This window comes from Candidatus Hydrogenedentota bacterium (assembly GCA_016791475.1).
In the GTDB taxonomy this organism is placed as follows: Bacteria; Hydrogenedentota; Hydrogenedentia; order Hydrogenedentales; family JAEUWI01; genus JAEUWI01.
Genome location: JAEUWI010000004.1, coordinates 1 through 57,671, shown reverse-complemented (window position 1 = coordinate 57,671; position 57,671 = coordinate 1). Strand labels below are relative to the sequence as shown.

Sequence of the window (57,671 nt, the reverse complement as noted above, 5' to 3'; positions counted from 1 at the left end):
TCATACAAACGCAACTTTTGATTTGCGCTGTGGCGTGGAAAAGGGGTCTTGCTGCCCCCGGCGGCGACGAAGCGGTTCCTATAAAGGGTTCGTAGACGATACAAGCCTGATGTGGTACGCTCTTGATATCGCAGAGGAGTGTTCCGGACTAATTTCCAGCAGGGAGAAAACATCATGTCGTCTCGAGGTCGCCTGATTGGTGGAATCATCAATTTTGGATTTACAGTTGCTCTAGTCTGCAGTGGTACGGTGGCGGTGGCGGAACTTCCGCCCTTGATGGCGCCAACAACTACCGTGGAAGCGCACGGCATATCATTCAACATCTGGTATCTGGATATTATCAACGATTCGGACGTGGGCTTTGACGATACGGATACTGGCGCGGCTGCCCAGGAGAGTTTGCATGCTGTATTGGACTATATTGCGGACGTATTGAACGTTGAAGGGACACTGGATGTGCTCGTTGAAGACTCGGGGCTAAGTGGAAACAGTGTTCCGGTGTATGCCGACACGCTCTTTGTAAACGAGCCAGGCTTCAGCAACGGGACGGCCTACGAACGAATTCAAACCGGGGAGAAGGCCTTCCCAAGTTACGAGGAGGTCACTATCCGCGTGGATTTCGGGTTCCCCATTAATCGGGGCGCGGGCGAGCCCGACGCGGAAGAATTCGATCTGCGCAGTCAACTTCTTGCAGAGCTTTCCCGCGCCCTGGGCTTTTTTTCCCATGCGTCCTCCACAGGTTTCTCGGTGCGAGGCGGTGGGATACACTCCGTTTGGGATTCGTTTATCGTCAATGGAGCGGGTGAAAACCTCTTCGGCGGCGAGCCGCCCACCTTTCTAGGGACGCTGGGGGACCTGTCAAACGGCGATCTCTACTTTTCCGGACGCAATGCCGCAGCCGCTTATGCGAAGGGGGGCGGCGCACTTCCACCGATTTATGCGCCGATATTCTTCGCGGGCGATCTCAGTCTATCGCGATGGGATGCGGACCGGCTGTCGGTAGAGGCTGTGGCTGTACACACCTACGATACCGGTGTCGTCCGACGCGAGTTCGCCGCCTTCGAGGTCGGAGCCCTGATCGATCTCGGTTGGGCCAACGCGGCCCCGGCCGATGGCAGCGGTTCGGGTGGTGAAGGAGAAGGAGAAGGTGAAGGTGAAGGTGAAGGTGAAGGTGAAGGTGAAGGTAGCGGTTGTTCCGGAGCGAAGCTGACTTCAGTGAACGGGTCCATCAACTTGGCAGACCTGCTGCTTCTTGGAATGTCGCTTTTGACATTGTCCGTAGTAAGCCGCAATGGCTCAACTTGAGCTTGGGCTGTTTTGATATAGAAAAGAGATAGGCCGTGGGATGGCGATTGCCCTTCGCCCAGTCCAGGGTCTTTTTGTGACGCCTGCTTCCTCCGTGTGGCTGCGGACCCGCAATCCCATTTGGGCAGCGCCGCGCACCCAGCCGCCTTCCCATGCTATAATCGCGGCTCCAACCAACCTACGGGAAGACCTTACCTTGTCCAAGCAAACTGAACTGATTACTGTCCTTGATGTCGATACGCGGGAGGAGGCTCTGGCCATTGTTTCGGCCTGCGGCGCCTGCGCGTGGTTTAAAATTGGCTCCCAATTGTTCACCCGCTGTGGCCCGGCGATTGTCGCCGATGTGCTGGCGCTGGGTAAGCAGGTTATGCTGGACCTCAAGTTTCATGATATTCCCAATACGGTGGCCCACAGCGCCAGCGCGGCGGCGGCGCTGGAGGTGGGGCTGTTCACGCTTCATGCCTCGGGCGGGCGCACTATGATCGCGGCGGCGCGGAAGGCGGTGGAGGGGACGCCTACGCGGATTCTTGCGGTGACCGTGCTCACCAGCTTCAGCGATGCCCAACTTCGAGATGAGGTGGGTTTCCATGAGACGGCGGCTGAGGCGGTGCCGCGTCTGGCGAAGCAGGCGGTGGAGTCGGGGGCCCACGGCATCGTATGTTCGCCCCAGGAAATCGAACTGGTGCGGGCGGCGGTAGGCCCTGAGCCAATCGTGGTGACGCCGGGCATCCGTCCTGCCTGGTCAACCAAGGACGATCAGGAGCGCATCATGACCCCGGGTGACGCGGCTCGTGCTGGCGCTTCGATGATTGTGGTGGGTCGTCCTATTCTTAACCATGCCAACCCGGCGGAAGCGGTCCGCCTGATCCACGAGGAGCTTGCCCAATGACCGAAGCGGAAGTGTTTGATTATTTCAAGAAGGCGGGCGCGCTGCTGGAAGGCCACTTTATCTATGCGAGCGGGCGCCACGGGCGTCAGTTCCTCCAGGCGGCGCGGGTGCTTCAGTATCCGGAGTACACGGGGCCTTTGTGTGTGGCCATGGCGGATTTGTTTCGCAATGATAATGTGCAGCTCGTGGCGGGTCCGGCCACGGGTGGGATCATACTGGCCTACGACACCGCGCGGAGCCTGGGGGTGCGGGGCGTATTCGCAGAGAAAGAGCCCGACGGCACGATGGCGGTTAAGCGGGGTTTCGCCATACCGAAAGGTATCCGCGTGCTGGTGGTGGAGGACATCGTGACCACCGGCGGCTCCATCATGAAGACCATAGAGCATTTGGAAGCGCGCGGCGCGGAGATCGTTGGCGTGGCGGCGCTGATTGATCGCAGCGGTGGCAAGGTCGATTTCAAGTATCCCTACCGTCCTGTAGCTCGACTGAATATGGAGAGCTGGGCACCGGACGAAGTACCGACCGAATTGGCGGCATTACCCGTGATGGAACCAGATGATCTGGTGATTTGACCGTCGTTTGTTTGTGATTGATTAGCAGGATGAGGCTTTCGGGTCTTGTCCTGTTTTTGTTTTGTGGGGCGAGGGCAATCACAGAATATTCAGTGACAGCAGCGACGACAGTAACACATCTTTTTCGCTCTGCCGATGATCCCTGCCGACTCTGAAGACGGCCCAAACTCCGTTTCGATTCGTCGCCCGTGCGCATCCAGCTTACCACGCTGTGTCTAAGGCCAGCGCAGATTACACAGCGGTAGGATTTGTAACGGGCAAATGACACGGGTTTTCGGATGCAGAGCGGTCAAATGCCTGAAAACATTGGGGAATTGGCTGTTCTTGCGATTTTGGCACGGGCGTTGCATATAGTGTTGCATGGTCGACAGCGGCCAGCAACTAAGCTTGAAAGTTTAAATGCGATTCGTTGAAAGACCAAAGCCTCCCATCGCTTTGGCCGGACTGGGGAGCCCCCGACCTCCCCGGTCCGGCCGGAGCACATAAAGTTGGATCTCTCGGTACCGCAAGCGTCCAGGAAGCGCTGTTGTCCTGCTTCCTGGGCGCTTGGCGGACCGGCTACTGGCCGGGTCAGGGCCGAAATTGTTTGGCCCGGTTTGACCCATACAGTGAAATAACATAAAGAGAAAGCTACCATGAAATACGGTTACCTGATAGACATGGATGGGGTTATCTACCGCAGCAACGACGTTATTCCCGGCGCGGTGGCCTTCATCAATCGGCTGGTGGCTGAAAACGTTCCCTTTCGATTTCTCACAAACAACAGCCAGCGCACGCGGCGCGACATGATAACCAAATTGAATCGCATGGGCTTTCACGTGGGCGAAGAGCACATCTACACGTGCGCCATGGCGACGGCCCGCTATCTGGCCCATCAGAAGCCCAACGGCACCGCCTATGTCATTGGCGAAGGGGGATTGCTGAACGCCCTTCACCGCAACGGCTACGCCATCGTGGATCACGACCCGGACTACGTGGTCGTGGGTGAAGGTCGCACGATGAATTTCGAGGTGATCGAACACGCCGTTAACATGATTCTTAAAGGCGCCAAACTTGTGGCGACTAATATGGACCCGAACTGCCCCACCGCCAGCGGGACCCGTCCCGGCTGCGGGGCTATCGTAGCCATGTTGGAAGCCGCCACCGGCGTGAGCGCCTTCAGTGTGGGAAAGCCCAGTCCGATTATGATGCGTGCCGCTCGGATAGAAATGGGATTACGCGCGGCACAGACCATCATGATAGGAGACACCATGGAAACGGACATCCTCGGCGGCGTGCAGTTGGGCTACAAGACGGTACTCGTCCTCTCGGGAGGCACGGGGAAGTCGGACTTGAGCCGCTACGCGTACCAACCGGATGTCGTGGTGGATTCCATCGCCAATCTGGACACGTCGGCGTTCTTCCTTGAGCACGTTCCGGCGCTGGCGGAAGCGAAGAAAGCAGCCATCTGACCACAGGCCGAGGCCTGGAGAAAGTTTAATACAGTTTTCAACGGCGCCCGGGGTTTTTTAACCAGGGAACTAACACTGCCTTGCTGGCGGGATTGCTCTCTCCTCCCGTTAGTCCACTCGATACCCTGGCTAAAATTCATGCGCGCATTGCAACGATGCGACTTGTTTGCCCAATACACAGCTCATCCTTCCTGCAGTACCCCGGGCGCCGTTCTCTCCCCTCAAACCCGCGCCGTCGGCCCACCAGCCGACGGCGCTTTTATGTGAGGGGTCTTGGGGGCGGGCGTGTGCGCGTGGCTGCCTGCACCAACCCAAGCGGAGCCTGTTGCTGCCCCTCAGGCACTCCCGTCCATTCCTTGACATTGCACCGAACTAACCGTTAGCCTCATACCTGCACGTTATCGGGAACAGGGAACGTTGAATGCCGCAGTGGGCGGTTAGTTTTAGGAGGTTTCACCGGTATGATCGAAAGGATTACGATCCTCGGTGGGAGTAGTGTCTACACGCCCGAACTGGTCCTGTCCATTATCTCGAAGAATCTGAACGTCAAAGAAATCGTGCTCCTCGGCCAGGAGGGCCGCAAGCTCCAACTGGTTGCCGGTTTTTGCCAGCGGCTGATCAACAAGAGCGGATTTCCCGCGAAAATTATCGCCTCCACCGACGTGAGGCAGGCGGTCACCGGGGCGAAGTATATCCTGAATCACATCCGGGTCGGGGGCATGCAGGCGCGAATGCGCGACGAAATGCTTCCACCGAAACTTGAGATGGTGGGGGACGAAAACCTGGGGGCGGGCGGCTTCTCCAACGCGATGCGGACGCTGCCGGTGATTTTCGATCTGGCCCGCCGCATCGAAGAGGTCAACCCTGGGGCGATTTTCATCAACTTGACCAATCCGATGGGGATTGTGGTGGAGGCGCTGATCAAATATTCCAACCTGAAGGTCGTGGGCGTTTGCGATCTGCCCGGCACCTATATGCGTAAAGTGGCTCAGGTACTTCAGGAGCCCGTGAGCAGCCTCAAGTTCGATTACGTGGGGCTCAACAATCTGGGGTGGTTTCAGGACATCAAGCTGGATAAGCGCAGTTGCATGAGCCGTGTGCTGGAGATGCTCGAATCGCAGACCGAAGACGGGTTTGACTACGAGCTGATCGAGTTGTTCCGCATGATTCCCACCCGCCAGACGGGTACTTATTTCCGTCGCGCGGAGATTCTTAAAAAGCAGAAGGCCTGTTCGCGCTTCCGGTCCGAAGTGCTCCATGAGGCGGAGCAGCGTATCCTGAAGCTGTATGAAGACGAGCATCTCTACGAGATACCGGATCTCACGCGCCAGCGCAACGCCGTGTGGTACGAGGAGACGATCCTCCCCCTTATCGAGGCGCTGGAGGACAAAGCCGAGCACAATATTATATTATGTGTAAAGAACGGCGGTTGTATCCGCGATCTTCCCGACGATAGCAGTGTGGAGATCCCCACGATGGTAAGCCAGCGGGGGGTGGAACCGCAGATGGTGGGCAACCTTCCACGGTTCCTGAAGGGGGTCTACCTCGCATTGAAGGAGAGTGACCGTCTTACGGTTGAAGCCGTGAGGCATAAGAGTAAGGACTACGCGTTACAGGCCCTCACGATTAATCCATTCGTGCCTTCCCTGGAAACGGCAAAAAAATATCTGGAGCGAATAGTAAAAGATGAACACATTGAATTGCATTGACCCAACCCCGGCGGTGCGGCGCGTGGCTTTTGCGCGGACGGTTCGGGCTCTGGCGGCGGCGCTTCTTCTTTCGGCCCTGGCCATGGTTTCGGCCGCGGCCCTGGAGGTGAAAGGCGGCGATGGCAACGTCAGTCTGAGCAATATCACCGGCACGCCGACCCTGGTTACAGTCGTGCTGAAGGGCGGCGCAAAGGATCCCAACCTGCAGGTGGTTGAAGTCGTCGGTGAGACGATCAGCTTCACCTCGGAACGGGGAGATCGCGTGAACTATCAGAGCGGCGATATTGACCACCTGGCCATCCAGGGCAGCGTGGTTGCGCGTGTGGCCCCGGTGGTTACGAGCAACGTCGCCCTGCGCCCGGAGGACCAGCGAATTGTGGATCAGGGCACCACGCGCGTGGCGGAGCTTTTCCAGAACAGCAAGGACAATCAGGATCTCCGGATTCGCGCCGCCGCGTATATGGCGGCCGATGGCAACAAAGAAGCGGAACAGTACTTGATTTCCCTTGCGGAATCGAACAATCTTCAGGCGCGGATTGATGCCGCCCGGGGCCTATATCTCGCCGGGAAGCCCCTTCCAGGTACGGTAATCAAGGACGGGCTGGAGAGCAACAATCGCAATATTCGCGCGGCGGCCGCGGAGCTTGCGGGCCTTTTCAGGGACGAGAGCGCCACGCCGGAATTGATGACCATGCTGAATGATCGATCGGCACAGTTTGCCGCGCCCGCCGGTGTTGCCCTGGCGCGGCTGGGCAATCGGGAAATCATCCCCCAGCTCTTTTCCATGCTCGGAAGTAACAGCGACGAGAAGAACCATGCGGGCGTTCAGGGTCTAATCATCCTCGGCGGCGCCGATCTTATCGAGACGGCCAAATACCGGCTCAAGGAGGTCGACGGGTTGGAGCGCTATCGCCTTATTTATGTGCTCTTCCGTCTCGGCGACGAGGTTGGCCGTAAAGAGGCCATCCGTGTGTTCAACGAAGAGCTTACGATCAAACCGGAAGCGGCGCTGGTGCTTGCCGCCGACAAGTACTGGGAAGCCACCCAGTATCTGCAGGAACGCCTGAAACGCCGGGAAGACGCGACGCCCGAAAACTTGAACTATCGCGCGCGTAATGCCAGCGCCATCATGGCCGGTGGCGACCCCTCGGCCGTGTATGTGTTTCAGGAGTTGCTGCGCTCGGACAGCGTGGACTCGAAGATTCAAGTGCTGCGGCTGATCGGTGATTCAGGGGATCGCTCCCTGTTGAAGCTGATGACCGCGGCCATTGACAACACGGACACCAACGTTTCCATCGAGGCTGCCAATGCGGCCCTCGCCGTGGCCAATCCCGGTTTTCGTCAGCGCTTGAAGGACTTGCGGCTTCAACCGTGAGCCATCGCATCCGGCTGCTTATTGACGGGCGGGTTCAGGGCGTGGGCTACCGATACAGCGCCTGCGCCGAAGCCCGCCGGTTGGGACTCGACGGATGGGTCCGGAATCTCGGCAATGGTCAGGTGGAGCTGGAGGCGGAGGGAGACGAAGATGGCCTGGAGCAATTGACGCTTTGGTGTCACCGAGGTCCGCTCCTTGCGGAAGTTCGTCATGTAGAGGTTGTTGCGCGCGATTCGGGCGAGAAGCGGTACAAAGGCTTTCTAGTCCGTTGAGTGCGATTGAAGTTAAACAATTTATCTGGGACCTCCCGGCTCCCGCTTGCGGGCGCCGGGAGTTTCGTTCCCTGAGCGCGGTGCCGCGACGGTGGAGACCCTTTTGCGGGGTTTGCTTCGCGGAAGCGTCCGATCTCTTTATGTGTAAGGCCCAATGAACATTAAACTTGTGGAACTCCGACGACAGCTCTTCCAGGCGAAGAACAAGCTCGAAGAAGACCTTCGCGCGCTGGACGAAGTGAAGGTCCTGCTGGTGAAGGCCGACGAGCGCCGGCTCAGCGAGCCCCAGGACGCCCGAAAGTGGAATCGTGTTCTGGAGAATCTGGAGAACTCGCTCGACCATACGCGTGCGCGTTGCGCCTATTCCCAGGCGATTGTCACGCAGCTTGCTCAGGAGTGTGCGGAGTTCGAGCGTTCCCTTGAGGGCGTCGTTCCTCCCGTCGCGGTCCCACCGCTGAATACGGAGGCCCTGCCGGTTTCGGAAGCGGAAGAGTGGACCGCCACGATGGAGACGGTCGGCTCTCTTACTTTGGAAGAGGCGAGTGTGCTCCAGAGCAAGATCGACGCGGGCGAGATTCACGACCCATCCCTGGAGGCGGGGCTGACCCTGGCCAACCAGATGCGCCACGAGCCTGAAGCCGAGAGTCACGTTCCCGAGGCGCGCCGGCAGTTGGTCCTCAGGGCCGCCATCGACAAAGTGGGCAAGCAGGCCTTCGACGAGATGACCCTGGACGAGATCAAGCTCCTCATGGCGTGCCATTCTCTGCTCACCAGCCGCCTGGAACCCACAATGCGGGATCAGCGCCTTCGCCGTATTCTGGATGGGGCTATCAAGATCCTCCAGAAGCGAAAAGATACTATGGAAGGGCTCTAGCTTCGGCCTTTTTCGCCTCGGCGGTCAAATAATTGCATCCGCTGCGCCAAGGGTTTATTATAGCCCCGGTGTTTCCTGTCTGGAATCCGCCCGCAGCGCCTTCCCCGTTTAGAGTCCCAGTTAAGCGCTGTCCCGTCCATTTCCGCTTCATGCAAGTCTTTATGCTTGTCATGACGTGCGGGGCGTTGAACCGACAGGCGTTGCAGCCCATTGAGTCTCGATACCAGGAGAGAATAGTGCCCACGGTTTCCACACAGCAGTCATTTACCCGCGACGACCTCATTCTGGCAGGGAAAGGCGAACTTTTCGGTCCCGCCGCTCCCCGGCTTCCCCTGCCCAACATGCTCATGATCGACCGGGTCACCCATGTTGACCGGGACGGTGGCGCCTACGGCAAGGGACTCCTGGTTGCGGAACTCGACATCAATCCCGATTTGTGGTTTTTCGGCTGCCATTTTGAGACGGACCCGGTGATGCCGGGTTGCCTGGGCCTCGACGCCATGTGGCAACTCGCGGGCTTCTACATGGGCTGGGCCGGCCACGAGGGCAAGGGCCGGGCGCTGGGTGTGAAAGAAGTGAAGTTCACCGGTCAGGTGCTTCCCACGGCGAAAAAGGTCACCTACCGCATCGACATCCGCCGCCTGCTCGCGCTGAAACTGACCATGGTCGTCGCCGACGGCAGCATGGAAGTGGACGGGCGCGAGATCTACAAGGCGAAAGAACTCAAGGTCGGGCTCTTCAGCAGCACGGACGGATTCTGACGTTTCGCGGATACCCGACGCCCTCCAGTGCTTGCCTGGATTTCGAATGCCTTTGAGGCCACTCGTCATTTTCACGATTTGTAACTGGAGACACAGCTCCAAGTTAGCTGTACAAGGCAGATCCGCTTGGAATGGAGTTGTCGGGTTCGGGAGATGGAGTTTCCCCGCCACATAATCCGGACAATTCTATGACTGCCTTTGGTTGCCTCAGCGATCTCCCGCACTCCAGGGCACGGCAAGTCCCAGATCTTCCGGCGGCGCGTCGATGTAATAGAGATCCATCTCAACCCAGCCGTTGCCGCCGGGCATGTCGTCCAGATAGACACGTGCGGTGTAGCCATTCTCCTCGCCGGGCTGCTCCATGACAAAGGGGTGAAGGGGGCGGGACTCGATATTGACGGGGATTACGGTGACATTGTCGTCCGGGAGGGCGGCGATAGACGTGAAGTCCTTCACCTGCGCGCCGTCCCACTGGATGTGATCGATGGTGTATTCGGCTCCGCGAAAGTTCACGATATCCCGGCCGTCAATCAAGACTCTCATGTGGGCAAATTTGACGGCGTTGTCTTTGTTATCGGCCAGGACTTTGGCATAGAGGGCTTGTTGGGAAGCGATGGTGCTCTCTAACGCTGAGCGGGTCGGGGCGGCCTCGAGCGCTTCGCGTGCGGCATCCACATCTTCGGAGGCCGCGGCCATGGCCTTCATCAGCTCTTCAATGCCCCAGAGTTTGTACGTGTAGCCCGGCACGCCCTGGAAGGCTTCGCAGGTCTTCCGTGTCTCGTCCAGCGTTCTGTCGAGGCGTTCTTTCCGTCCCTCATCCGGACGGTCCATGAAATCAAAATAGGCGAAGATCGACTCCACATAGCGCTGGTTCGTTTCGATGAGTTTTCGCGTCATGTCGAGCCGGGATTGAATGGACTCGCCCATGCTTCGGTCTTCAAGGGTTGGCTTGACGGTCTCAAATTTGGCGAACATGGACTCGGCGACCTCGCGGCCATTCTCGATAGATTCAAGGGTCTCCCGCTTCCATGGCTTGCAGCGCAGGTAGATCTTCCTAAGCCACTCCAAATGCTCCCGCCCCCCGTCAATATTGGGGTATCCCTGCACGGGAAACTCGCCGACGCGCATGTGGTAGTGGGAATTGAACTGGCCATAGGAAATGGGTTCGATGTGCAAACCATATTGATAGGCTCGGGGAGACAGAAGGTAGAGATCCGCCATACCCTCCGAAGCGTTCGGTCCGAAGTGGATGGCGCAGAAGTCCCGGGCAATCTGCTTGATGTCGTCGTTGGGATCCCACATCAATCGGTAGAGAACGTAGGAGTAGGCCTCGCGCGTACCCCATCCATCGCCCTGGACACTGGCGAGGGCGGCGGCCCCTTTTAGATTAGGATGTTCGGCGAGGAGAAAGGTCTGCAACCCGCCCTGAAAATACTGGCCGGAAAAGGTGGGAAAAAGATTGGACTTTCCGCCTTCATAGTAGTTCATGGTTTCAAAGAGTACGATGGCGTCATGGTGGGATTGGTTGAAGGTGGGGTTGTAGGGCTGGAACCACCAGCGATCCGCGCGCGTTACCTTTGGCATGACATAGAAATTTCTTGTGGGGATCTCGTCGGTAAATATCTCGCGAAAGACGGCCGGCTGTGTATGTACTTCGTGATCCACGAGGCTCCACGTGAAGTGGAAGTATTGCTTGTCGTATTCCTCCGCCACGACCTCATGAACCTTCTTTACGAAGGTGCGAAATCGCTTCGGGTAAGACCAATCCGCTTCGGGAGTTTCGTGCATGACGTCATAGGGCAGATAGTTGTCCCAGAATCCCGAGATGTCGTCGTTGCAGATCTCCACACCATCCAGTTCCGGCAGGGCGGTGAAGAGCATGCGGAACTTGTCCTGGACCGCATCCCAGAATTTTGGGTCGTTCGGGTTGAGTGTGGCCCCGCGACTCTCCAGCAGAGAGGGGTGATAGGTAAACTCATTCGCGAAGCTGAAATACTTCATATGCATCGCGTGGGCATAGGCGATGAGTTCACGGGTCTTCTCTCGATTGGCGGCGTTGATCGACGCCTCCGGTTCCGATTCCCAGGGCACCAGATCGAGAATGGGCATGCCTGGAACCCAATTGATGCTGAGTCGAAGGGCCTGCTGGATTTCTTCTCTGCTGGATCCTCCCGAGCCGAAACGGCCCCAGGCGCCGCCCAGCCGTACCTTCATGGCGGGTTCCCGGGTGACGGCGACGCTGTCTGGAATACGGCGGTATACACGCAGGCGGTCATGGAGCCAATAGAGCCCGTAGACCGTGCCGATGGTATCGCGCGAGGCAATGGCAAAGCCCCGGGCACCGGCGTTGTCAAAGGGGACGATGGTGTAGCCCTGTCCGTCTTCGGGCGGACTAAGGGGCGTCAGCGTTCCCGATTCCGTAAGGGAGGCCGCCCGCGCGTTGACCTCCGGTCCACCGACCAGGACGACATTTCCGGCCACGGTACCGTCATCATCTGCGATGGTGATGGGAATACCGAAGCGGGGTCCGGTCGCCTGAAGGTCGGCCAGGACGACCTTCATGGCCTCGTCGCTCTGCAGTTCGGGGGAGACCACAATGGTCCACGATTCGGCATGGACCAGTGCGCCCGGTACCGCGAGAGACAGGAGAAAAAGGGCGAATACGATGGCATGGGGCGTTTTGGCCCTGTACGATCTGGCCATATTCAAACTCGTTTCATTTGCGTGACAGGTGTTCACACGTTTCAAGAGGACCGCGTCTGCGGAGACGGCAAGCGCGGCGTGCGCTCAGGTCCCGACGGGCCTGAATCGGCGCGCGGTAAATTCCAGGAACCCGACGCTGGCGATAAAGCCCAGTGAGGCAATAATGAGCACGGGGCGGGGCAATCCGTTCGCTTCGAAATGTTCCAGTTGGAGAATCCGGCCGACGGCGGTCGGCATATGTTCACTCGTGAGCAGGATGGCAAAGCTGTTGTTCATCAGGTGAACGACCATGGCGGCGTAGATGGATCCGGTACGCACCGTGAGATAGGTGAGCACCATACCCAGCACCGCGATAGGGGGAATTCGGAATACGTCCAGATGGAAGAGCCCAAAGAGGGCGCCCACCAGTATGATGGCCGGCCAGGCTCCAAGCCGTTGCCGGAGTCCCGAGAGGATTGCGCCGCGGAAGAGCACCTCTTCGCATATGGCCGGAGAAACGGCGGCGACGAAGAGGAGCAACAGGAGCTGTGAAACGCTGCCATCGCTGCTGAAAAGCTGCCCCATGGCCTCCTGGATTTCTTTTGGCATCGGGAGGACCTTGTTGAAGAGGTAGCTTAGCTGGATGACGAGCACGATGGAAAAGAAGCCGATACTCAGGGAGCCCAGAAAGCCCCACCAGGGCAATCGGCGCAGATTCAGCGCGGCGCGAAAATTGACCTTTCCATAGCCCAGGAGGATGAGTATGGGGGCGAAGAGGAGAAGCCATTCGGTGATGAGGAGGCCCGGAAGCAATCGCCAGGACTGCACCGTGCTTCCGATGGTGAAAAGCACGATCAGCAGAACCGTGAATAGCCCCATGGCCATGGACGCGGTGAGGGTTTCACGCGGGCGGAATTCGCTCCGCCGCCAGGTGAGGGGAAAACCTTTCTCCTCGGAGAGGATGACCTCTTCGCGCTGGAAGAGCCAAGCGGCGAAAAGAAGTGAGAGGGCGGCGAATGCGGCGGTGCTCAGAAATACGGGAAAGGCCTCCAGGAGGCCCGCCTTGTCGGTCATCATATCGCGAAACAACAGAATGGCGTTGGCCACGGGAATGAACTGGGTTACCGCATTGAGCTTGACACCAGGCATCGCCGCGAAGAGGGCGGGCATGGTGATGACGATAAGAAACGGCGTGACGTAGTTCTGGGCTTCCTTGAAACTTCGGGCGAAAACGGCTATGGCCATCATCAGTGCGGAAATGAAGAAAGCGAGGGGAATCATGATCAGGAAGATAACAAGAACGGCGCTCGGCGGGAATTTCAGCTCGAAGGGGATAACGGTATCCACATTCTGCTGCACCTGACTGGCCATGAAGGCAAAGGTGGCGGCCATGCTCGCCAGATTTAGAAGGCCGGCCGCCATGGCGAGCAGGAAGACGGTCAGGAATTTCCCCGCCACGATTTCCAGCTTGCTGGCGGGGGTGGAGAGGAGCGTCTCGAAGGTGCCCCGCTCTTTTTCGCCCGCGGTCACATCGACCGCAGGGTAGAACGCACCCACCGCAAGCATGACCACCATGAGGATGGGCAGCACGGTACCCAGGGCGTTCCCGGTGGTCTTCGCGGGCGGAGATACGTCTTCGCGTTCGATCTTGAGGGGTTCGATGTAGTCCGCCTCAAGTCCCATGGACTTCAAACGGACGTCCAGCATGGACTCGGCGTCTTTGTCGAGGCCGTCGCGGAGCCGTCCCACGGCATCCATGGACTCGAACTCGGTGGAATCGAAGCGCAGTTCAACGTTCACCGATTTACCCTCGCCCAGGAGCGACGCAACGGGGCCTTCGATAAACACAATGGCTTCGAGGTCGCCCCGCTCCAGCGCCGCGCCGGGGTCGGCGACGTCCACGATCTCGATCTTCTCCACATCGGAAAGCCAGGTCCGCACCGTCTCGGGCTCGGAGGTCTGGAGGGCCACGCGCGATATTTTCTTGTCCAGACTTGCACTCTGGATCAGCAGCCCCTGCAAGCCCACGATGAGCAACAGGGGATAGAGGAGCATGGGCACGCCGATCATCATGAGGAGCGTGCGCTTGTCCCGCATGGTGTCCAGCATTTCTTTTTTGAAAATGGTGCTCGCGGTGCGAAAGTTCATGCGGCGGGTTCCGTTTCCTCGCCCACCAGATTCAGGAAGGCCTGCTGTAAATTATTCGCGCCGGACCGGGCGTAGATTTCTTCCATGGCGCCCACGGCGAGCAGGTCGCCCTTGTAAATAAGGCCGACCCTGTCACAGAGCATTTCCGCCTCGGTCATGTAGTGCGTGGAGAAGATGATGCTGTGGCCCCGTCCCTTCGCGTCGCGAATGAAGTCCAGGATGGCCCGGCTGGTCATGATATCGAGGCCCATGGTGGGTTCGTCCAGGATCAGAACCTTCGGGTCGTGCAGGATTACCCGGGCAATGGAGACTTTCTGGGTTTGACCCGTGGAGAGGGCCTCGCAACGGCGGTCGAGAAAGGCCTTCATGTCGAGCATGCCCGCGAGGGTCTGGATGCGGAAGTCGATATAGGCGTCTTCCATGCCATAGAGGCGGCCAAAGTAGCGAAGCACCTCCGTTGCCGTCAGGCGTCCGTAGAGTTTCGTATTTCCCGAGAGGAACCCAATATCCTTACGGATATCGTCTTTCGCCTGATCGGTACGCACATCACCCACCCAGCAATGGCCGGAAGTGGGGGAAATGATGGTGCCAAGCATCCTCAGGAGGGTGGTCTTGCCCGCGCCGTTCGGACCCAGAAGGCCAAAAACTTCACCGGGCTCAACGGTGAAGGTGGCCCCTTTCACCGCCTCCACGGCTTCGCCCCGTGGAGGATAAAAGACTTTACGTAGCGATTCTGCGCGTAGCATGGGCTCTCCTGGAATTAAATATCCCTAAGGTTGGCAATTTCGCAGGGAACAAGTCAAGAGATGGGTGCGAATTGTGAATAATCATGGCAGGGAATTTCCAAGGGAGGACGCCAACCGTGCGTCTCCGATACATCGCTTGCCGCACGGGCCGAAAATCTTCAGCCCCGCTTTCCGCGGAACACCGAGTCTACCGTGTTGCGAAGATACTGTTCGTCGGTAATCCCGGCGATAGCCGCGTCGGGGAATTCAACCTTCTCGCGGAAGTGATCCGTCAGCTCCCTGAAAACGCGAACCCGAGCCGCGGGGTCAAGGGTATCCCGCCGAAGCAGTGCGCGTACCAGCAGGTCCGCCTCTTCCGGGCTCACTTGCTGGCGCAGGCGACCTTCCAGGTGGGGGTAGTCCCGAAAGGAGTTATATTTTCCGGGGAGTACCCGAGCGAAGTCCGGGGGGACGTCCTGCGGCAGGTAGGTGACGATGGAGTTGGCCGCAATATCGCCCAGTCGTTGATTCCGCGCATTGAAGAGCATCGTGGTCCCACCCAGAGCATAGGCGAAGGGGAGCATGTCCACCACGCGGATAAGGTTTCGAAGCACGATCTGGTGCAATTGAAGCCGGAGCCCGCCCGCGTCCATCACCCGGAGCCGCAGGATGCGTTTCCCAAGGGTTTGTCCGCGAAAACGCCACTCCATGACGATACGATAGCCGAAGCCGAAGGCAAAGATGAAAATGATGGCGAAAGCAAAGCCCACGTTGCCCACGAGCGCGCCGCTGAATCCGGCAATGGAGAATGCGGCCGAAGAGACGGCGGCGATCACGAGCACATCAATTATCCAGGCGAGAAAACGGGTGAAGGGCCCCGCCAGGTACAGGGAAAAGGCGACACCTTCGGGTGTCTGAATCAGGATTCGCTTTCGAAAGGGCAGGCTCATGCGGGTCTCGGTGCTCCGGCGGTCCTGGCGTTGTCCTCGGCGGGGGCCCGTCCCGCGCGGCTCAGATAGACCACGAGGGCCGCCAGTTCGAGGGTTCCGAAGCTGATCTTAAGCCAGTAGGGAAGATGGGGCTCGTGGTACTGGGAGAAGAAGGACTCGACGATACCGGCCCATACGAGCATGATGGCCACCCCGGTGATGAGCGTGACGAGATCGGGACCCACCGCGCGCAGGCGCGCACTGAGCACGTGGTGGTCGCCGAAGCCGATGAGGGCATGGGCCAGCACCAGGCCCGCCTGCCCGGCCAGAAAGATGGCGGGCAGTTCGATGGAGCCGTGGGGAAGCAGCCACCCGAGAAGGAAGACCGTCTGGCCGTCCGCCATATAATCAAACACGACCGCCCCGAGAATGACGCCGTTGTAAAAAAGGACGAGAAAGGTACCCAGGCCAAAGGTCATGCCCAGGGCAAGAGCCATGATACTGACCCGGATGTTGTTCTGCATCAACTGGGCGGAGAATACGCTTCGAGAGCCGGCCATACGGTCCTCGGTAACCGCTTCTTCCCGGGCCACGCGGTCAGACGGGCTACCCATGAGGTGGTCAAAGGGCAGTATGACGCGCTTGGCCGGTGAGTCGGTGGCCACGACGAGGGCCCCGAATGCCGCACCGAGCAGCGTGACGAAGAGCGTCAGTTGGAAGGCGCGAATGTGGCGACGGAAGGTTTGCGGGAAGGTCTTCATGACCCACTCGCCTGCCTGGATACGGCCGGAACTCCGGCGCACTTCGTGGACCTCGGCGTAGGCCCGCGCCACCAGATTCTCCAGGTGGCGCCGGGTCGTGGGCTCGGCGGAAAAGGTGCTGATCCGCGCGAGGTCAGAGGCGGTGCGCTGGTAGAGATAGTTAAAGCGCTTCACCTGCTCCAGGGAAAGAGGATTGCCCGAGCGCTCTTCCAGGATGGTGAGCTGGTGATCGAGTTCGTCCCAGTAGGGCTGTTCGGAGGCGATAAACTTTTCAAGGTCGATAATCATAAGAGTTGCCGCTGCTTTACGCTGACATACTGGGCCACCATGTCGCCGCAGAGGCTCTCGTGGCCCGCGAGGTGCATATCCACGCCGTGGCGGTGAAGGCTCCGTTGTGTCTCGCGAAGACTTTGCCATTGGAGATGTCCGCCGAGACGGGCATAGATTTCGTCGGTATCCCGGACATCGCCGTGGCTGAAGAGGGGCCGCACATGGCCCGGGGTAATCATGTTGACCATCACCAGATGGCGGTTGCTGAGGAACTCGAGGTTTCTGCTGAGACTCTCCGCGAGCACGGGGTCGTCCAGATTGGTCAGGAAGATCACGAGGGCGCGCCGCCGGAGTCGCATGCGGATGAAGGTGCAGACATCTTCGAAATCGGGATTCACGATCCGGGGCTGGAGCGTGTAGAGCGCCTCCCGGCAGCGATTGAAGTGGCCCCGTCCTTTGCTCGCGCGGATAAAGGCGTGTACCTGATCGCTGAAGGTCACCAGGCCAAAGAAGTCCCCCTGTTTCTCCGCGACAACCCCCAGAAGCAGGGCCGCGCGCAACAGAAGTTCCAGTTGGGCCTCCGAGGCGCCCTCCGGAAGGCGTCCGGGTATGGGGCGGGCGCTCAGGCGCGATGCGTCCACCACGACATAGACCTCCTGGGTGCGCTCCACCTGGTAAGTCTTGGTGATGGGGTGCCCGCGCCGCGCGGTGGCCTTCCAGTGAATGTCCTCGTAGCTGTCGCCGGGGATATACTCGCGCAATTGCTCAAATTCGCGACCTTTGCCGACCAGGCGCTGGGCGTGCATGCCCGATCCTTCGCGATTGAGGAAAAGAGACGCCATGCGGTTGCGTTCGGCCAGAAGATTCGGGTAGATGCGTAGTTCCGCCCGCTGCACATAGTGCCGCCGGATCGCCCACAGTCCGAGTGCGGATACTTCCTCAATGTACACGTCCGTGATGAAGAACTGGCCCCGTTGGACGGGCAGGCACTCCCAGGAGATCGGATAGGTCCCCGCCGCGCCGGGTACATGCGCCGTCTGGACCGGCTGGGCGATCCGCAAGGCCTCTGGAAAGGCGAGGCCGACTCGAATGAGGCGGGTTTGTACGCCGTCCGATTCCTTGACCAGCGAGGCAAGAAAGGCGCCGGGTCGCTGAAGAGACAAGCGGCTGATCGGGGGCAATTGCACCGTAACGGCCGGTGCGGCGCGCAGGCCACGGGCGAGGTCCCCGATGGCGATTGCCGCCACGAGAAGGAAAATCGCCAGGCACGGCAGGGCGAGGCCGGGGGAGAGCCCCCCCGCCAGTCCCAGTGGAAGGCCGAGCCAGGCGCACCACCAAAGTAATCGTGTGGTGGGAGCGCTCATCGCGGCACGGTTACCGTAGTGAGCAGTTCCTGGATCACCTCTTCCACGGTCAAGCCCTCTATTTCGAATTCGGGCCGCAAGACCAGCCGATGGGCGAGCACCGGAACGGCGAGGTACTTGATGTCGTCGGGCGATACGAAATCCCGCCCGCGCAGGGCCGCATTGGCGCGGCTTGCCAGCAAGAGGGCCTGGGTGGCGCGGGGACCCGCACCAACCAGAACACTGCTGTAGGCCCGGGTTTTTCTTACAATGGAGACCGCGTAGCGGATGATTTCTTCGCGAACCGCCACGGACTCCATGGCCTGACGGCACTGGACGAGGGCTTCGGCGCTAAGGACGGGCTGCACGCTGTCGTCATGGAGCACGCGTTCTGGGGCATTGGCGGAAAGGGACCGATAGGCCAGCATCAATTCCTCGTTTTCCTCGGGGCAATCCATTCGAATCTTAAGGAGGAATCGGTCTTTCTGGGCCTCGGGGAGCGGATAGGTGCCCTCGTATTCGATGGGGTTCTGGGTCGCGAAGACGGAGAAATTCGGGGCCAGGGCGTAGGTTTCCCGATCAATGGTTACATTCCGCTCCTGCATGGCCTGCAAAAGGGCGCTCTGGGTCTTGGCGGGGGCGCGGTTAATTTCATCCGCCAGCAAAAAAGTGGTGAAGATCGGGCCCTTCACGAGGGTGAACCCGTTCTCCTTCATGTTGAAGACGTTGGTGCCAATGATATCCGTAGGCATCAGGTCGGGCGTGAACTGGATACGCCCGAACTCGCAACCGAGCACCTTCGCCAGGGTGCGCACCAAGAGGGTCTTGGCCACGCCGGGTACCCCCTCAATCAGGGCGTGCTGACCAGCGAAGATGGCCACCAGGGCATGATCCACCACGGACTGCTGGCCGATAATCACTTTCCCGATTTCACCGCGGGTGCGCTGCAGCACCTCATGGAGCTGTTCGATACTGTAATTCAAGGGGGTATCCTTTCCCATCGGGCGGCGGCTGGCCGCTGTGCCGTTATTTGTGATGTAGTTCCCGCGAGATTTCGTTGTAGACCGCGACCAGGTCGTTTTCCTTGCCTTCACTTATTCCGCGCGATGCCGCGATTTGCCGCACCTGCTGGAGCCTGGGGTCGTGCTGAAACTGCTGGCACCATTCCCGGACGCACGTGTCGAGGAGTGCGCTCCGCGGAATAAAGCGCGCCAGTAGATTATCGAGTCCGTCTTGATGGCTGCGTTCGGCAGCGGTGGCGGCTGTGGGAAGTGGCGGGACGTCGCGGCGCGGGATCAAGGTGGCCGCGTGATGCCAGACGAAAAGTATCCCCAGAAGGAGGAATCCAAAGAGCACACCATGCAGTCGATAGCGCCGTACAAGCGTCATGATCCGGTCCTGCTGCCGCGTGCCCAGATGGGCCTCGCTGAAGAGTACCGTCCTATTGCCTCCCAGCAACCACGACAACAATTCCGGATTTCTGTTCTTGCGGAGCGCTTCGTTGCTCAAGAAGAAGGCATCGCTGCACAGCACGATGGTCCCGGAGCCTATTTTTCGCTCCATCATCCCGACCTGCGTGACTTCACCCTCTCGTGCCGTCTTGCCATAGATGTTTGTCCAGCCTTCATCGGGCGGGACGAAATAGAGGCCGGAGCGTCCTTCCAGGTTCGCTTCAACGGGAAGGGCTTCGTCCAGGCGAGCCAAACGGGTTACCGCCGGCGGCTCCGCAAACTCGTATTCAAAGTCCCATCGTTCGGACAGGTCCTCGACCGGCGGGCCGAAATCCATGAGTTCGTCCTCCGGTTCGCGCTCGTCCCGCTTCTCGGACTCCTTCGCGGGAGTTTCTTCGGTTTGAGGCGCCTCGGTGGGGGCCGCCGTATCCGATTCCGATTTCGCCTCCTCCTCATCCGCCGTCTCGCCATCCGTCGCGGCCTCATCCTCCTCCTCGCGGCGATCACGAGCGCGAAGTTCATCATCCAGCGCCTCGAGGGAAAGGTCATTGCCGATGGGGTAAAAGGCGATGACAATACGTCCACCGGTGGCGGCGAATCCTTCCAGAACATCGAGCACGGGGACGGGATCGGGTCCAATGCTCGCCCCCGCGATGACCAGGGTGCTATCGTTCCCAAGCGGCAGCTCGCTGAAGTCGCCTATATAGCGATCGGTCGCGACACCTTCCATCCGATCCAACGCGTTGTAAAGCGCCATCATGCCCAGGGGGTCGGCGCGGTAGGTGGAGTAGGGTGCGAAGGTCGTTCCGCTTTCACCGCTGAGTCCGAGAACATGCACGAACACCGCTACACCAAGCACGGCGGTGAGAGCGCCCGCGACCGGGATCCATTGGCGACTATTCAACCGCATGGCGCAGACGCTCCTGATGGTCGTGCATCTGATTGAGCATTGCGACGTTGGCTTCGTGCTCTCCGTACCACACGGATTCGTATAGAAGGGCCAGTCGGGAAAAGAGCGCCGGTGCCTCGCCGAGGCTGCTTTCGCGACGTCGCAATTCCTGCTGATAGTCCATGTTGGACTTAAAGCGGGCGATTCGGATCGCTTCGTGACGGGCGAGCGTGGCCAGAATGGAGAAAAACAAGGCGCGGGTCGCGAGTCGGTAATCCCCTGAGTTCGCAAGTTCCTGTGCCAGGCGATACCATTCATCTTCGGGGAGGTCCGCGGCCGTTGTGGCCTCGTCCTCCAGATCGGGCGCGTTGGCTTCCAGGGGCGCAATGGCCACCAGTTCCTCCGGGGGGCGCTGCCGATAGGATATCCAGACCAGATACAGGGTCAGGAGAACGAGAACCACGCCGATGACGACCGTCAATATGCGAAGAGAGGGGCTGAAGCCGCTGAAGAACCCCTTCTGGGGGGCTTCGGAATCGTCGCCGCTAAGCCAGTCTCTGAAATCGCGCCACTTATCCTTGACCCAATCCATGATGGCCTTTGCCCGGTCACGAAGGTCCTGGACGAAGTCATCCAGGGCCTGAAGCAGCCAGGGCAGCTCCGCGTCCGGGGCGGCTTCACGAGGCATACGCCAGGTGTAGCGCGCTTCTTCGAGTTCTTGCCGAAGCGCGGAATCGAGGCTGGCTGCGGGGGGCGAAGTTTCGGGCTGGGCCTCCTGCGCGTAGCCGGGCAATCCGGCGCCGAAAGCAATGACCAACAGGGCCGTGGCGGCGCGCAGCGCCCGTTGGCTCCGGATCCGCTGGAGGCTGACTTGAAGGTCCACACCCGTTTTCTGTGAAAATCCATTGTGGCAGCGCAGGGCGTAGGCCGCTTTCAGCACGGGATCGAGGGCGAGGTACGTCAGCCCACAAATCATTGCCGTGAAAACCGTGTTGTCCGCCAGCGCGCCGGGGTTGCGCGCATAGAGAGTGTCGGCCCCGGTGAGGATGTGGAAGAATTCGATGCCGAAAAAGACCGTAGCGCCGATTCCCATGGCGAGTGTGGTTGCCACCGGCGACAGCGGCAGCATGGCGATCAGAAAGAGAATCCCGTAGAAAGTGCCCAGCGACATGAAGAAGGAGAGTTGGTCCAGACCCTGTTGGAGTCCGTCAAGAACGGGAAAGGTCACGAGGTATACGATACCACCGCCGACCACCATGAGCGGACTGCAGAGCCAGAGCAGCGCGTGATTCTGGCGCGGCCAGAGAATGGCCTGCCCGAGGGCGTCACGGGCCAGTTGCCGGACGCCGCCGGCGCCGCCATCGTCGAGCAGGGTGGCGTTCTGATACCAGGCGATGGAATAGGCCATGGGGATAAGGGTCACCATGCCTATCGGGTATACCACGATGACCGTGGCGTGAATCAGGGCCTGGCGGCAGAGGGTGCGAAAAAACTGCCCGAAGGTCCAGGGCGTCAATTCGCCGTCAACCAGGGTCGCCCGCAGATGTTGGGCGAAGCGTGACTGGAAGGTCTTCATCACCACAAACAGCAACGCCAGCATCAGGGCGCCCGTACTGGCAAAGGCGTGTGCGTCGGGGCTGTGGGTCATGGCGGACCAGTAATAAACGGCCGCTACGACAAAGGGCAAGGTGCCCATTACATACAGGGAGGCCGCTACAACCCCGGTGCGGAGAAGCAATTGAAGGGCTTCTTCGACCAGCAGCAGCGCGGAGATCTCGGTCCGTTTTTGTTCGACGTTCACGTTCAACGCGCGCCTTTCCCCAGGCTGGAAGCAAGGGCGTCCGCGACTTCATCGTCGGGCTGATCCCGCGCCGGATCATCGGAGTTTTCGGTCTCAATCTGGTGAAATTGAGAGGGGACCAAAAGGAGGGCGCGGCCAACGCCGTAAAAGGACAGCCATAGTACGAAGAGGGCCACAAGGAGTTGCAGTGTGGGGATAATGGGCCAGGGGCGGCGTTCCGTCGCAACCTGGGCCGAGGCGAGGGCCTGGATACACGATGCGCACAATAACTTGTGGTCGTGCTCGGTCACGCATTCTCGACAATAGTGGCGGCGACAGGAGGGACACCGGGCCACGGCTTCGCGCTGGCCGTGGTTAAAGCACCGTGTGAGGGTCAGAGAACCCAATCGCCCGTCCTTCCGTTGCGGGGTATCCCGCGCCTCGTCTCATCCATCATACCCCCGGCGGCCGCTTCGCATTCGTTCCGGGGTATCGATCCCAAGTTCCGCACTTCAAGAGCGCGGCCGACATCGGTGAGTCTCACGGGAAAAGCTGCGAATCGCCCCCGCGCTGCCTGGGCCGCCCCAACTATATACGCGATTGGTCCTCCCTTGCGCAATTTTTCGAGAGGGGCGACACGCCGTTGGATGCGTGGATTGCCCGATCACGCGCGAGCGACCCACAGGCGCGAGGCGGGTGGGGTCTACTTCTTGCGCAGGTGCTCCGGCATGACCATGCGCCTGCCGGGTACTGCTGCGGGCGTGGGTGCGGTGGGCCGATCATTCTCGCGACGGAGCGCCTTGCGGGAGGCCCGGCGATTCTCCACCGCCGCCATGACATCGTTCATATCGCTGCCCTCCTTGGAAACCATTCGCTGCCGGAGATCGTAGATTGCCTGGGCGCACTCCCGATCAAGATTCACCAGGCAGCGTTGGCAGAGCCGTTTGGAAGTGCTGATGGCGGGCGCGCCGCATCGGCCACAGGTGGCGTGGTTTTCCTGGGCAATGTTGTCAATGCGCCCCTCGCGGAGCATTCGCAGGACGCAATCCAATCCGACACCCGCCTCGGTAGCCACCTCTTCGGCGTTCAGATGGGACTCGCGGGACAGGACATCCTGTATCCGGCTGAAGTCGACGTCTTCTTCCGGCTGGCAGTTGGTGCATACCTCGGAGACCACTTTGTTGAAAAGTTTGTCGCACCGGGCACATTTCGCGAGTCGAAAATCCAAGCTCAAGCCTCCAGATATCTCTGCCAAAGTATACCACCCGCGCCCCGGAGTGCGCCCAACCTATTTTTTAGCATGTTGGAGGACTTTTTTCAATGCGGAGACGACTTCGTGAACATTTCGGTCGGAAAGCTGGGGGTGAAGTGGAAGAGAAAGAATCTCCTGGGAGGCGGCCGTTGCGACGGGAAGGGATTCCGGTGTCATTCCGAGGACCTCCCGGTAGTAGGCGTGGAGATGGAGGGCGTGGAAGTGTACGCCGGTGCCGATGTTTTCCTGGCGGAGTTCGTAGGCGATTTCATCCCGGTTTCGGGTGAGCTGGTTCAGATTAAGCCGAATCACAAAGAGGTGCCACGCATGCTCCACGTCCGGTCGAACGGCAGGCAGACGGATTTCCGGAACGTCCTTGAGTACCTCCGTGTACATTCGGGCGAGGCGCTGTCGGGCGGCCTTGAAGGCGGCGAATTTCTTGAGCTGTTCCACGCCCATGGCGGCGCTTACATTGCCCATGAGATACTTGAAGCCCGGCTCGTGTACCTCAAGGGGCCGCGCTATGGCGCTACGTCCATATCGATCCCAGGCCGTATGGTCCAGCCCGTTGGTGGCTAGTGCCCGCAGATGTGCGGCGGTTTCCGCATCCTCCACGGCGAGCATGCCGCCCTCCATCGTGGTGATGTTTTTGATCGAGTAGAAACTGAAACAACCGAATTGGGCGTCGGCGCCCACGGGCACGCCCCGATAGGCCGCGCCCAGCGCATGGGCCGCGTCCTCGATAAGCGGGAGCTTGTGCCGGGCCGCGACGGCGCGCAGCGCGTCCATGTCGCAGGGATGTCCGGCCAGATGAACGGGAATGATGGCCCTGGTTCGCTCGGTGATGGCGGCCTCGACGGCGGCCGGGTCCAGATTCAGCGTTTCGGGGTCGACATCGGCGAAAACGACCCTGGCGCCCATGTTCAGCAGGGTGTTCCCGGTGGAAGCCCAGGTAATCGGCGGCGTTATGACTTCGTCACCCGGCTTGATGCCCAGGTGGACCAGTGCAAGATGGATCGCCGCCGTGCAGGAGGTGACCGCGACGGTGTGGCGCGCGCCGATCGTCCGGCTGAAGGCCGCTTCGAAGGCGGCGATGTGGTGACCCGAGGTGAGCCAGCCGCTGCGCAGGGTCTCCAGCACCGCCTGCTCCTCTTCTACTCCCAGGCTGGGACGACTCAGGGGCACGAAGCGCGCCGCCACGGGATCGCCTCCCTGGGAAACCGGTGTCGCGAGGAGGCGTTTGACCCGCTGCGCGTTGAAGAAGGCTTCGGAAAAGGGGTTGTCTTCCATGGTACGGATGTACCCGAGAAGTTCTTCAATACCGTGATCGATAGTACGCGCGCATTGGAAACCCGGCAGGGTGTGTACCTTGTCAAAGTTTACGCGATAGGTGCGGCGGTCATCGTCGTCGGTGGCCCGGTCAATGGCGGTCCCCGGTACGTGGGACGCGACACGGCCCGCTAGATCGGAGACTCTGACGTTGAGGTCGTTACGGCCCAGGTTGAAGATTTGTCCGCCGACGAAGGATTCCGGGGCATTGAGAAGGGCTAGATAGCCCCGGGCGGCATCGTCAACATGGAGAAAGGGCCGCCACTGGCCGCCGCCGCCGCGAATTTCTATTCGACCATGGCGGAGGGCTGTTGCGGCCATCTGGTTAATGGCCAGATCAAAGCGCATGCGAGGAGAGACGCCGAAAAGGGTCGCCGCCCGCACCACTACGGGGCTGAAGCTCTCGGAGGCCATGGCGAGCAACCCCTGTTCGGCGGCAAGCTTCGTGCGGGCGAAGGCGGAAACCGGGTTTGCCGGGCTGGCCTCATCCAGCCATTCAAATACCCCTTGCCCGTAGACGGAGCACGACGACGCCAGGATGAATCTTCCGACACCGGCCTGGACACAGCCACGGGCGAGTTCCAAGGTGCTCTCGACATTGACGTCCCAGGCCATGTCGGGGTCGAGATCGCAGGAGGGGTCATTGGCCAGCCCCGCGAGATGGATGACGGCATCGACTCCAGAGAGCAACGCGCCCAATTCCTGCAGCCGACGAACGTCGCCTTCGAGGAGTTCAAAATCGGAGCGGGATTGACAGGGGGCAAGTCCTTCGTGGCCGTAGCATCCGCGATCAACGACACGAACCGCCCACCCGGCCTCCAGCAAGCGAGGTACGAGTCTGCAACCGAGGTATCCCGACCCGCCCGTAACCAGAACGCGCATGCAACGTAACTCCAAGCCACCACACCGGAATCCGCCGGCCCGATTCCGAATTCGAACACCGAAAGAGACAACTGGCGCCGGTACGACAGGCCCGTCGGCGGTGGAGTATAGCATGAGAAGAAAAGGTCTGCCACGTGCCGAGTTTCTGTCCGCCGCAATTTTCTGGTATGGTTTCAGTATACGCGGCGCGAGACACCCTACGCTCCAATTTCGAAGCACAGGCTTTACAGTGTACTCATGAAAGACAATTCCCCAAAAAGCGGGCCGGAGCTCCGGCAACTGGAGTTTGGATTTGATGCCCCCGCGCCCGAAGTGTCCCCATGCACCGGCGCCGCGAGAAGTCTGACCGATTCGGGTGGCGGCACTGCGCCCTGTCGCGCCGCGGCGACGTATGAGGAGTTGCGCGAAGACACGCTCCAGCGCGTTGCCGATGCCCTGCATCGGGAGTTGACATCCGCCACCGGGGTGGATATCCGGCTCAGGATTACCAATAACACATCAACGATGATGAGTTTGCGGTACGAGTCGGCGGGCCGTCGCGCGCTGGTGGGGCTTCATCATATGTTTCTGGAGGCGCCCGAGGAGATACGAAAGGCCCTGTCGGCCTGGATCGTCAAACCGAGCGCCAAAGTGCCGGGGAAAAAGCTGGAAGGCTATATTGCGGAGCGTCGTCACATGATCGCGGCGAAAGCGCCCAAGTCGGTGGCTTTGCGCACACAGGGCGAGTTCTTTGATCTGGCGGCGCTATTTGAAGAGGTGAACAAGGCGGAGTACGACAATGTCGTTAAGACGCCGATCACCTGGGGCAAAATGCCGGCGCTGCGACAGAGACGCTCCATTCGTTTCGGAAGTTTTTCGCCCGGGGAGGATCTTATCCGTGTACATCCCCTGCTCGATCAGGACTTTGTGCCGCGATTCTTCGTCCGCTATATCGTTTTTCACGAAATGCTTCACGCCCACATGGGGATCGAAGAAACGGCGACCGGTCGGCGCAAGATCCACCCTCCGGAGTTTCGCCGCCGAGAAGCGGCCTATGTTGACTATGGGCGGGCCGTGGCATGGATGGAAGATGAAAAGAATCTGAGGCGTCTGCTGCGCACGCCACGCGGATAGGGGGCCGTTATCGATGGATTACAGGCAACCATGTTGAGACTTTGGGTCGCCCTGCAGGGCTCGCTGAAGATCGTCGTGATGGCTGGATTAATCGGCGGCGTGTCGATGCTGGTGTCCTACGCGGTGGTGCACACCCTGGCGAAAGATCTTGCTGCGGAAAGAGGCGTGGATCCGGCGGTGCTTCGCCGGGCCAATATTCTGCGCGATTTTTCCAACGAACTGGCGGTGCTGTGCAATACCTATGCTCACCGAATTCCGGTGGATCCCACGAAGGCGTCCCCGCAGTCCCTGGATTGGGTGGAAAAAGTTGCCCGACCTGAGCTGCAATTCCTACAACGCCGAATGGATGAGGTAATTCGGGAGGACAGTACGGAGTCGGCGCAACTGGAAGCCACGGTGGCTCGGTGCGCGGCCATGGCCCGTTACCCCCGGGACGCCACACTCCGCGCGGCGGCCCTGCGGGAGGCTGCGGCGACCATAGGGCTGGTCGATGCGTGGATCAGGGCCGAAGGGGTGGAGAGGCGTCTTTCCCGACCGGCGGTAGTCCGCCAGTTTCCATGACGGGGGACACTCGGCGTTTGGTCGGGCGCAACCACATGGCGTACAATAACTTAAGTGACCGGATCGGCAACGTGAAAGGATTTTCTGTGATGTTTTTCCCACTGGCTTGTAGGGTAAGCAACTGGGAACGAGAGAGGATAATTCTATGGCAAGGCAGGCGCTGCAACGTGCGGGGTTGCGCATGAGTGGCACCTCAACCGAGACCGACGAACAATTGATGGAGGCCCTGGACGCAGGCGACGACCAGGCGCTTGCAGAGCTCGTCGAGCGCTACCAGAATGATATCTTTCGTTTTTGTCTTCACTACCTTAAGAATATCGAGGTGGCGAAGGAAATGGCGCAGGAGACTTTCCTCCGTATCTACACGGCGCGATCCCGTTTTGAGGTCAGTCGCAAGTTCAAGCCGTGGATGCTTTGCATCGCGCGCAACCTGTGCCTGAACGAATTGAAGCGGCGGAAGATGGTGCAGATGGAGACGCTGGAGGAATATGCGAGTTCCGCGCGCGAGGAATCCGGAGAACTGCTTCGCGCCCCCGAAGACAGTCCCTATGAATTGCTGCTGACTCAGGAGCGGCACCGCCATCTGCTCGGTGTGCTCGACGCATTGCCGGAGGAGGCGCGAGAAATTGTTGTTTTACGTTATTTTCAGAAGCTTTCCGCACGCGAGATCGCCGAGATCGTTGACAGTACGGAAGGGGCCGTCCGGACCAGGCTGCACCGGATTCTGAAACAGATGCGCGATGGCTTTACCCTTGATAGAGACGACATGTGATGATGAACGCCGAACACAGCAGGCGCGATGACGCCCTTGGCCTCTTGTTGGCCGGTAACGACCATGCCGAGGGCATGGACTCCGCCCGGGCGCTGCTCCTGGAGGATCGAGCGTTTCGCGATGAGTTCGAATCCCTGCAAAGTCTTGGCGCGTCTCTGGAAGATCTGGGTGACGCGCTTGGCCGCCAGGCGGGGTCGGTGAATTTGCTCGACGATGTGTTCGACTCCATCGCCCATATGGCCTTCGAAGATCTCGGCGCGGCCAAGGCAAGCCCCTACGGCGATGTGGAACGCGAGTTGCGCGCCATGCGAAAAGCCTTTGAGGCCCAGGCGCCCCAGGTTTCGCTGGTGGGCGACATTATGGCCGCCGTGGCCGCGGGTAGGAAATCCGACGCGGAAGTGGAGCGTCCCTTCGCCGGTGTGGCCATGGCGTTGAACGGTCTGGGTTCAACCCTGAATTCTCTGGCGCCGGAAGTGGCTCTGGTTGAGCCGGTGATGGAAGAAGTCGAGCGCAGCCATGCCGCCGAGCGGGTGGTAACCCCCTTCCGGGCGCGTCCGGCGGTATCCGAAGCCCGCATGGTTTCCCGGCGTCGTGCTTACTGGCCCGCCCTGGTTGGCTGGGCCGCCGCCGCTGGTTTCTGCGCCCTGGCGGGTTGGATGTTTTTTGCGGATCAACCGGGGAATACTTTGGGTAGCGACCGAATTGCGTCTACGCAGTCTTCCCCGGATTCCAATATCGGTGCCGTAAATAACAACGGAGCGTTGGTTCGGGTGCGTCCCTTCGGTACGGAAAGCGCCTCAGATCCGGATAACGCCACGGATGTGGCGCCCCAGGATGCGCCCAAGTCCCGTATTAAGGAGCCGGTCACGCTGCAGGACGCCATCAACGCCCGGCGCAGCGATTTGCTTGCCCAGAACAACGACTTTGCCCTGCTCGCGTCGCTGACGGGTGATGAAGCGAGCGAACTTCTCAAGAGCATGGATCTCTCGGTGGAAGCGCTGCTGGGCGCGGCACAGTTTCTCTCAACGGATGAGGCTATCGCCGTGCTCCGCGCGGCCATTGCGGAACATCCGGACGACCCGCAGTTGAAGTATGCGCTGGCCATGAATCTGGAGGGGAACCCCGAAGCGGTGGAGGAGCGCATGCAGCAACTTGCCCAGCTTGCATCGGCGGACAGCGACAACGGCCTGCCCCACTATATGCTGGCGGCGGACTATTTTGAACAGGGCGATATGGCCCGCGCGCTGGAGTCCCTGGGTAAGGGGGCCTCCTTCGGCGACGCGAGCGCGTACACGCTGGAAAGCGCCAATCAGCGCGAGGCGGCGTTCGTCGCCAGTGGCCTTTATGTGGACACGGCCCGTTTTCTGGCCCTTTCCACGGCGGGAAGTGGCGAATATGGGGATATTACCGCGCTCCGGAATGAATTGTTGGAATTTGGCGCACACTATGAGCAACTGGGCGAATACGAGACGGCGGAGCAGATCTATAACGCCGTCAACGAGCTAGGCGAGCAGTTGGTTGCGGGCGCCGCGATGGCGGTGGAGCAGCAGTACGGTCTGGAGACCCAGCAGGACGCGATTCTGGCGATTCAGGGAATTGCGGAAGTCTTCCAGCAGCCGGAAACCGTGGCCCTCCTCGGCGAGACCCTCGGATTCCTGGCGGATAGCATTGTGGACGTTACGGAGTATATCGCGGCTCGCCAGGACATGGTGATCAATCCGGCAATTTCCGGGCAACTGGACTGGAGCGCCTTCTTGAATCACGTAATGAACAGCGGAGATCTGAACGTCTCGGGATTTATCCGCTGAGCCTCGAGAATTGACGATTGGCGCCGCCTCGCTCAGAGCGCGGCGCCAATTTTTTTGCAGGTCTGGGTGACCACGCTGGCCACCGAGGTGCTCATGGCTTCGGCGACGCTCGCCAGAGACGCGTCGGAATGAAGGCTCTCACCTTCCGCACTGGCGGGGAAGGGGGTCTCTCCCGTCACGTAACCCTGCCAAAGACTCACGCCACTTTCCGTATCCCGAATAATACAAATTATCTCGACTACCGCCGCCGGCGTCTCCCGGTTGTAGTCCGCCTCAAAGCGCCGTAGTTCTCCGGTAAGGATAAAGTTGGGGCGGGCGATATTTGCGGCGTCGTCCACCTCCGAAAAACCCTCGAGCTTGATGAGTCCATCCGTCAGTGCCCGGTTGACCATGGTTGCGGGCAGATCGGCCCACTCCGCGTCATGATAGTAGGCGAGGCGGTTATCCTCAGCCGTGTAGGCCACGGCGAGCTTGTAGGGCTTGGCGCCGATCAGGGGGCGGATGCCCAGGGACTTTCCGGAGTTTGCCATGGCGTCCACGGCTATCTCCGGGGTGATGGTATAGTAGCGCGTGGGAGATATGGTGGCGGCGGTCAGGCAGCCGCCGAGGGTGGCCACTGAGGTCATCAAGATTCCCGCGAGGGCGGCGTGCAGCTTCGTCATTATGGTTATTCCTTTATCTTGGCTTTGCCCCGTACGAGGGACGAGGGATCCTGCTTGAGTTGCCCGATGAGGGCTTCCAGTTCGAGGAGGGTCTCCGCAGTGGTCGTCAGGGTATTGCGGAAGCTGTATTCGATGTTGTCGGCTTCATGAAGCATGGTCGCCGAAGACGAGTCGAGCTTTGCGACGGATCCGTTCAATTGCATTGTCAGCGTGGCGATTTGTTCCAGCACGGTGTCCAGCTTCGACCCAAGGGCCTTCACGTCCAGCTCTTCGGTCTTTTCCCGTGCAACGGACAGAAATGCGCCCGCTTCGTCCGATGTCGAGCGTATGTTCTGGCTGAGGGCGATGACTTCGCTGGTGACGGGCTCAATTTTTCCCTCGAGGGATTCCATCGTGCCGCGCGCCGCCGCCAGCGTGGACTTCGCTTCGGTGGCGAGCCCCTCGGCTTCCGCCAGGATCGTATCCACGCGTGCGAGGATGTTGGTGAGCGCTCCCGGCTCCATGCCGCTGAGTCCGGTCTCAACTTTTCCGACAATGACTGAAACGTCGTCCATCAATTCTTCCACTTTCGTGCTGATCGACGCGAATGCGGAAGGCCGTGCCGGTATCTGGCTTCCGGGCGGCAGGGCGCCTTCCTCCGGGTTCCCGCCCGAGAGTTCGATGGCCATGGTGCCCGCGGCGAGGCTGTAGAGGACAAGCTGGCCTTGCACGCCTTGACGGAGTTTGATCTTGGCGGGGTTGATGGCTATTTCGATGTGGGCCTGATTGGATGCGGTCACGGAAATGTTGGTGACTTTTCCCACGGGCACACCGAGATACTGAACGATACCGCCTTCATAGACGCCCAGCACCGAGTCCTTAAACTCGAGCCAGTAGGGTACACCCTGTTCGGTGTAGGTGCCGGAAATGTAACTGAGGGCCGCCGCGATGAGTGAAAAACACATCACGAGGAAGACGCCTACCTTCGCTTTGACTTTTCTGGTGGCCATACCCGCCTCCTGAATTTATGGTGAGCGCCGAAGCGGCGCGACTATACGTTTCGCTGCGCGATGAATTCATCGGGCCGACGGTCGAAGAGCTGTCGCACCCGTTCCACGCGGGTGCTTTCAGCCTCCTCCAGGGTGCCCGTAAAGATGACTTTGCCCCGGTCGAGCATGAGAATTCGGTCGGCCACTTCCCGGATGGAATCGAGCTCGTGGGTCACGATGACGAACGTGAGCCCGAGGAGCTTTCGCATGTCCAGGATAAGGCGATCAAGCCCCGCCGCCATGATGGGGTCAAGCCCCGCGGAGGGTTCATCGAAAAAGACCAGTGGAGGATCCAGCGCGATGGCCCGCGCGAGGCCCGCCCGCTTGCGCATGCCTCCGGAAAGCTCGCTGGGCATGAGATGGGCGGAGTCGCCCAGCCCCACAAAGCTCAGCTTCATGCGCACGACCGCCTCGATCAATTCCTCATCCATATTGCCGTATTCCCTCAGGGGGAGGGCGACGTTGTCGCCGACGGTCATGGAGTTGAACAGTCCGCTTGATTGAAAGGCGATCCCGATGGTCCGCTGCAGAACCGCCAATTCTTCCTCGTCGAGGCGGGTGAGATCCTGGTCTCGATAGACAATGCTGCCCGCACTCGCCCGGAGGAGGCCGCACATGTGGCGCAGCAGGGTGGTCTTGCCGCATCCGCTGCCGCCGATGATGACGAAGATCTCGCCCGGGTAGACGGCGCAGGAGACATCATCCAGGATAAGGGTTTCCCCGTAGTAGGTGATGAGATTCTTCACCTCGATGATGGGCGTGGCCCGCACTGTCTCGCCGTGCCTGTCCATATCAGGGCCACACGTAGTAGAAGATGGCCGCAAACACGATGTCGCACGTGATCAACATGAAAATGTCCATCACGACGGCGCGGGTGGTCATGAGGCCCACACCGCGGGAACCGCCGGAAACCCGAAAACCGTTGTGGCAGCCGATGAGCACGATACCGAGGGAGAAAATGATGGTCTTGGAGAAACCCTGGAAGAGATCGCCCATGTGGGCGGAGTTCAGCGTCTGATTGAACCAGATGGAGGGCTGAAAACCGAGCACATAGACGCCCCAGAGGGCCCCGCCGAAGATTCCCGACACCATGCCAAGGGCAACGAGGCAGGGCAGAACAATCAGCAGGGAAAGCAGCTTGGGGGCAACGAGAAACTGGTTGACGTTCAGGCCCATACCGCGAAGGGCGTCGATCTCTTCCTGTACCTGCATGGTGGCGATCTCGGCGGCGATGGCGGCTCCGGTGCGTGCCGAGACCACCACGGCCGTCATAATGGCGGCCAGTTCGCGCGCGAAGCCGATCATGATGATATCGGCCACAAAAATGGAGATGCCGTAGGACTCCGCCTGCTTCGCCATGAGCATGGCGATGATCAGCCCGAGCAGGAAGTTCATGAGGCAGACAATCTGGATGGCCCGGACACCCATCTCGTGAATTTCGTCGATAAGGATACCCCAGCGAAAACCCCGACCCTCCAGCGGCGCGAGGATGGTCCAGTAGATCGCGTCTATGCACAGTTCCACAAAATCTTTGAATTCTGTATACCATTCGATGGCATGGCCGCCAAAGGTTTCAAAGAATCCGGGGCGTGGACCCGTGTTGCGGGGGCGGGGCAGGAGCGCGGGTTCCACCATGTTCACCATCTCCGCCACCTTGCCGGAATGGCCTTCCAGGCGGAGTCGCGCGTCCTTCCGGTCCAGGTGCTCGGCAATCTTGACCAGCCACGCGCCCCCGAGAGAGTCCATGACCGTCGTGTCGCCGAGATCGAGAGAGACCTGAGCGCCTTTCTCCAGAGGTTGCTTCAGGATTCGTTCCCACAGGGCCTTTCCGCTCTCCCGATCGAGGGTGGGCGGTGCTTGAATATGGAGGGGGTTCATGAAGACCCGCCAAGCATGCGCTGGAAATCGTCTTCGGTGAGCACGGGCACCCCGAGGGACTCGGCCTTGGCAAGTTTGGAGCCCGCTTTTTCACCCGCGATGAGGTAATCCGTCTTTGCGCTGATGCTGCCGGAAGCCTTGCCGCCGAGGGCCTTGATCCGCTCGTGGATCTCGTCCCGGGTAAACTGACTCAGCGCACCGGTGACGACAAAGGTTTTTCCTGCGATGTGCTCATTCATTTCCGAAGCGTCGCGCCGTTGCTCGGTCATACAGAGCCCGCTGTCACGAAGTCGCGCGACGAGGGACTGGTTCGCCGGCAGGTCAAAGAAATCCACCACGCTTTGCGCCACGACTTCGCCCACCTCCTCGACGCCCTTCAACTCGTCAAGTTGGGCGGCCATGAGTGCGTCCATGGAGCCGAAGTGCTCCGCCAGAATCTCCGCCAGTCGGCTGCCCACGTGGCGAATGCCCAGACCATAAAGCAGGTGCTTCAGGGTGCGTGATTTGCTCGCTTCAATCGCCGTCACAAGATTGTTGGCCGATTTCGCCGCCATGCGCTCCAAGTTCGACAGCGTCGCCGCATCAAGCTGGTAGAGATCCGCCGGATCGTGGACGTTTGCCCGGTTTACGAGCTGCTCAATCAGCGCCGGGCCCAGCCCCTCGATATCCATGGCGGCGCGACTGGCGAAGTGGGTCAGGCGTTCCTTCACCTGGGCGGGGCAGGCCAGATTGAGGCAGCGCAGCACCGCGTCGTCCGGATCCTTGTGGGCCTCGGTTCGGCATTCGGGACAGGCCGTGGGAATGGGGTAGGGGACACTGTCCGGGGCGCGCAGTTCGGGCACAAAGCGGAGCACCTGGGGAATGATCTCGCCCGCCTTCTGCACTTCGACCGTATCGCCGATGCGCAGGTCTTTCTTGGCCAAATCTTCGAAGTTGTAGAGGGAAGCGCGTTTGACGATGGTACCCGCCAGGGGGACGGGGTCCAACTCGGCCACCGGGGTCAACGCGCCGGACTTGCCCACTTGAACGGTAATATCGCGCAGAAGGGTGCGGCCCACTTCCGCCGGAAATTTGTAGGCAATCACCCAGCGCGGCGACTTGGAACGGGTGCCCAGACGCTTGCGCTGCTCGGGATCGTCCACTTTAATGACCATGCCGTCGATCTCATAGTCGAGGTCGAAGCGGCGTGTGGACCATTCCGCGCAGACGGCGATGGCCTCCTCAATATCCGCACAGGGTCGGCTGTGCTCGTTTACCGGCAGCCCGCAGGACTTCAGCAGGGCCAGGGTCTCCTGATGAGATATCGGCGTCTGGTCTTCCTGAGGCACAATGTCATAGAGGTTTATGGAAAGACTGCGTTTCGCCACTTCACGCGAATCCAACTGCTTCAAGGTACCGGCCGTAGTATTGCGCGGGTTGCGGTAGGGCTCTTCGCCGGCGGCCTCGCGTAGCACGTTCAGGCGTTTCAGCTCCTGGGTGGTCATGAAGACTTCACCGCGCACCTCCAGATCGGCCGGCGCGTGGTCGGGCAGGCGCAACGGAAGCATTTTTATGGTGCGAACATTCTCCGTGATCACATCACCCTGGACCCCGTCGCCGCGCGTAACGGCGCGCGCGAGCACGCGATTCTCGTAGACGAGAGAGATGGCGATACCGTCCAGCTTCAATTCCGCCACATAGGCGGGGGCCTCACCGTCCAGCCCTTTGCGCACCCTCGCGTCGAAGTCCCGTAGTTCCGCATCGCTGTAGGTGTTGTCGATGGAGAGCATGGGAACACGATGGGCCGCCGTCTCGAAGTAGCCCAGGGGTGCACCCCCGACCCGCAGGGTGGGTGAATCGGGTTCCTGGAGTCCGGGGTAAGCCGCCTCCAGGGCTTCCAGTTCCCGCATGAGCGCGTCGAAGGCCTGATCCGTTATCTCCGGGGCCGCCTGTGTGTAATACAGGTGGTTGTGGCGCTGAAGTTCGGCTTTCAGCGCCCCATAATGGGCGATAACTTCAAGATCGGGTTGGGGCGTGGACTCGTTCATGGCGGCATTATATAGAATACCGCCGGGAGCATTATAGTTGCCTCCGGTCCCCCGGACCCATGACATGGGATTGCGGAAAGTGGGAATACAGTAAGACAATCGGTCGGGCAGGCCGTTTAGCGTCGGTGCCCGCCCTTTTTGACCGTGCCGAGACTCCGGTTGGTGGGGGACCCGGATCTTTGAGGTGTTCATTTGCACATCGCGGCGACCATGGGTTAAAACCTACTCGGATACACGGGCGCTTGCCGGGAGAGATTGCAGCATGGTAGACCTCAGAGCGCTGAAAGACGCGGCCAGTTGGTCGCGGGCGCGAAAAGAGATTGTGGAATCGGTAAATCAGGTTCTGGGTCAACGAATCGCCAAACGTGCGGACTTGCAGCTCAGCGTGGTGGATGAATTGGAGTTTCCGAACTACATCCGCCAGCGCGTGAACTATTTTGTGGACGACTGGACGCGGGTATCGGCCTGGATGTTCGTGCCCCGGGAGGTTGAAGATGCGCCCGCAATCCTGTGTTGCCATCGGGCCTGCCGACAGGGAAAGGACGAGCCCGCTGGACTGGAGGGAAACGGCCGGATGGCCTTTGCAGCCCACTACGCCGAACTGGGATATATCACCCTTGCGCCGGACAGCGTGACGGCGGGAGAGCGCGTTTCGAGCCGGTCTGAAGCTTACAATACCGACCTCTTCTACAAGGACCATCCGAAGGCTTCTCTACTAGGCAAAATGCTGGACGATCACCTTCATGCGCTGGACGTGCTGGAGGGGGATCGTCGGGTGGATTCGGCGCGGATCGGTGTCATCGGCCATGGACTGGGCGGAACGAACGCGCTGATGCTGGCCGCGACTGATGGACGGGTTCAGTGTTGCGTGGCGAGTTGCGGGTTCACCCGTTTTTCGACTGATCCCGGTGTGGCCCGATGGGCGGCGGAAGATGGTATCAAGCTCCTTCCCCGGTTGAAAGACGCGATAGACAGCGGCCAGTTCGAGTTTGACTGGGAGCATCTGCTGGCCATGGCCGCGCCGAGCGCGCTGCTGGTGATTACCGCTCTGGGAGACTCGGCCTACGCGAATCCGGAGAGTTGTGGGGATGCGGTGGAGCAGGTGGAGCGCTTGTACAAGTATTTTGGCGCGCCGCGCGCCATCGAGCATTTTACCCATGATGACGGGGATCAGATGACTTATGAAGGGCTTGACGCGGCGGACGACTGGTTCGAGCGCTGGCTTTGAGCGCGTAAAGACGTTAGTTCCGAGGGGGATGGTGTTTGGCGTGACCGCAGATTTTTACCGATGGAATGGGCTGGAGCGAGAATGGATCCGAACGTAGCTGCGCAGATTCAGAAATTACTGGACAACATGGAGCAGGTTGTCTATGGCAAACACGAAGTAGTAAAGATGTGCGTCATCGGGCTGCTTGCCCGGGGGCACATTCTGATCGAAGACGTGCCCGGTATCGGCAAGACGACCATCGCGCAGAGCATAGCCCGTTCGCTGGACTGCACCTTCAATCGGGTTCAGTTCACGAGCGACATGCTTCCTTCCGACATCATCGGCGTGTCGATGCTGGATCCCAAGACGAATGATTTCGAATTCAGAAAAGGGCCGATCTTCGCCAGTATCGTGCTGGCCGACGAGGTAAACCGCACCCCGCCAAAGACTCAGAGCGCCCTGTTGGAGGCCATGAGCGAGAATCAAATCTCGATCGACGGGCGAACCTACCCACTGCCCCAGCCCTTCATGGTGCTGGCCACCCAGAATCCCATTGAGTACGAGGGGACCTACGTGTTGCCCGAATCCCAGTTGGACCGTTTTTCGCTCCGGGTGGAGATGGGCTATCCGCCGCCCGCCGACGAAATTCGCATCATGCGGCGGCGCAACCCGCAGAAGGCCATTCATGACTTGGACCCGGTGCTCACGGTGGAGGAAATCCTCGCGCTTCAGGAACGCGTGGGCGAGATAATCGTGGACGATTCGGTGGCCCGCTATATGCTCGCTATTGTTCAGGGCACCCGTACGCACGAGCAGGTTCAGCTCGGCGCCAGTCCCCGCGGCTCGCTGGCGTTCTACGAGGTATGCCAGGCCCGTGCGCTGGTGGAGGGACGGGATTACGTCACGCCGGGCGACGTCAAGGAGATGGCCGTACCCGTGTTGAGCCACCGACTGCTGGTCAAATCCCGAGGCGCGGATCTCTCCATGGCCGCGCAGGAGCGCGCGCGGGTGATCCGCGAGATTCTCAAGCGGACCGAAGTGCCCGTCTGATGAGTAAGCCGACGGTGAACAAGAAGCGAAAGGTGCGAATGCGCGCCACGGGATGGGGATTCTGTATTATCCTCTTCCCGATACTTCTGGCCGCCTGGAATACCGGCGCCAACCTGCTCTACATCGTCGTCGGCGGATTAATCAGTTTCGTTGTTCTCTCCGCGTGTTGTGCTTTCCTCGCCTTGCGCGATGTGGAGTTGCAGCGGAATGCACCCAAAGCCGCGTATCGGAAGCAACCCTTTCAGGTACATCTTCGGATTGAGAATCGGCGGCGTTGGTTCTCGGCCATTTCGGTCCGAATCGAGCGTTCGGGCGCGACGACCGCCGCCCTGGGTTATGTCCTGAAGATTCCGCCCGGGCAGGCCGCACGCCTGGCGGTGGAGGAAGTCCAGGACCGGCGCGGACTTTACATCCTGGAACCGTACCGGCTGGTAACGGGCTTTCCCTTTGGACTGATCGAGACCTCGGTCCAGTTCGAGGACACGGCCGAGATTCTGGTGTATCCCCGCGTCTATCCCGTGCGCACCAACGCGCTGGAACGCATCCCGACGGCTTCGCAAGCTTCGACCCAGGCCAGCGAAGACGGCGACGAGTTCTTCGCCCTCAGGGAGTACATTGTGGGCGACGACATCCGCCGAATTGTGTGGCGCATAAGCGCGCGCATGGGCAAGTGGATCGTGCGGGAACTGGCGCGATACAACTCACGGCTGGTCATACTCGCGCTGGACACGACGATGGATCCCTCGCAGGAGAATTTCAACGACTCTTTCGAGGAAGCGGTGGAGCTTACCGCATCGGTGGCCATCATGTTGCTCAGGCGGCGCTATGAAGTTTCCATCGTCACCCCGGAGGTGTTCCTGGCGGGGGGGGAAGGGAAGGGCCACGAACGGCACGTATTGCGCATGCTGGCCCAAGTTGCGCCGACCGACGGCGCGCAACCCTTCTCCGAGAAACTTGCCGCGCTGGACGTGGTGGATTCCATGGTGTTTCACGTGTCGCCTGATCCGGATAAATGGGGTACCCAGGCGCGACATGGAAGGGTGCTGGACCCTCGGGAGCTTGTTCATGGATAGTCCCCACACTCCATTGCTGCGGCGTTCCACGTCCGTGTTCGTGTTTGCCGGTTACCTGGCCCTGGCCGCGGTGCCCCAGGTGGGTCCCGCCATTCTGCTCATTCCCATTCTGGCCCTGTCCTTCTGGCGCACGGGCGAACGACTGGACGCGAATCACCCGATCTATGGCGTGCTGTCCCGGGCGATCACCATCGCCTATTTCTGTTTCCTGCCCTTGAGTCTTGTCGAGCTGGACTTGCTCCCGACCGTGGTCATGCTGGTGATCTACATTCAGTGTTATACGCTGGTGCACGTCAAGCAGGTGAGGAACTACTACCATCTTTTTCTCATGTCGCTGTTCCTCCTGCTCGCGGCGTGCGTACTGACGCCCGACCCGATTATCGGTTTAATTCTGCTCATTTTTCTGGTCAGCGCGGTGTGGGCCAACATGGCCCTGCGTATCGTGATGGAGGAACTCGCCTGCGGCAAGGGTTCCGACGTCGAGTTGGTGTCGCTCGACTACATGCTGCACCACGCCTATCGGGATCAGCCTCAGGACAAAGGCTCCTCCATGCCGGCCGTAGCGGCGTCTCTCTCGGTGGCCGTGATCGTTTTCACCACGCTCTGGTTCTTCCTCACGCCCCGAATCGAGGCGGGCGTACTGGGCAGAAATCAGGTGGACAATCAAACGGTCGGCGTGGGTGATACGGTGGATCTGGAATCCGGCGGCCTCATCAGTGACGATCAGACGCCGGTGATGCTGGTGCAGTTTCCCGATGAACCGGACGGGCAGATACAGAACATTGACTGGCTGTACTGGCGGGTCACGACTCAGAACACATACGGGGACAATCGCTGGGACAACATGCCGGTTCGCTTGCTGGAACCCGGGGTGAAGAATCTCTCCCAGGGGCAGCGCAACGAAAACGGCGAGGTTCGGCGCCTGGAGCGCTTCATGCGACCCAACGCGACGGTCGTGCATCAGGTGGTTTACATGGACGACGTGCCCCGAAATGGTGTGCCCGTGCTGGATCTGGTGCAACGGGTGCGCGTGGACGACAAGGCGAAGGGTATCGAAGTGGTCTGGGGCCGCGACAACGACTTTACGGTGCGGCTGAGGAAGGAAGGCTCACGACGCCTGAACTACGAAGCCTGGTCGGAAGTGGGCGAGCCGGATATGGAAGAGCTCAGAAAGATCCCCCTTGATTTCAGTGAGATGGACCCGACCGATCTTGAGGTGCTGACGCTCAGCCCGCTGAGTGAAGAATCCATTGAGCTGGCCCGGAATCTGATGCAGGACAGGCCCACCCTGTACGACAAGGTGCTTTCGATTCAGAACTTTCTGTCTGGGCCGGACTTTCTGTACTCGCTCGACGACAGCGCAACGCAGGGGCGCTCGGTCATTGATGAATTTGTACTGCGGGACCGGAAAGGGCACTGCGAGAAATTTGCCACCGCCATGGCGCTACTGGTGCGGAGTCAGGGTATTCCAGCCCGTGTCGTTCTCGGGTACCGGGGCGGTGAGTGGAATGATTCCGATAGGACCTACACCATTCGCGCCAACATGGCTCACTTGTGGGTGGAGGTGTGGTTCCCCACGGCCGGGTGGATCAAGTTTGATCCATCTCCGCGCAGCGACGATGCGCCGGGCAGCGGTTTGAGTCGGTTGACCATGCTGGCGTCCCGGGGTCTGTTGAAAGCCAAGATGTTCTGGTTTCGCGAGGTGGTGGGCTTTGATCGGGCGGCGCAGGTGGAGCGGCTTCAAAATTTTTCGATCGGGGTGATACAGGGCTTCCGTGGTAAGACCGAGACGGCGGACGGCGAGCAAGTGACGGGCACGATGGGCATGTTGGGTTTCGTAACCCCCCTTATTGTACTTACTGGCCTCCTGGTGGGGCTTGTCCTGGCCATTGTTCGCGTGCGCTGGGTTCCCTTACCCAGGAATCTTCCCCTGAACGCGCAGCAACTTCGCGTCGTTCGCCTCTACCTCCTCCTGCGGCGGCACCTCCAGCGTTTCGGCGTGGTGTGTGCGGGAAAGACGGCGGAAGAGTTGTGCGCCGAACTTCACGGCCCGCGCTGGGGCGCACCGGCGGAAGCGCTCCGAACCATCGAACTCTACAATCAGGTGCGCTTCGGCAACCTCACGCCGGACGCGTTGGATCTCTCCGCGCTGCGCCGGTCAGTTCTCGCCATTCGCCCGGTGGAGGATTGAACCGCCCTTCGGATTATTCGTTGAGCAGGAGTCCCACCGAGTTCAGGCCCCACAGGGCGACCGCGATGTCTGGTTTGCCGTCACGGTTCAGATCGGCGCTGCAGAGCGCACGCGGCTGTCCCCCTTTGAACTGATAGGACTGTTGCGCGAATTCCAGGAAGGGCTTATTCTTGCTGTTGTCCGTGGTCATGACGACCACCCGCTCGGATGAGTAACATGCGGCGGCAATATCCGGGAATCCATCGCCGTTGAAGTCGCTCACCGTGATGTCCTGTATGCCCTCCTCCAGCACGTTGCGGTCCGCGCCGAGCATGATTTCCTGGGATACGCCAAAGTTGAATTTGCCGGTGCCATAGAAGACCACGATGGAATCATCCGTGTGCTTGTGCGACACAATGAGATCGCGCTGGCCGTCCTGATTGATGTCCGCCACCTGAATACGGTGGGGAAGCCTTCCCCGGCTGGAAAATCGCTCCACCTCCTTAAAGGCGCCGGTACCGTCGCCCTGCCAGATAGCCACTTCATCGGTCGCCATGAGGGTGACCGCGAAGTCCAGATTCGAATCATGATTGAAATCCGCCAGCTTCAGGCAGAAGGGCGCGCCGGGGAGATCGACCAGCACCGGGGCTTTGAAGTGGGTTTCGGGGTCGCCCTCGAAATAGACCAGAACGTCGCTGCCCCAGCCCGTCGCCAGCACATCCCGGAGACCATCCTGGTTGATGTCACCGGCGTCGATGGAGGTCAAGGCGGGGCGATGGTACACCGGAACGCCATCGCCGTCCATTTGCCGCTTGTAACCCAGGGTATCGCTTTCCACTCCGAAATGTTCAGGCTGAAAGATGCCCTCGTCCCGCAGGTTGAGAAAAAGGTAAAGATCGCGGTGGCGCGTGGCGTGGAAGCTTGCCACGAGGATATCGGGCCACTTGTGCGCATCGATATTGGCCACGGCGAGGGCATAGGGCCCGAAATCCGTCTTCAGGGAGGGGTGCAGCTTTTCATACTTCAGATCGCCCTGCGCGATGAGCAACGAAAGCTCGTCATTCGCGGGGCGCTCTTCACGCAGGTCGCTGAGCACGCCACGGTCCGCGGTGATGATCTCCGGCCACTCGTCGCCGTTGAGATCCACCGCTACAATGGCGGAAGGGTTTGGGCCCACCTGAAAAGGCTGGGGCCGCGCGCGCATGCCCGCCTGCGCGGCCCATGGCAGCGTGAGCAGTGTTCCAATGGCGGCAATGGCGACGCGCCGGGTCCAGAATCGGGATTTCATGAGCGCCCTCCCAGGGCGATGGCCAGTTTCAGGGCGGCTACGAGACTTGATTCACGAGCCAGGCCCTTGCCCGCGATGTCGAAGGCGGTGCCATGGTCCACCGAGGTGCGAATGATGGGTACACCGAGTGTAACGTTGACCCCCTCGTCCATGGCGATAAGTTTCAGCGGGATATGCCCCTGATCGTGATACATGGCAATGACCATGTCCAGGGTACCTTCCCGCATCTTCCGGAATATCGTGTCCGGTGGATAGGGCCCGCTGCAATCAATCCCACGCGCGATGCAGGCGTCCACGGCGGGGCGGATTTCTTCTATTTCTTCCCGACCGAAGGCGCCGGCTTCGCCCGCGTGGGGATTGAGCCCCGCGACTCCGATGCGCGGTGCGGCGAATCCCATTTTGCGAAGGGCCTCGCAGCCTATTTCAACGGAGCGGACAATCCGGTCTTTTTTGACACAATCGAGGGCCTCACGCAGGGACAGATGGCCGGTAATGTGCACGATGCGCATCGAATCCGTGAAAAGACACATGCGGTAGTCTGGCGTGTCGGTGAGTTCCGCCACCAGCTCGGTGTGCCCGATGTAGTGGTACCCCGCTCGATAGATGCATTCCTTGCTGATGGGACAGGTAACCATGGCGGTCAGCGTTCCATCCATACAGCCCCGGGCGGCCGCTTCTATCCACGCCACCGCGCTGTGGCCCGCCTCTGGATCGAGGACACCATACCGCACGTGCGGCCCTTTAACGCCCGCATCAAACACGGGGATACACCCCGGAGGCGCGGAGGCGGCCAGCGAAGGGAGGGCAACAATCGGGGGAGCCCCCGGACAAAGTGCCGTCGCGTGCTGAAGGGCCTGAGCGCTGCCCAGCACCACGGGCGCACACCACTGGGCCGGATTGTGACGGGCAAAGAGCTTGACGACGAGTTCAGGACCTATCCCGTTTACATCACCCAGGGTAATTCCTACGCGGGACAACGTCATCGAGCTTCACTTTCCAACCGGGTTGAGAGCGGGGTGGCAGGGAGGGTCTCACAGTCTGCCATTGAGACGCCTATCGTAGCACAAAGCGGGACTTGAATCCCATGCGCAGGAGGGACTTCGGGTGGGTTGGGTGCCACGGCGCGCGGCGCTCTCCCGCGTGACGGCGACGGTAAAATTTCACCGAATTCCCCTGTATTCACTTCGTTTTCCATTTTGTCCTTGCGTTGGAACTATTCGGATGCTATACTCATTTTTTTACGCCAGACACGCGGGATCGCAGGTCCACGGGAGGGGGCCTGTTCGTCCCGCACACCCCCGTTGCGGTGGGTCTTTGGCGAAATCTCTTCGAACACCCGACGGGTGAAGTGTATCTATTCATAGAGAGGAGTTCATGCGTTGACGCTTTCACCCTGTGACCCGCCCGACGCCCTGATCGCCTCTCTTTGTGTTCAGGCGTCCGCCTCGGCGGAGGGCTTCGACTGGCCTGACGTTGCCGGCGTATTGGACAAGGTGGAGGAGGAAATAGGGGAGATTCGCCACGCGCTTGCCGCGGGAGACGCTCCCCACGCCCGGAAGGAACTCGGAGATCTCCTCCTGATCTCCGTCAATCTGGCGCGCTTTCTCGGGGCCGATCCCCGCGAAGAGCTCCTGAGCGCCACCGCGCGCTTCTCCAACCGGTACTCATTTCTCAAAAAATCGCTCGCCGGCGAAGGAAAAAGCGTGGGGGATTGCGACCTGGAAGCGCTGGAGCGCCGCTGGCAGCAGGTCAAACACGAAGCAGACAAAGTACTTAGCACAGGGCTTGACATGGGTCGCGTTTATGGTGCAAACTCAGGACCTGATTTTATCAAAAACCCTTGATTTTACAGGTCGGAATGAAGGTGTGGATAACTTGTTGGAAACCCGTGGAGAACTGGTGGATAACTTTCGGGATCCGGCCTGGTCAAGGGCTTGAGAGTCATATTCTGGCTCGCCCCGGTCGGTTGAGGGTGTGGCAAACGACAACTGGATTTGCTCGTCAATTGCACTAGCATACTATTTTATTCCGGCAATGAGTTGATTCGGTTGGTGTTCGTGGTCGGACAGGAGAGATGATGGCTTCAAAGAGCGAAGTGAACCCATGGCAACAGGCGCAGGTGCACTTGCAGGCGGCGCTGGATGAGTACAGCTACAAGAACTGGTTTGCCCAGACGCGCTTCGAGTCCTGCGCAAACGGCCAGTTGCTTGTAGGTGTACCCAGCCAGTTCTTTGCCGATTGGCTGCGCGATCACTACATGGATGCCGTTTGCGATTCCCTTCGGAAGGTCATGCCGGACTTCGAGTCCGTGCAGTTTATTCCCCGCCCCGAGCACACGGCGGATCTGAACGTAGCCCGGCTTCCCAGGCCCATGGGCCAGTCCAAGGCGCCGTCGACCGCGGAACGCGCTCCGGTCAAACGGCCCGGTGCGACTCCACGCAGCTACAACGGCTTTAATCCCCGGTACACCTTTGACCGATTTGTAATTGGTTCGGGTAACCGCTTCGCCCACGCCGCCGCCCGCGCGGTGGCCGAGTCCCCCGGTCGGGCCTACAACCCCCTGTTCCTCTATGGCGGCACGGGGCTCGGCAAGACGCACCTGATGCAGGGTATCGGCCAATATCTCATGTCGCGTCAGTCGGATCTGCGCTGCGTGTTTATTTCCTCCGAACACTTCACGAATCAGCTCATTCAGAGCATCGCGGAGAAGTCGACCCAGCAGTTTCGCGCCAAATACCGCAAGGTGGACGTGCTGCTTATCGACGATATCCAGTTCATCGCGGGCAAAGAGGCAACCCAGGAAGAGTTCTTCCACACGTTCAACGTGCTCTTCGACATGCACAAGCAAATCGTGCTGTCCAGCGATCGCAGCCCGAAGGAAATGCGTGGTATAGAGGAACGTCTCATTTCGCGCTTTGAGTGGGGCCTGGTGACCGACATTCAGCCGCCCGATCTGGAGACCCGCGTCGCCATTCTTCAGCGCAAGGCCCAGGAAGAGAATCTTACAATTCCCGACGATGTCATGCGCTACATCGCGACCTACATCACCACCAACATCCGCGAGTTGGAAGGCGCCCTGATCACGGTACTGGCCTACAGCCGCCTTACGGAGGAGAAGATCTCCATCTCGATGGTGGAAGATGTGTTGCGCGACCTGATCGGCTCTGAGAAGATCAAGCCGGTCACCATCGAGCAGGTCCAGCGCGCGGTGGCCGATCACTTCGATGTCCGCATCGCCGACCTCCACGGTCGCAGTCGCCAGCGCCAGATTGTGAAGCCCCGCCAGCTTGCCATGTACCTCTGCAAGGAGTTGATCCCCAGTCTCTCATTGAGCGATGTGGGGGAAGCCTTCGGCGGCAAGGATCACACCACGGTAATGTACGCCTGCGACAAGGTTTCCACCGAGGTAAAGGAGTCCGCCGTCTCGCGCCAGATGGTCGAGCAACTGACCAAAACCATCCGGTCCTGACACCCGGCTCCGGTCGCATTGACCGCGCGGAACCCCATTTTTACTGGAGTCCGGCCCCGCGCTGTGTTACCATAGAGCGAGGAGTCCAGCTACATGTCCGTACTTGATATCGTTCTATTTCCCGATGACCCCCTCACCCGCAAGGCGGAGCCCTACGCCGAGATAGGACCCGACGTGGCCCGTCTCGCGCGGGATATGATCGAGACCATGCACGCCGCCGATGGTGTGGGCCTGGCCGGTCCTCAGGTGGGTGTGGCCAAGCGCATCTTCGTGTATCATGAGCCGGACGGCGAACCCCGTTGCCTGGTGAACCCCGAGATTCTTGCCATGGACGGGAGCGAGGAAGGGGAAGAAGGCTGCCTCAGCATGCCCCGGGTCTACTCCGATCGGATTCCCCGGGCAACCTACGTGGAGGTCAAGGGTTTCGATGAGACCGGTGCGCCGGTTCACCTCGAGGCGAGAAACTTCCTGGCCCGCATAATCCAGCACGAGTACGATCACCTCGACGGCATTCTTTTTCCCCAGCGACTGGATATCATCACCCGAGATGCGGTGCTGCAGGAGTGGCAGGCCGTGCGCGCGGAAATTCTGGGCGAAAAAAAGCGGCAGCCGGTCTAAGCCCATGTTGCTGGATTCTCCAACCGTGGAACGGCTGGTGGACGCCTTTCGGCGGCTTCCCGGCGTGGGAAAGCGCTCGGCCGAACGGCTCGTCCTGCATTTATTGAGTGCGCCCGCGGACGATGCCTACCGCCTGAGCGAGGCGATTCGAAGCGCCCGGGAGCGAATTACAACGTGCGGGATCTGCAGGAATCTCACCGAGGAAGACCCCTGTGTCATCTGCGCGGATGAGCGGCGCGACGCCTCCCTCATTTGCGTTGTGGAGCAGCCCGCGGGCGCCATGGCAATTGAACGGGGGGGGATGTTTCGGGGGCGATACCACGTGCTCCACGGCGTGCTCAATCCCCTCGAAGGGGTGGGGCCTTCCGAGTTGTGTCTGGATCGGCTCTATGCCCGCCTGGGCGGCAACGCGGTGGAAGAAGTGATTATCGCGACCAACGCCACGGCGGAAGGCGAAGCGACCGCGCTCTACCTTTCGAGGCAACTCGCCCAGCGGGGCGTGAAGGCCAGCCGCATTGCGCACGGTGTCCCCATGGGTAGCGGATTGGAATTTGCCGACGAGGCGACGCTTTCCCACGCCATGCAGGGGCGTACCCTGCTCCACTGAGTCAGGTGTCCCATCAGCGGGATGCGCGCGGTGTTTCCTGAGTCGGCGTTGCCGTATTCAGGCCGAGAAAAGCCTCCTTCAACTTCGCCTCCACCCCCGTAATGTTCATCTCCACGCGATACGTGTTTTCTTCTTCAAGCCAGCCGTAGGTGCTCTCCAACGTCAGCTTGTGGGTGCGTTTGAGTTCGGTGGCGAGCATGGGCAATACAAAGGGTCCCATGAATTCTAGTCGCCCCCGCACTTCCGGGGCCGCATGGATAAGGAGCTGAATGACCAGTGTGTCCGGATTCTTCAGGTCCATCGCCAGCCGTACATCGGTCACTTGTGTAAGCAGGTCCAGCGCCGCGGTGAACTGGGGGTTGGTCTTGAGCAGCTCAAGGCTGGAGCCCCAGATGGGCGCGCAGGCGGCAATAAGAGTGACGATATCGCCCGTTCGATTGTCAATGACGCCCTCGGCCAGGTGACCGCCGTGCAGCGTCAGCGTCTCCTCGGGCGAGTCCATGGTCCAACTTTCGAGAATGGTCGATTCGAGGCCTTCCGGCAAGGCGAGAGAGCCCTGAGCCTGCAGTTTGCCCCGTCCTTCCAGGGAAAATCCGGGATCATCCCACTTGATGGCGGAGGTCGCTTCTTTGAAGTTCGTCTGATTGTTGAGAAAATCGGGCAGGAAAGGGCCGCCGCGCTGTTCATTGAGGAACAGGGTGAAGCGGTAGGAACCGTCGCGGAAATCCGAATTCCCGAGCAACGCGACCTCTCTCGGAAGCACTTTGGGAATGATACCGGCAAGATCCCAGGGAAGCCATGCGGGCAAGGGGGACTCCGGGGGATAGTAGGGCTTGAGCTCCTCGCCCAGTCGCGCGGTATCCACCACCAGGCGCAGGCGCGTATCGGCCGTAGCCAGGGAGTCGTGGGTTACGACGGAGGACGGGAGCCAGCCGTAGGTCTGATCGAGCTTATAGCCCGCAACGGAACCGAAAACGCCCACCACGAGTAGCAGGGCGACAAAGGCAATGAACAACTTCTTTCGCATGCGGACTCCATCGGGCGACGGGAAAGGGCGCCATCAAGATTACGTTTGTGGGTGGTTCGAGGGAGACACACCCTCGAATGCCCCCGCGAGTCGATAGTACACCGGAATTCGTGCGTTTATCCGAAATCCGGCGCGATGATACAAGTTAACGGCGGGATTATCGCATGTTACACCCAGCGCAATATAGTCCAGCGCCTCCTCGGCAAAGGCGGTGCTCAGCCCCTTAAGAAGCGCGGTGCCCAGTCCAATACCTTGGAATGCGGGGGCGACGGCCAGGTGGAGGACGAACCCCAGGCCCGGCAGTACCTGACACCCGATGCCAAACCCGGCACATTGACCATTTTGCCAGGCGGCGAGGGTGTGGGTGCTATTGTGTCGCCCAAACTCGCCGACCGTGGCGCGGAGTATATAGTCGAGGGCCCGAGACGCCGATTGCACTTCGGGAAAAAGAAAACGCTCCGGGTGCCCCCGATAGGTCTCGGCCAGAACGGTCGCCAGGGCGTGAAGATCCGCAGGTGCTGGATGGGTGAACGCGAATTCCCCACGGTAGTGTGATGGTCGGGATTCCGTGGGACAACACATGAGTTGGCGATTCAACGTGCTAAAACCACGCTTCGAAAAAACGCTGTCCAGGTCTATTGGGCAAAAAGGTATGAATTCTGTGAAGATATCGGCGCACGGTTCCAGCGAATCCAGCGCGAAATTCAACAGGGCTTTCCCCGCGCCCGAGTGACGATAGGGCCGCAGCACATGGAAGAATGAAAGAGTTGTCCGGGTATTCTCCCGCTTCGCGAGAAGCAGGGCGCAGACGACCCCTTCGGAGGCGCATCCGAAGGCGAGGACATCGGGGCGGGCCATAGTTGCGGCGATTCCAGCGGCACCGGCGATAGCGTAGTGATCGGCGGCTTCCGTACCGTAGATTTCCTGGAACCCCGGAAGAATTTCGCCCACATAGTCGGAAAGATTGGACGGGGCACACTGAAGTGGCATCGATTCAAACATAAAGGACGGACCCAGGGGAACTCGTGAAGGTGGAAGTATACCCCGCGCCGAGGCGGGTTCCAAGCGGGCTTGGTCGTCGCGGTTGAGTTATTCCTTCGACCCCACTATAATTAGGCATCCTAACTAAGGGAAGTGCTCATGAGTGATCCGACCCAGACCCAGGCACGGGAAATTTACCGGACGGTAAGACTGCTCAAAGACCGGCTCTGCCACAAATTTCAGGCCCGTGCAAGGGAAGGGGGGAGTTCGGAAGTCGGCAACGAACTTACTTTCGTGCAGAGTAACGTTCTGATGGCCATCGACGAGCGCGGTGAACTCTCCGTTAAGGAACTTGCGGACGCGCTTCACGTTACCCCGCCGTCCGCCTCGGCAATGGTGGATCGTCTGGTGGAGTTGGGGATGGTGATTCGGGAACAGTCTCAACAGGATCGCCGCGAGGTTCGGATTCGGTTATCGGAAACGGGCGCCGTTCATTTTCAAGAAATGGAAGGGCAGATTCTGGAATACATAAGCGCACTTTTGATACAACTCGGGCCCTCATGCTCGGCGCAGTGGTGTGAAGTTTACGCGCGGATTCGTGAAATCATCGCAGCCGAGATGCGCTCGGAGCTTGGGCCGTTGGTGAAGAAAGAAGGGGTGGGATGAACAATGACGAACAGGGGGCAACCCCTTCGGAAGCAGGTGCGGTCACCTCAGAAGAGGCGGGCCATACCCGGGAGGCCTCGCTCATCGTTCGGGTGCTGGTCTGCATCGTCGTACTTGCGGTCGGGGTAATGTCGATGGCGCTGATGGTGTACCTCAAGGAAGAGCCTGCGGAGGCCGTGCAGGTGGAGCGGGCCCTCCCCGTGGAGACGCTTCAGGTGGCTCCGGAAATTGTCCCGGTCGTCGTGACCGGTCTGGGCGAGGTGCGCGCGCTAAACGTGGTGCCGCTATCGGCGGAAGTACCGGGTCTTGTGGCCGAAGTACACCCGAATCTGGAGGTGGGGGAAAAGATTCCGGCGGGTGCCCTGCTTTTTCGCCTGGATGCGAGCGACTACATCGCCGCCCGCGACCGCGCCGCGGCGCAAGTACGTCAGTTCGAGAAAACGGTCGAGCGGCTCACCCGGCAGATGGAAATTGACACGGAGCGCCTGAGCACGATAGAGCGAAACGAGGCCCTGATGAAGGCCGAGCATGAACGTGTCAAAGCGCTCTACGAACAGGACGACGTGGGAACGCGATCCGCGGTGGATCAGTCGGAAATGGCCTTCAATCAGGCTGCGGATGCACGCGATCAACTTGGTCAAGCGGTCTCTTTATACCCGGTGCAGATCGAGGAGGCCCAGAGCGGCCTGCAGGCGGCGCGCGCCCAACTCGCCTTGGCGGATGCGAATCTCTCCAGGACGGAAGTCCGGGCGGAGTTCGATGCCCGCGTCAAAAGTGTGAATCTCGAGCTGGGCCAATACGTCAATCCGGGAATGACCGTCGTGACACTGGCGGACGACCGTGTGCTTGAGATATCTGTGTCCCTCGACAGCCGGGATGCCCGGAGCTGGCTCCAGTTTGAAGGCGATGCGCCGGGTGCTGAGCAATCCTGGTTTGGGGCGATTAAGCCCGTCACCTGTTCCATCTATTGGACCGAGGCCCCCGATGCGCGTCGCTGGGAGGGAACTGCGGACCGGATCGAGAACTTCGACCCGCAGACGCGCACGGTAACGGTTGCGGTTCGCATAAGTCCCGAAGGGGCGGACGTGGGCGGGGACGGCCTGCCTCTGGTTGAGGGTATGTTCTGCCAGGTGGAGATTCCCGGCAAGTCGATGGAGCAGGTCTTTCGACTGCCGCGATGGGCGGTAACCTATGAGGGCAACGTCTATCTCGCCCGGGACAATCGTCTCATGATCCATCCTGTGGAGGTCGTGCGCAATCATGGCGAGGAGACCTTCGTTAAAGGGTTGGCCGCCGGAGACGAGGTGATCACTACGCGCCTCGTAAATCCCCTTCCCAACACGCTTCTCGCTCCCGAGGCGCAAGAGGCTGCGCCTTCATGAGAGGTCTTCTGGCGGCATTTGCGCGGAACACGGTTTTCGCGAACATTCTTCTGTTCTTTTTCATCGTCATGGGCCTCCTGGCGGCGTTGAATATGGTTCGGGAGACCTTTCCCGAATTCAGTCTGGATTATATTCAGATCCGTGTGCCCTGGCCCGGCGCCGATCCGGAGGATGTGGAGGAGGGGATCTGCCGCAAAATTGAAGAAGCGATCGAGGCCATTGAGGGGATTAAGACCTACACCTCCACATCGTCCGAGAATTTTGGATCGGTGCTGATCGAGGTGGAGCAGGGCTACGACACCGCCGTCGTCAAGGACAAAGTCCGAAACGAGGTTGAGGCCATTTCCTCGTTCCCGGAAGATGCGGAGCGCCCCATCACCGAAGAGGTAACCTTGCGGCGCGAAGTCATGATGGTTTCCCTCGCAGGCGAGGGGCTCGACGAACGCCAGCTTAAGGAGTGGGCGGAAGAGGTCAAGGAATCCCTTCAGCTCCTTCCCGAGGTGAGCCAGGTTCAGATCATGGGCGCCCGGGAATATGAGATTGGCATTGAGGTTTCGGAAGAGCGCTTGCGCGAGTACGGGCTCACCTTTGCCCAGGTGTCCCAGGCCGTCCGGCAGAGCAGCCTGAATCTGACCGGCGGCACCGTCCGCACGGAAGGGGAAGATATCCGCCTCCGCACGATTGGCCGGAAATATACCGGCAGCGAGCTGGCCGAGATTGTCGTGATGGCCAAGTCCGACGGCGACGTCATCACGCTCGACCGAATCGCGCGTATCGACGACGGATTTTCGGAAGACCAGTTGGTCTCCCGCTTGAATGGTGCTCCCGCGATCACCGTTGGCGTGCTCAAGACGCAGGATGAAGACGCGCTCGCCATATCCAGAGCCGTTACAAAATGGGTGAGCGAACAAGAGCGGATAATCCCCCAGGGGCTAAGCATCCGAATCTGGAATGACACCAGCGTCATGCTCCAGGCGCGGATCGATCTTCTCCTGGAGAACGGCGTCATGGGCCTGGCACTGGTTTTCATAATATTGTGGCTCTTTCTCGACCTGCGAATGAGCTTCTGGGCCAGCATGGGTATTCCCATCAGCATCGCGGGTGCCCTCGGCGTCATGTGGGCCCTCGGCGCAACCCTCAACATGGTTTCGCTATTCGGCCTCATCATGGTGCTCGGTATTATCGTGGACGACGCGATTGTCGTGGGCGAGTCCATTTATGTGGCGCGACTTAACGGCGCCGGGCCACTGGAAGCGGCCATCGAAGGCACGCGGGAAGTTGCCCTGCCCGTGATCGCGGCGGTGACCACCACCATCGTGGCCTTTATACCCCTCGGCTTCATCGGCGGGATCATGGGCAAGTTTATCGCCATCGTGCCGGTGGTGGTGATCGCCTGCCTGAGCGTCTCGTTGGTGGAAAGCCTCATTCTCCTTCCCGCGCACTTGAATAACCTGCCCGATGCCCACGAACAGCGCCGACTGGGACGGGGTCGCGCCATGGCCTTTCGAATCCACCACTTTACCAATGACTGTCTCGTCTGGGTGGCCGAACACCCCTACGCGTCTTTTCTCAAGGTTTCCCTCCGGTGGCGATACGTGTCTTTGGCCGCCTCGGTTTCTATTTTTCTTTTCGCAATCGGCATATGGGCGGGGGGCATTCTGAAATTTGAAATGTTTCCCAAGGTGGACTCCGACATTCTGACCGCGAGCGTGGAATTCCCCGACGGAACGCCCCTCTCCGTCACCCAGGCCGCGGTCGAGCAATTGGAAACTGCACTGGGACGGATCGCCGAGCGGGAAAAGACGCTGACCGGCGAACCGCTGATCAAGAATACGTTCTCCCTCATAGGTTCCATGATCCAGGAGGGCCCTCCAAGAAACGGCAACAATGTCGCCTCTATCCGTGTTGAACTGCTGGACTCGCCGTCGCGCGGGATTTTCTATGAGACGCTGGCCGACGACTGGGAAAAGGAAGTGGGGAGTCTTCCCGGTGTATTGTCCCTTTCCATCGTCGGTATGGAGAACGGACCGCCCGGCGCCGCCATTGAAATCTGGCTTCAGGGCCATGATATGGACGTTCTCAACGCAGCCGCGGGCGACCTGAAGGAAGAACTGTCCACCTTCAACGGCGTGTACCAAATCCAGGACGATTACCGGCCGGGGAAGAACGAACTCAAGTTCACGCTGAAGCCCGAGGCCCGCGTGCTGGGGCTGACCGTGGCGGATCTTGCCCGTCAGGTCTATGCGGGCTACTTCGGAGAAGAAGCTTTCCGAATGCAGCGGGGCCGCGACGACATTCGCGTGCGGGTGCGCTACACCACGGAAGAGCGCAAGCAGATAGCGGAGCTTGAGCAACGCCGGATCCGTACCCCGCAGGGCCACGAAGTTCCGCTACACTCGGTTGCCTTCATTGAGTATGGCGCGGGCCTGTCGGATATCAAGCGGACGGATGGGATGCGCCGTGTGGCGGTGACGGCGGAGGTCAATACGAACAAAGCAAATACGGATACTATCGTTACGGCGATGGAAAAAGAGTTCTTCAAGGGACTTCAGGCGAAATATCCGGGACTCTATGTGGACTTCCAGGGCGAGAAAAAGAAGTCCCAGGAGTCTTTTACCAGTCTGAAGGTTTCCTTCCCGCTCGCACTGATTGGCATCTACGTAATTATCGCCACCGTGTTCCGCTCCTATCTGCAACCACTGGTCATCATGATCACCGTTCCCTTCGGTATCATCGGCGCCTTTCTCGGGCACCTCGCCCTGGGCTTTGAACTTTCCATGATGAGCCTCTTCGGCATTGTGGCCCTCGCGGGCGTCGTGGTGAATGACGCGATCGTGCTGGTCGAATGCGTAAATATGTTGGTGGCTACGGGCATGCCCTTCCGCGAGGCGATCTGGCGAGGCGGCGTGCGGCGGTTCCGCGCCATCTTCCTGACCACGGCGACCACCGTGGGCGGACTCGCGCCGCTGATTCTGGAGCCGGATGTGCAGGCCCAGTTTTTGGTGCCGATGGCGGTTTCCCTCGCGGCCGGCGTGGCCTTCGCCACCCTGCTGACCTTGATCCTGCTTCCATGCCTGCTCCTGATTCTGAATGACCTTCGCCGTCTCGCCTATTGGTTCGGGCATCGTGAATGGCCGACGAGAGAAGCGGTGGAGCCCTGGGTGGGTGAGGCGGCTTCCCTCGCGAGCGCTCAGGCCCATCAGGGGCGCCAAACTCAGCCCTTAAGCGTGGTTTCACCATGAACATGGATGTCATCGGTCGGCGAACAAGCCTTGAACGCCTTGTCCAGATTGGGGAGTGGCCCATGCGAAGCCTGAGGATCGTCTCGATATTTGCGCTGAGCATCGCTTTTTTCTCTGCGGAATTGTCGGGCGAGGAGCCCCGCTCCCTCGACATTGTGGAAGCTCTTCCCGTGGTTGAGGAATCCGACACTGCTCCCGATTCTGTCGCACCGTCGGCGGAGACAACCGCGGAGGAGTCGGGTGAGTCTGTGCCGTTCGTGCTCGATCTTCGTGCCGCACAACAGCTTGCCCTGGAGAAGAACCCCACGCTTTTCGCGGCCGCCGCGCGGGTGGACCAGGCGCGGGCGCGGGTACGCCAGGCTCGTTCCCTATATTTACCCCAGTTGGACGCCGTCTTTTCCGCTACGCACACCCACCTGCCGTCCAATACGGTGAATGCCGCCAAAGACCAGGCGCTGTTATCTCCACTAACCTCTTCCCTGCGGGGCAGTATTCCGCAGGCGCTTTTTGACACGGGCGAGGGCGGTGGTGTGGAGGGGGCGCTGTTCTCGTCCATCGCGGGACTCTATTCCGGACTTCAGGCGCGGGGAAGCGTGGACGAGAGTGTGGAGAATTATCAGGCTTCGCTCACGGCATCGTACATTCTGTTTGACGGCTTTTCGAGACGCTTCACCAATGCCATGGCCCGCTTCGGGCGGGAGGAGAGCGAGGCGGCCCATCGTGAAGCGGTGCGACTGGTTCTTGATGCCATCGCCCAGAGTTATTATGGGGTGCAGCTCGCCCGGGAGAACGCCTCGATCGCCCGTGCGGACGAGTCGTTCAACGAACGTTTGTTGAAGGAAGCCCGCCTTCGCAAAGAGCGCGGCACGGGCTCGAAGAGCGATGTGCTGAATTTTGAAGTGGCCCTGCGGGCCGCTCAGTCGGCTCGGATCCAGGCCGAAGGGCAGGAACAGGTCGCACGGGTTGCTCTGGCGGCGCTTATGGGCTTGCAGGACGCCAAGCTCGGGGAAGCGGTGGAGATTGCTCCGTTGCCCGAGGAAGTTCCGGAGGACCTGCACTCCCCGAATCTGGAGGAAATGATCGGCGAGGCCATGACGACGCGTCCGGACATTCAGCAGGGCGAGTTCCAGGTCGCCCGGATCGAGGCCCAGCTCGGGGAACGCCGGTCAAGTTACTATCCGCAGGTGCGGACCTTTGCCTCCCAGCGCGCTTCCGCGTCGGACAACGCCCGATTCGAGCAGGAAGACTTTGGAGCGACGGTCGGTGTGGATATCAGCTATGGCATTTTCGCCGGGGGCCGCAATCGCGCCACGGTTGCCGAGGCTCGGCACCAGTTGGAGGAGGCGGAGTACCTGCTGGAAGCCCTGCGGCTGGGAGCCACCGAAGATATACGCCGGAGCGGCATCATCTTGCAGACCGCCCAGGAGACGCTCGCGCTGCAACGGACCACGGCCGAGTATGTTCAGGCCAACCGGGACCTGGTGGAAAAGGAGTATGAGGCTGGACAGGGGAGTCTGGCCCGTTTGAATCAGGCCCAGCGGGATCTCGTGGCGGCAGAGGCTCGACTCGCCCTGGCGCGGGTAGCCCTGTACTCCGCATGGCATGCGCTGGAGACCGCGACCGGTGAAACTATTTCCCACTTTGAGGGATGTATCCCCTGTGGGGAGGCTCCATCCGAGTAGCCGAAGGAGGCCGAACTTTGATTATTCCCCCGTTCTGTGCTACGGTATTTTCTGTTTTTAATCGCTTTTCGCGGGGAATTTCCAAACAGGTGCTCCTTCATGAATATCTCTGAACTGCTTTCCAATCCCTCCATGATCCATGCCGCTATCGTGCATATGCCGATCGCGGCCTCGTTTATCGGCCTGCTGTTCGTCATTCTCAGCGCGATCTTTCATCGGAACAACACGGTGCGCGCATTGACGGCCCTGCTCTTCGTCATTGTCGTCGTCTCGGCCTATGTGGCCATAGAGTCGGGCGAAGACGCGCGGGATCTGGTGCCGAATACCCTGCCCACCGCCGTGTGGGATCAGATTTCCGCCCACAAGGCCGCAGCCGAGCAAGTACTCTATGCGGGGGCATTTACCCTGATCTGTCTTGTCCTCTCCCTTATCCGTTTCGACGTGATACGTATCGGCGGTCTATTACTGGCGGCCGTCGGCGCCATAGCGACAAACATCTTCTGCGCCAGCACGGGCCATCTGGGCGGCGCGCTAGTCTACAATCACGGCGTGGGGACGCCGATGGTGCATCAGACGGCTCCGGAGCCCGTGGTGGAACCGGTTACTCCGGTTCCCGCCCCCGTAATGCCCGGCGAGAATGCTGTTCCGGCGAACCCTGCGCTACCGACACCCGTTCCCGCCGAGATTGCGCCCGTCGCAACGCCTGCGGAGTCCGCGCCGGTTGAACCGATGCCCGCCGCACTTGCGGAGAACCCCGAATGGCTGCCGATCCGCGAGTTCACCGCCGAAGAAGCGGCATTGGTAAGCTTCAAACGCGACGTGTGGCCCATCATCGACGATCAGTGCACGAGCTGCCACGAGAATCCCGATGCGGATGGCGACTACGACATGACCACGGTGGAAGGGATGGCCAAGGGCGGCAAGAAGGGCGGCCCCGGCATCGTTCCCGGTAAACCCGACGAGAGTTCCATCATTCACTACATTCGGGGTATTGCCAAACCCCGCATGCCGGAAGACGAGCCCCCCCTCACCGACGAGCAGGTGCACACGTTGCGTATGTGGATCGCCGCCGGTGCGAAAGACGACAGTGCTGAAGCATCAACTCCCGCGCCCGCCGTCGAAGCTCCCGCTCCGGTAGTGGCCCCCGAAGCGCCCGTGCCAGCGCCTGTGGTCGAGCCGACACCGGTGGAAGCCGTTCCCGCACCCGCCGAAGTCACCCCGGCTCCCGAAGCCGCAGCTCCGGTCGAGAATGTTCCGGTAGTGGAAGAAGCACCGGCGCCGGCAGAAGGCCAGATCTAACCCCCCGTTAAGTTGACAGCCAAAACATACAAAGAGCGCGAAGCAAGCAATTGCTTCGCGCTCATTTTCTTTCGAGGTTCCCGGTAGTTGAACGGGGGCATTCCCTCTGGACGGGACCGTGCCGTGTTCTTAAAGCGGGGGACGGTCCCGCACGTTGGGGTGGGACTTGCTCTGTCGAGTAAGTATTGATTGCCCAATTTCCCGGCCCCATTGTAGGCACCCTTGCGTGCAGTGTTTTGTTCCAGTTGGAATCGGAGTGAATACCCTGTAAGTTAATCACAACCTACGGAGGAATTCACAGTGAAACGTAAACGGAAGCATATCAGCGGTACGGAGAAGGTAGCTGCGCTGCGGCGTCATCTTTTGGAGGGGGTTCCGATTTCTACCCTCTGCGATGAGCTCGGGGTGGCCC

The 57,671-nt window shown here is 60.1% G+C and carries 47 protein-coding genes; 26 read left to right on the top strand and 21 right to left on the bottom strand.

What is annotated here, in order from left to right; genetic code table 11:
- The first annotated feature begins 174 nt into the window (after positions 1–174).
- The 9 genes from JNK74_03310 (at position 175) to fabA (ending at position 9,208) form a co-directional block, all read left to right on the top strand.
- On the top strand, positions 175–1,305 hold the full coding sequence (locus JNK74_03310) for a hypothetical protein (GenBank protein ID MBL7645200.1): 1,131 nt from the start codon (positions 175–177) through the stop codon (positions 1,303–1,305).
- Between the two features lie 40 nt (positions 1,306–1,345).
- Positions 1,346–2,194, top strand: coding sequence for an orotidine-5'-phosphate decarboxylase (gene pyrF, locus JNK74_03305; GenBank protein MBL7645199.1), 849 nt, complete (start codon positions 1,346–1,348; stop codon positions 2,192–2,194).
- Entirely contained in the window at positions 2,191–2,766 is a 576-nt protein-coding gene (locus JNK74_03300) for an orotate phosphoribosyltransferase (GenBank protein MBL7645198.1), read from the top strand. The genes pyrF and JNK74_03300 overlap by 4 nt, the downstream gene beginning before the upstream one ends.
- Before the next feature lie 635 nt (positions 2,767–3,401).
- Complete coding sequence (locus tag JNK74_03295) at positions 3,402–4,217, top strand: HAD family hydrolase (GenBank protein MBL7645197.1); 816 nt, start codon at positions 3,402–3,404, stop codon at positions 4,215–4,217.
- Between the two features lie 461 nt (positions 4,218–4,678).
- Positions 4,679–5,926 (top strand): hypothetical protein, encoded by a 1,248-nt coding sequence (locus tag JNK74_03290; GenBank protein MBL7645196.1) that lies wholly within the window; start codon positions 4,679–4,681, stop codon positions 5,924–5,926.
- Entirely contained in the window at positions 5,904–7,301 is a 1,398-nt protein-coding gene (locus tag JNK74_03285; protein MBL7645195.1) for a HEAT repeat domain-containing protein, read from the top strand. The genes JNK74_03290 and JNK74_03285 overlap by 23 nt, the downstream gene beginning before the upstream one ends.
- Positions 7,298–7,573, top strand: coding sequence for an acylphosphatase (locus JNK74_03280; GenBank protein ID MBL7645194.1), 276 nt, complete (start codon positions 7,298–7,300; stop codon positions 7,571–7,573). Before JNK74_03285 ends, JNK74_03280 begins: the two co-directional genes overlap by 4 nt.
- A 154-nt stretch (positions 7,574–7,727) precedes the next feature.
- A complete protein-coding gene (locus tag JNK74_03275) occupies positions 7,728–8,447 on the top strand; it encodes a hypothetical protein (GenBank protein MBL7645193.1) in 720 nt (239 codons plus the stop codon).
- 170 nt (positions 8,448–8,617) lie between these two features.
- A complete protein-coding gene (gene fabA / locus JNK74_03270; GenBank protein MBL7645192.1) occupies positions 8,618–9,208 on the top strand; it encodes a bifunctional 3-hydroxydecanoyl-ACP dehydratase/trans-2-decenoyl-ACP isomerase in 591 nt (196 codons plus the stop codon).
- A gap of 207 nt (positions 9,209–9,415) precedes the next feature.
- Here the strand turns inward: fabA and JNK74_03265 are convergent, their stop codons facing one another.
- From JNK74_03265 to JNK74_03210, 12 genes are all read right to left on the bottom strand, one after another.
- The gene (locus tag JNK74_03265) at positions 9,416–11,911 is read right to left on the bottom strand and encodes a hypothetical protein (protein ID MBL7645191.1); all 2,496 of its coding nucleotides are present in this window, start codon (positions 11,909–11,911) and stop codon (positions 9,416–9,418) included.
- An 84-nt stretch (positions 11,912–11,995) separates the two neighbouring features.
- Complete coding sequence (locus JNK74_03260) at positions 11,996–14,038, bottom strand: CPBP family intramembrane metalloprotease (GenBank protein ID MBL7645190.1); 2,043 nt, start codon at positions 14,036–14,038, stop codon at positions 11,996–11,998.
- On the bottom strand, positions 14,035–14,784 hold the full coding sequence (locus JNK74_03255; GenBank protein ID MBL7645189.1) for an ATP-binding cassette domain-containing protein: 750 nt from the start codon (positions 14,782–14,784) through the stop codon (positions 14,035–14,037). The genes JNK74_03260 and JNK74_03255 overlap by 4 nt, the downstream gene beginning before the upstream one ends.
- Before the next feature lie 158 nt (positions 14,785–14,942).
- The gene (locus tag JNK74_03250) at positions 14,943–15,713 is read right to left on the bottom strand and encodes an RDD family protein (protein MBL7645188.1); all 771 of its coding nucleotides are present in this window, start codon (positions 15,711–15,713) and stop codon (positions 14,943–14,945) included.
- On the bottom strand, positions 15,710–16,741 hold the full coding sequence (locus JNK74_03245; protein ID MBL7645187.1) for a stage II sporulation protein M: 1,032 nt from the start codon (positions 16,739–16,741) through the stop codon (positions 15,710–15,712). The genes JNK74_03250 and JNK74_03245 overlap by 4 nt, the downstream gene beginning before the upstream one ends.
- A complete protein-coding gene (locus JNK74_03240) occupies positions 16,738–18,087 on the bottom strand; it encodes a DUF58 domain-containing protein (GenBank protein MBL7645186.1) in 1,350 nt (449 codons plus the stop codon). The genes JNK74_03245 and JNK74_03240 overlap by 4 nt, the downstream gene beginning before the upstream one ends.
- Positions 18,084–19,067, bottom strand: a complete 984-nt coding sequence (locus JNK74_03235; protein MBL7645185.1) for a MoxR family ATPase — start codon at positions 19,065–19,067, stop codon at positions 18,084–18,086. Before JNK74_03235 ends, JNK74_03240 begins: the two co-directional genes overlap by 4 nt.
- 25 nt (positions 19,068–19,092) lie before the next feature.
- Positions 19,093–20,427 (bottom strand): hypothetical protein, encoded by a 1,335-nt coding sequence (locus tag JNK74_03230; protein ID MBL7645184.1) that lies wholly within the window; start codon positions 20,425–20,427, stop codon positions 19,093–19,095.
- Positions 20,414–22,207, bottom strand: a complete 1,794-nt coding sequence (locus tag JNK74_03225) for a hypothetical protein (GenBank protein MBL7645183.1) — start codon at positions 22,205–22,207, stop codon at positions 20,414–20,416. Before JNK74_03225 ends, JNK74_03230 begins: the two co-directional genes overlap by 14 nt.
- A gap of 2 nt (positions 22,208–22,209) precedes the next feature.
- Positions 22,210–22,593, bottom strand: a complete 384-nt coding sequence (locus tag JNK74_03220; GenBank protein MBL7645182.1) for a rhomboid family protein — start codon at positions 22,591–22,593, stop codon at positions 22,210–22,212.
- Between the two features lie 296 nt (positions 22,594–22,889).
- Entirely contained in the window at positions 22,890–23,414 is a 525-nt protein-coding gene (locus JNK74_03215; GenBank protein ID MBL7645181.1) for a hypothetical protein, read from the bottom strand.
- Positions 23,415–23,474: 60 nt separating this feature from the next.
- Positions 23,475–25,649, bottom strand: a complete 2,175-nt coding sequence (locus tag JNK74_03210) for an aminotransferase class I/II-fold pyridoxal phosphate-dependent enzyme (protein MBL7645180.1) — start codon at positions 25,647–25,649, stop codon at positions 23,475–23,477.
- 237 nt (positions 25,650–25,886) lie between these two features.
- On the opposite strand from JNK74_03210, the gene JNK74_03205 reads away from it, so the two are divergent.
- From JNK74_03205 to JNK74_03190, 4 genes are all read left to right on the top strand, one after another.
- On the top strand, positions 25,887–26,762 hold the full coding sequence (locus JNK74_03205) for a hypothetical protein (GenBank protein ID MBL7645179.1): 876 nt from the start codon (positions 25,887–25,889) through the stop codon (positions 26,760–26,762).
- 30 nt (positions 26,763–26,792) lie between these two features.
- On the top strand, positions 26,793–27,323 hold the full coding sequence (locus JNK74_03200) for a hypothetical protein (GenBank protein MBL7645178.1): 531 nt from the start codon (positions 26,793–26,795) through the stop codon (positions 27,321–27,323).
- A 181-nt stretch (positions 27,324–27,504) separates the two neighbouring features.
- On the top strand, positions 27,505–28,095 hold the full coding sequence (locus JNK74_03195) for a sigma-70 family RNA polymerase sigma factor (protein MBL7645177.1): 591 nt from the start codon (positions 27,505–27,507) through the stop codon (positions 28,093–28,095).
- Positions 28,095–29,903 (top strand): hypothetical protein, encoded by a 1,809-nt coding sequence (locus JNK74_03190; protein ID MBL7645176.1) that lies wholly within the window; start codon positions 28,095–28,097, stop codon positions 29,901–29,903. The genes JNK74_03195 and JNK74_03190 overlap by 1 nt, the downstream gene beginning before the upstream one ends.
- 32 nt (positions 29,904–29,935) lie before the next feature.
- Here the strand turns inward: JNK74_03190 and JNK74_03185 are convergent, their stop codons facing one another.
- From JNK74_03185 to ligA, 5 genes are read right to left on the bottom strand one after another with little or no spacing between them, the layout of a single operon-like run.
- Positions 29,936–30,565 carry a membrane integrity-associated transporter subunit PqiC gene (locus JNK74_03185; protein MBL7645175.1) on the bottom strand — a complete coding sequence of 210 codons (630 nt, stop codon included), beginning with the start codon at positions 30,563–30,565 and terminating at the stop codon, positions 29,936–29,938.
- Positions 30,566–30,570: 5 nt separating this feature from the next.
- The gene (locus tag JNK74_03180) at positions 30,571–31,554 is read right to left on the bottom strand and encodes an MCE family protein (GenBank protein ID MBL7645174.1); all 984 of its coding nucleotides are present in this window, start codon (positions 31,552–31,554) and stop codon (positions 30,571–30,573) included.
- A 41-nt stretch (positions 31,555–31,595) separates the two neighbouring features.
- Positions 31,596–32,384 carry an ABC transporter ATP-binding protein gene (locus tag JNK74_03175; GenBank protein MBL7645173.1) on the bottom strand — a complete coding sequence of 263 codons (789 nt, stop codon included), beginning with the start codon at positions 32,382–32,384 and terminating at the stop codon, positions 31,596–31,598.
- 1 nt (position 32,385) lies between these two features.
- The gene (locus JNK74_03170; GenBank protein MBL7645172.1) at positions 32,386–33,471 is read right to left on the bottom strand and encodes an ABC transporter permease; all 1,086 of its coding nucleotides are present in this window, start codon (positions 33,469–33,471) and stop codon (positions 32,386–32,388) included.
- On the bottom strand, positions 33,468–35,498 hold the full coding sequence (gene ligA / locus JNK74_03165) for an NAD-dependent DNA ligase LigA (GenBank protein MBL7645171.1): 2,031 nt from the start codon (positions 35,496–35,498) through the stop codon (positions 33,468–33,470). The genes JNK74_03170 and ligA overlap by 4 nt, the downstream gene beginning before the upstream one ends.
- Positions 35,499–35,760: 262 nt before the next feature.
- Between ligA and JNK74_03160 the strand changes: the two genes are divergently transcribed.
- The 4 genes from JNK74_03160 (at position 35,761) to JNK74_03145 (ending at position 41,019) form a co-directional block, all read left to right on the top strand.
- The gene (locus tag JNK74_03160; GenBank protein MBL7645170.1) at positions 35,761–36,726 is read left to right on the top strand and encodes a dienelactone hydrolase family protein; all 966 of its coding nucleotides are present in this window, start codon (positions 35,761–35,763) and stop codon (positions 36,724–36,726) included.
- An 81-nt stretch (positions 36,727–36,807) separates the two neighbouring features.
- Complete coding sequence (locus JNK74_03155) at positions 36,808–37,755, top strand: MoxR family ATPase (GenBank protein ID MBL7645169.1); 948 nt, start codon at positions 36,808–36,810, stop codon at positions 37,753–37,755.
- Positions 37,755–38,828, top strand: coding sequence for a DUF58 domain-containing protein (locus JNK74_03150; protein ID MBL7645168.1), 1,074 nt, complete (start codon positions 37,755–37,757; stop codon positions 38,826–38,828). The genes JNK74_03155 and JNK74_03150 overlap by 1 nt, the downstream gene beginning before the upstream one ends.
- A complete protein-coding gene (locus JNK74_03145; GenBank protein MBL7645167.1) occupies positions 38,821–41,019 on the top strand; it encodes a DUF3488 domain-containing protein in 2,199 nt (732 codons plus the stop codon). Before JNK74_03150 ends, JNK74_03145 begins: the two co-directional genes overlap by 8 nt.
- Positions 41,020–41,032: 13 nt before the next feature.
- Here the strand turns inward: JNK74_03145 and JNK74_03140 are convergent, their stop codons facing one another.
- Both JNK74_03140 and pdxA read right to left on the bottom strand, forming a co-directional pair.
- On the bottom strand, positions 41,033–42,286 hold the full coding sequence (locus JNK74_03140; GenBank protein ID MBL7645166.1) for a VCBS repeat-containing protein: 1,254 nt from the start codon (positions 42,284–42,286) through the stop codon (positions 41,033–41,035).
- Positions 42,283–43,269 carry a 4-hydroxythreonine-4-phosphate dehydrogenase PdxA gene (pdxA, locus tag JNK74_03135; protein MBL7645165.1) on the bottom strand — a complete coding sequence of 329 codons (987 nt, stop codon included), beginning with the start codon at positions 43,267–43,269 and terminating at the stop codon, positions 42,283–42,285. Before pdxA ends, JNK74_03140 begins: the two co-directional genes overlap by 4 nt.
- A 396-nt stretch (positions 43,270–43,665) precedes the next feature.
- Between pdxA and JNK74_03130 the strand changes: the two genes are divergently transcribed.
- The 4 genes from JNK74_03130 (at position 43,666) to recR (ending at position 46,980) form a co-directional block, all read left to right on the top strand.
- On the top strand, positions 43,666–44,130 hold the full coding sequence (locus tag JNK74_03130) for a hypothetical protein (GenBank protein ID MBL7645164.1): 465 nt from the start codon (positions 43,666–43,668) through the stop codon (positions 44,128–44,130).
- A 233-nt stretch (positions 44,131–44,363) separates the two neighbouring features.
- Entirely contained in the window at positions 44,364–45,755 is a 1,392-nt protein-coding gene (gene dnaA / locus JNK74_03125; protein ID MBL7645163.1) for a chromosomal replication initiator protein DnaA, read from the top strand.
- Between the two features lie 93 nt (positions 45,756–45,848).
- Positions 45,849–46,373 (top strand): peptide deformylase, encoded by a 525-nt coding sequence (gene def, locus JNK74_03120; protein MBL7645162.1) that lies wholly within the window; start codon positions 45,849–45,851, stop codon positions 46,371–46,373.
- A 4-nt stretch (positions 46,374–46,377) separates the two neighbouring features.
- Positions 46,378–46,980: a recombination protein RecR gene (recR, locus tag JNK74_03115; GenBank protein MBL7645161.1), complete on the top strand. Its 603-nt coding sequence runs from the start codon at positions 46,378–46,380 to the stop codon at positions 46,978–46,980.
- Positions 46,981–46,993: 13 nt separating this feature from the next.
- On the opposite strand, the gene JNK74_03110 is transcribed toward recR, so the two are convergent.
- Together JNK74_03110 and JNK74_03105 are read right to left on the bottom strand one after the other, a co-directional pair.
- Positions 46,994–48,007, bottom strand: coding sequence for a hypothetical protein (locus JNK74_03110; protein ID MBL7645160.1), 1,014 nt, complete (start codon positions 48,005–48,007; stop codon positions 46,994–46,996).
- 39 nt (positions 48,008–48,046) lie between these two features.
- A complete protein-coding gene (locus JNK74_03105) occupies positions 48,047–49,009 on the bottom strand; it encodes a GNAT family N-acetyltransferase (protein MBL7645159.1) in 963 nt (320 codons plus the stop codon).
- Positions 49,010–49,147: 138 nt separating this feature from the next.
- On the opposite strand from JNK74_03105, the gene JNK74_03100 reads away from it, so the two are divergent.
- The 5 genes from JNK74_03100 (at position 49,148) to JNK74_03080 (ending at position 57,259) form a co-directional block, all read left to right on the top strand.
- Complete coding sequence (locus JNK74_03100) at positions 49,148–49,654, top strand: MarR family transcriptional regulator (protein MBL7645158.1); 507 nt, start codon at positions 49,148–49,150, stop codon at positions 49,652–49,654.
- On the top strand, positions 49,651–51,036 hold the full coding sequence (locus JNK74_03095) for an HlyD family efflux transporter periplasmic adaptor subunit (GenBank protein MBL7645157.1): 1,386 nt from the start codon (positions 49,651–49,653) through the stop codon (positions 51,034–51,036). Before JNK74_03100 ends, JNK74_03095 begins: the two co-directional genes overlap by 4 nt.
- The gene (locus JNK74_03090; GenBank protein ID MBL7645156.1) at positions 51,033–54,278 is read left to right on the top strand and encodes an efflux RND transporter permease subunit; all 3,246 of its coding nucleotides are present in this window, start codon (positions 51,033–51,035) and stop codon (positions 54,276–54,278) included. Before JNK74_03095 ends, JNK74_03090 begins: the two co-directional genes overlap by 4 nt.
- A gap of 62 nt (positions 54,279–54,340) precedes the next feature.
- Entirely contained in the window at positions 54,341–55,960 is a 1,620-nt protein-coding gene (locus tag JNK74_03085; protein ID MBL7645155.1) for a TolC family protein, read from the top strand.
- Between the two features lie 99 nt (positions 55,961–56,059).
- Positions 56,060–57,259, top strand: coding sequence for a hypothetical protein (locus tag JNK74_03080; GenBank protein MBL7645154.1), 1,200 nt, complete (start codon positions 56,060–56,062; stop codon positions 57,257–57,259).
- Positions 57,260–57,671 lie beyond the last annotated feature (412 nt).

Bases quoted from the DNA above. Each gene is read 5' to 3' on its own strand.
- JNK74_03310 (MBL7645200.1), top strand. From the start codon at position 175: ATGTCGTCTCGAGGTCGCCTGATTGGTGGAATCATCAATTTTGGATTT.
- pyrF (MBL7645199.1), top strand. From the start codon at position 1,346: ATGGCGATTGCCCTTCGCCCAGTCCAGGGTCTTTTTGTGACGCCTGCT.
- JNK74_03300 (MBL7645198.1), top strand. From the start codon at position 2,191: ATGACCGAAGCGGAAGTGTTTGATTATTTCAAGAAGGCGGGCGCGCTG.
- JNK74_03295 (MBL7645197.1), top strand. From the start codon at position 3,402: ATGAAATACGGTTACCTGATAGACATGGATGGGGTTATCTACCGCAGC.
- JNK74_03290 (MBL7645196.1), top strand. From the start codon at position 4,679: ATGATCGAAAGGATTACGATCCTCGGTGGGAGTAGTGTCTACACGCCC.
- JNK74_03285 (MBL7645195.1), top strand. From the start codon at position 5,904: ATGAACACATTGAATTGCATTGACCCAACCCCGGCGGTGCGGCGCGTG.
- JNK74_03275 (MBL7645193.1), top strand. From the start codon at position 7,728: ATGAACATTAAACTTGTGGAACTCCGACGACAGCTCTTCCAGGCGAAG.
- fabA (MBL7645192.1), top strand. From the start codon at position 8,618: ATGACGTGCGGGGCGTTGAACCGACAGGCGTTGCAGCCCATTGAGTCT.
- JNK74_03265 (MBL7645191.1), bottom strand. From the start codon at position 11,911: ATGGCCAGATCGTACAGGGCCAAAACGCCCCATGCCATCGTATTCGCC.
- JNK74_03260 (MBL7645190.1), bottom strand. From the start codon at position 14,038: ATGAACTTTCGCACCGCGAGCACCATTTTCAAAAAAGAAATGCTGGAC.
- JNK74_03255 (MBL7645189.1), bottom strand. From the start codon at position 14,784: ATGCTACGCGCAGAATCGCTACGTAAAGTCTTTTATCCTCCACGGGGC.
- JNK74_03250 (MBL7645188.1), bottom strand. From the start codon at position 15,713: ATGAGCCTGCCCTTTCGAAAGCGAATCCTGATTCAGACACCCGAAGGT.
- JNK74_03245 (MBL7645187.1), bottom strand. From the start codon at position 16,741: ATGATTATCGACCTTGAAAAGTTTATCGCCTCCGAACAGCCCTACTGG.
- JNK74_03240 (MBL7645186.1), bottom strand. From the start codon at position 18,087: ATGAGCGCTCCCACCACACGATTACTTTGGTGGTGCGCCTGGCTCGGC.
- JNK74_03235 (MBL7645185.1), bottom strand. From the start codon at position 19,067: ATGGGAAAGGATACCCCCTTGAATTACAGTATCGAACAGCTCCATGAG.
- JNK74_03230 (MBL7645184.1), bottom strand. From the start codon at position 20,427: ATGCGGTTGAATAGTCGCCAATGGATCCCGGTCGCGGGCGCTCTCACC.
- JNK74_03210 (MBL7645180.1), bottom strand. From the start codon at position 25,649: ATGCGCGTTCTGGTTACGGGCGGGTCGGGATACCTCGGTTGCAGACTC.
- JNK74_03205 (MBL7645179.1), top strand. From the start codon at position 25,887: ATGAAAGACAATTCCCCAAAAAGCGGGCCGGAGCTCCGGCAACTGGAG.
- JNK74_03200 (MBL7645178.1), top strand. From the start codon at position 26,793: ATGTTGAGACTTTGGGTCGCCCTGCAGGGCTCGCTGAAGATCGTCGTG.
- JNK74_03195 (MBL7645177.1), top strand. From the start codon at position 27,505: ATGAGTGGCACCTCAACCGAGACCGACGAACAATTGATGGAGGCCCTG.
- JNK74_03190 (MBL7645176.1), top strand. From the start codon at position 28,095: ATGATGAACGCCGAACACAGCAGGCGCGATGACGCCCTTGGCCTCTTG.
- JNK74_03185 (MBL7645175.1), bottom strand. From the start codon at position 30,565: ATGACGAAGCTGCACGCCGCCCTCGCGGGAATCTTGATGACCTCAGTG.
- JNK74_03180 (MBL7645174.1), bottom strand. From the start codon at position 31,554: ATGGCCACCAGAAAAGTCAAAGCGAAGGTAGGCGTCTTCCTCGTGATG.
- JNK74_03175 (MBL7645173.1), bottom strand. From the start codon at position 32,384: ATGGACAGGCACGGCGAGACAGTGCGGGCCACGCCCATCATCGAGGTG.
- JNK74_03170 (MBL7645172.1), bottom strand. From the start codon at position 33,471: ATGAACCCCCTCCATATTCAAGCACCGCCCACCCTCGATCGGGAGAGC.
- ligA (MBL7645171.1), bottom strand. From the start codon at position 35,498: ATGAACGAGTCCACGCCCCAACCCGATCTTGAAGTTATCGCCCATTAT.
- JNK74_03160 (MBL7645170.1), top strand. From the start codon at position 35,761: ATGGTAGACCTCAGAGCGCTGAAAGACGCGGCCAGTTGGTCGCGGGCG.
- JNK74_03155 (MBL7645169.1), top strand. From the start codon at position 36,808: ATGGATCCGAACGTAGCTGCGCAGATTCAGAAATTACTGGACAACATG.
- JNK74_03150 (MBL7645168.1), top strand. From the start codon at position 37,755: ATGAGTAAGCCGACGGTGAACAAGAAGCGAAAGGTGCGAATGCGCGCC.
- JNK74_03145 (MBL7645167.1), top strand. From the start codon at position 38,821: ATGGATAGTCCCCACACTCCATTGCTGCGGCGTTCCACGTCCGTGTTC.
- JNK74_03140 (MBL7645166.1), bottom strand. From the start codon at position 42,286: ATGAAATCCCGATTCTGGACCCGGCGCGTCGCCATTGCCGCCATTGGA.
- pdxA (MBL7645165.1), bottom strand. From the start codon at position 43,269: ATGACGTTGTCCCGCGTAGGAATTACCCTGGGTGATGTAAACGGGATA.
- dnaA (MBL7645163.1), top strand. From the start codon at position 44,364: ATGGCTTCAAAGAGCGAAGTGAACCCATGGCAACAGGCGCAGGTGCAC.
- def (MBL7645162.1), top strand. From the start codon at position 45,849: ATGTCCGTACTTGATATCGTTCTATTTCCCGATGACCCCCTCACCCGC.
- recR (MBL7645161.1), top strand. From the start codon at position 46,378: ATGTTGCTGGATTCTCCAACCGTGGAACGGCTGGTGGACGCCTTTCGG.
- JNK74_03110 (MBL7645160.1), bottom strand. From the start codon at position 48,007: ATGCGAAAGAAGTTGTTCATTGCCTTTGTCGCCCTGCTACTCGTGGTG.
- JNK74_03105 (MBL7645159.1), bottom strand. From the start codon at position 49,009: ATGTTTGAATCGATGCCACTTCAGTGTGCCCCGTCCAATCTTTCCGAC.
- JNK74_03100 (MBL7645158.1), top strand. From the start codon at position 49,148: ATGAGTGATCCGACCCAGACCCAGGCACGGGAAATTTACCGGACGGTA.
- JNK74_03095 (MBL7645157.1), top strand. From the start codon at position 49,651: ATGAACAATGACGAACAGGGGGCAACCCCTTCGGAAGCAGGTGCGGTC.
- JNK74_03090 (MBL7645156.1), top strand. From the start codon at position 51,033: ATGAGAGGTCTTCTGGCGGCATTTGCGCGGAACACGGTTTTCGCGAAC.
- JNK74_03085 (MBL7645155.1), top strand. From the start codon at position 54,341: ATGCGAAGCCTGAGGATCGTCTCGATATTTGCGCTGAGCATCGCTTTT.
- JNK74_03080 (MBL7645154.1), top strand. From the start codon at position 56,060: ATGAATATCTCTGAACTGCTTTCCAATCCCTCCATGATCCATGCCGCT.